This window comes from Pseudomonas sp. SJZ078 (assembly GCF_007828255.1).
Lineage (GTDB): Bacteria > Pseudomonadota > Gammaproteobacteria > Pseudomonadales > Pseudomonadaceae > Aquipseudomonas.
Map to the genome: position 1 here is coordinate 111,763 of NZ_VIUG01000008.1, position 56,057 is coordinate 167,819.

The window sequence follows — 56,057 nt, forward strand, 5'->3', positions numbered from 1 at the left end:
AGGCGATTCTCGAACTGTTCTATTCCTCCGGCCTACGGCTTTCCGAACTGACAGGGTTGAACCTGGATCAACTGGACCTGGCCGACGGCATGGTCCAGGTACTTGGCAAGGGCAGCAAGACCCGCCTGCTGCCCATTGGCCGCAAGGCCCGGGAAGCCCTGGAACTGTGGCTGCCGTTGCGAGCCCTGAGCAATCCGGCCGATGACGCGGTGTTCGTCAGCCAACAGGGGCGGCGCCTCGGTCCGCGGGCGATCCAGGTACGTGTCAAGGCCGCCGGCGAACGCGAGCTGGGGCAGAATCTGCACCCGCACATGCTCAGGCACTCCTTCGCCAGCCACGTGCTGGAATCCTCCCAGGACTTGCGCGCCGTGCAAGAGTTGCTGGGCCACTCGGACATCAAGACCACTCAGATCTATACCCACCTGGACTTCCAGCACCTGGCGACGGTCTATGACAGTGCCCATCCCAGGGCCAAACGCATCAAGGGCGACGAATCATGACCATCGAGCTCATCACCTTCGACCTCGACGACACCTTATGGGATACCGCCCCGGTGATCGCCACGGCCGAAGCCGTTCTACGCCAATGGCTGACCGACAACGCACCGAACCTGGGCGGCTTGCCGGTCGAGCATCTTTTTTCGATTCGCGAGCAGGTGTTGCGCGAGGAACCCGATCTGAAGCATCGCATCAGCGCGTTGCGGCGGCGGGTGCTGTTCCGTGCGCTACAGGAAGCCGGTTATGACCAGTGGCAAGCGTCCGAGCTGGCGGACCAGGGCTTCGAGACGTTCCTGCATGCCCGCCATCAACTGGAGGTTTTCCCCGAGGTACAGCCCACCCTGGAAATCCTCGCCAACCAGTTCGCCCTCGGCGTGGTCACCAATGGCAACGCCGATGTGCGTCGCCTGGGGCTGGCGGACTACTTCAAGTTCGCGCTGTGCGCCGAGGACATCGGCATCGCCAAACCTGATGCGCGACTGTTCCACGAAGCCTTGAAACGCGGCGGTGCCACGGCGCAAACCGCGGTACACGTTGGCGATCATCCCGGCGACGATATCGCCGGCGCCCAACAGGCCGGCCTGCGGGCGGTGTGGTTCAACCCGGCAGGCAAGGCCTGGGATGCCAACCATGTACCCGATGCGGAGATTCGCAGCCTGACCGAATTGCCGGAGTTGTTGGCGGGGTGGCACAGCCAGCCCTGAGCCTGCAAGCGCCACAGTCCCCTGTGGGAGCGGGCTTGCTCGCGAATGCGGTATATCAGTCGACACCTACTTTTACTGATCCACCGCGTTCGCGAGCAAGCCCGCTCCCACAAGACTGTGCATAGCCTGAAAGCCAAACAGCGCCCATGAAAAAGCCCGCGACGACGGCGGGCTTTTTCAGCAAGCGGGAAGCAGAACTCAGATAGGGCGGCTGCCGTACTTGTTGTCAGGCTTCTTGGGCGGATCGGCGACCACATTGGCCTCCACTTCCTGCACCTTTCCGCCCCTGGCCAGGAATTCTTCCATGGCCTTGGCGAGTGCATCACGCTCCTTGTTCTTGGCCTCTACGCTCGGCAACTCATCAACCGACACCGCAGCCTTGGCCTTACCCTTGGCAGTCGGGGCCGGTATATCGGCGCCATCGTCGTCGGCAACGTCTTCAGCTGCCGCTTCCAGGCCGTCTTCAGCCTCGTCTTCTTCACCTACTTCGAGGTCGTCGTTTTCCAGATCATCGTCGCTCATGTTCTACCTCATGACTTGCGAAAAGCAGATTAGTTATAGCCCAGCTACGCCATCTGTCGAAGGCTGCCAGAAAAAATTCAACATCCACCGGCAATCGGCGGTCATGCCCCTTCACCGTACAAGGTGGCAAGGACTTTACGAGCACCGCCATGATCACGGTGCTCGCCCAGATAAACACCTTGCCAGGTACCCAATGCCAGTCGCCCGTCCGTTACCGGAAGGCTGAGCTGACACCCCAGCACGCTGGCCTTGAAGTGCGCCGGGAGGTCGTCCAGGCCTTCGTCGTTGTGCTCATAGTCGGCAGTTCCTTGTGGGATCAGCCGATTGAAAAATCGTTCGAAGTCTCGACGTACCGCCGGATCGGCGTTCTCGTTGATGGTCAACGAGGCCGAGGTATGCTGCAGCCACAGATGCAACAGACCAACACGACACGCCCGGAGTTCAGGCAGGCCGGCGAGCAACTCGTCCGTCACCAGATGAAAGCCCCGGGGCCTTGCCCGCAGGGTAATCAGCGTCTGTTGCCACATACAGTTCTCCGCACGCTCGGCGCGCATTCTAGCGCGCTCAGGAAAAAAACAAAGAGCCTAATATTCCACCTTCGATGTAAGCCTTTGGCGCTGGAAAACCCCTGTCATTCGCAAGACAAAAAGGCCTCGGAAAAACCGGCGCTTCCTGTGAGCGTTGACAAATTCCGGGCAAAAAAATGCCCGGCGAACCGGGCATATTTTTTTGCGTGGGTTTACAGGTTGTAACCACGCTCGTTGTGCTGGGCCAGGTCCAGGCCAACCGCTTCTTCTTCCTCGGAGACGCGCAGACCCATGACGGCGTCCAGCACCTTGAGGATGACGAAGGTGACGATCGCGGTGTAGATCACCGTGAAACCTACGCCTTTGACTTGAATCCACACCTGCGCGGCAATGTCAGTCACGGTGCCGAAGCCACCCAGGGCGGGCGCGGCGAACACGCCGGTGAGGATCGCGCCCAGGATACCGCCGATGCCGTGTACGCCGAAGGCATCCAGGGAGTCGTCATAGCCGAGCTTGCGTTTGAGGGTGGTTGCGCAGAAGAAGCACACCACGCCTGCGGCCAGACCGATGACCAGTGCACCCATCGGGCCCACAGTGCCAGCAGCCGGAGTGATCGCAACCAGACCTGCCACCACGCCCGAGGCGATACCCAAAGCGCTTGGCTTGCCATGGGTGATCCACTCGGCAAACATCCAGCCCAACGCGGCGGCAGCGGTGGCAATCTGGGTTACCAGCATCGCCATACCGGCAGTGCCGTTGGCGGCGACGGCGGAACCGGCGTTGAAGCCGAACCAGCCGACCCACAACATGGCCGCTCCCATCAGGGTGTAGCCCAGGTTATGCGGTGCCATTGGCGTGGTCGGGAAGCCTTTGCGCTTGCCCAGTACCAGGCACGCCACCAGGCCTGCGATACCGGCGTTGATGTGCACCACGGTGCCGCCGGCGAAGTCCAGCACGCCCCAGTCCCACAGCAGGCCGCCGTTACCGGACCAGACCATGTGCGCAATCGGCGCGTACACCAGGGTGAACCACACGCCCATGAAGATGAGCATGGCGGAGAACTTCATCCGCTCGGCAAATGCGCCGACGATCAGGGCCGGGGTAATGATGGCGAAGGTCATCTGGAAGGTGACGAACACCGCTTCAGGGAACAGTGCTGTCGGACCGGTGATGCTTGCCGGGGTCACGCCCGCCAGGAACGCCTTGCCCAGGCCACCGATGAACGAATTGAAATTGACGACGCCTTGCTCCATGCCAGTGGTGTCAAACGCAATGCTGTAGCCATAGATGACCCACAGGATGCTGATCAGACCGGTAATGGCAAAGCACTGCATCATCACGGAAAGAAGGTTTTTCGACCGAACCATGCCGCCGTAGAACAGCGCCAGGCCGGGAATGGTCATGAACAGTACAAGAATCGTGGCAGTCAGCATCCAGGCGGTATCGCCGGAGTTGAGGACGGGGGCTGCCGCCTCTTCTGCCATGGCCAGGCCAGGCATTACGAAGGACAACAGGGCTCCTAGCCCTGCGAATTTACGCAGAGTCATATTGTTTTCTCCTGGGGCGTTGGGTTTGGCGGCTTAGATGGCGTCGGTATCGGTTTCGCCGGTACGGATGCGGATAGCCTGTTCCAGATTGACCACAAAGATCTTGCCGTCACCGATCTTGCCGGTGTTGGCGGCCTTGGTGATTGCCTCGATCACCCGGTCAAGATCCTTGTCGTCAATGGCGACGTCGATCTTCACCTTGGGCAGGAAATCGACCACGTATTCCGCGCCGCGATACAGCTCGGTGTGGCCTTTCTGCCGGCCGAAGCCTTTGACCTCAGTGACGGTAATGCCCTGCACGCCGATTTCGGACAACGATTCGCGCACGTCGTCCAACTTGAACGGCTTGATGATGGCAGTGACTAGCTTCATGAAACTCTCTCCCGAATTGGTGGACTTGCCCCAGGAAAACAAACCCGACTCAAGTCTAAGCGCAGTGCCTGGCTTTGTAACGCATCGTCGGCCCAAGTTGCCCGACCAGCGCCAGTCAACCGTGCCAGGCGAAGCTCCCCGCTTCGCCAGGCTGCACTGCATTCGTCACAACGACTGCATCAGTGCATGGGTCATAGGCCTCTAAGCAGAAACCTTGCCATCTGTGCCCAAGTCCCCTGATTTCAGGGGTTTACCAGCAGCGCGCGCTTGCGCCGTCCCACGAACCGCTGCGATACGCACAACAACAGTGCGACATCGTTCGGCCCCGTGCGCGAAAAGCGTGCATCCAGTGCATGCGAATTGACTATAGACACTGCGTGATACACTGCCGCCATCGTTTTCAGGATTGCTGCCATGCTCGCCCCCAAAGACCTGCTCGACGCCCTCAGCGGCCACGCCTCCCGCCTCTTGAGCGGCGACACTCCGTTGCCCAAGAGCGAAATCGAAAGCCAGTTCAAAGCGCTGCTGCAAAGCGGCTTCAGCAAGCTGGACCTGGTGAGCCGGGAAGAATTCGACAGTCAGATGGTCGTACTGGCGCGCACCCGGGCGCGACTGGAAAGCCTGGAGGCGAAGGTGGCGGAATTGGAAGCGCGGCTCACCGCTGACGTGAAATAAGCGCTACCGATGAGGATCGCTTGCAGATTCGCTGCTCCAGCCTGAAGCGTTAGAGGAGGAATGAGGTGTCGATAGAATCCGAAAAACGTAAGGCCAAGCTGCTGTTTGCAACTGAATGCCATGCTGAGACTCGCCGCTCAGTTGGCGGCATATCTGCCACCCAGATCCGCTTTTTGAAAGTTGCGGCGGCCTGCGGTAAAGAGATGGAGCCAGCCGGTCTGCTCGCGGGCGCACGCGGCTGAAGTCCGATGCTGTAAACGACTGACTTCATCACGATCTTTTGACGATTACCTATCCAGCACGCGTGACCCGAACTCCAGGGATCAGAGCCGGAAACGACCCACCAGCGTATTGAATGACAGGGCCAGGTTGGACAACTCCTGGCTTGAAGCATTGGTCTGGGTTGCCCCTGCCGCTGTCTGGGTAGAGAGATCCTGGATATTCACCAGGTTGCGATCGACCTCGCGGGCCACATGGGCCTGTTCTTCGGAAGCCGTTGCAATCACCAGATTGCGGTCATTGATCTGCGAAATGCCCTCGGCGATCTGCTCGAGCGCCTCGCCGGTGGCGCGGGCGAGGCTCTGGGTCTCGGTCACCCGTGCCTGGCTCTTGCTCATTGCGTCGACCGCACTGTCGGCACGGTCCTGGACCGCGTGGATCATGCCCTCGATTTCACCGGTGGAGGCCTGGGTGCGCGCCGCCAGGGCACGCACTTCATCCGCGACCACGGCAAAGCCCCGCCCCTGCTCCCCCGCGCGAGCAGCCTCGATAGCAGCGTTGAGGGCCAGCAGGTTGGTCTGCTCGGCGATCCCACGAATCACATCCAACACCTTGCCGATATCGCGGACCTGCATGGCAAGGTCTTTGACCAACCCGGTGGACGAGGTGATTTCCTCGGTTGCATGGTTGATTGCCTGTACCGCGCTACGCGCCTGATCACGCCCTTCGCTGGCCTGTGTGCTGGTCGATTGCGAAGCCTGGGAGGTGGCCACCGCATTGCGGGCCACCTCCTCGACCGCCGACGTCATCTCCGTCACGGCGGTGGCCGCCTGTTGGATTTCATCGTTCTGCCGGATCAAGGCCCGGCCGCCGTCATCGGTCACCGACGTCAACTGCTCGGCAGCGGCAGCCAACTGGCCCGAAGCACTGGCAATCTGCTGGATCGTGGTTTTCAAACTCATCTGCATATCGCCCAGGGACTTGAGCAACTGACCGGCCTCGTCGCGACTGTTGCTGGTTATGTGCTGGGTCAGGTCGCCCTGGGCAATGCGTTGCGCGCAATCGACCGCTGCGGCAATCGGCCGACTGATCAGCCGGCTGATAAATACGCCCAACAGCAGCGCGGCGACAAAGGCAATGACGATACCGCTGTACAGAACCGTCCTGGCCGACGCTTCCTGACGCGTGGCGGCCTTGGCGTCCTCGCTGATCTGGCGGTCATTGGAGTCGATCATGATGGTCAACTGGTCCATCACCTTGCGATAGGTCTTCTGCAAGTCACCCAGCAGCAGGGTGCGACCATTCTCCAGGTCGCCGGCCGCCATCATCGCCACATATTGCTGCACCATGGCCTGGTAGACCGGCCAGTCACGGGCCATCTGGTCACCGGCAAGGCGTTCGTCTTCAGCCAGGTTGCCTTGGCGATAAGCGGCGAACGCCTGTTCACTGGCCAGTTGATTGGCTTTCATCGAAGCCAGGAACTCATCCTTCATGCTCTGCGGAGCGTTACGGGCGGTTGCGATATACAGCCGGAACATGTCGCGCGTCTGGCCAACGGCCTTGGTCTTGGTTTGCGCCGTGTTAGCAACCGAGACCAGGTTGGTATTGAAAGCGGTCTGCAGACGTGCCGACAGCGCGGCAACACCGCTCACGCCAAGCATACCTACAGCAAGTGTGATCAGGGCGCAGAGGAAAAACGAAGTGAGCAGTTTGGTCGAGATTTTTGCGTCATAGAGCCAGTTCATTAGCGAATCCCTGTGGAGCAATGGCCCTTTGCCATATCAACCGAGAGATGCTAAGGCAGCTGAAATATTGACCACAATGCAGGGAATCGCATGACCGCTTGGATTATTCAACGATCATACGGCGATATTCGGTCCTGGGATTACCTGGTGGCCTGCAGGGATTTTTCCTGATTGAGCGCAATCGGCAGTTCCAGCGCAAACAACGCTCCCTGCCCCGGCCCGGCACTCTGCACGGTCAGCTCGCCGCCCAGTTCATGGGCCGCCAGGATGCAGCTGTGCAGGCCGAAACCGTGGCCGTCGACGCGGGTCGTGAAGCCGTGTTCGAACAACCGAGGGAGATTGTCCATGGAGATGCCCTCGCCGTTATCCTCGACCTCGATACGTACGCGCTGGTCGTCAATGGTCTTCAGGCGCAGGGTGATCCGCGCGGGACGATCCGTGACCGGATCGAGTGCCTGCTTGGCGTTGTTGATCAGGTTGATCAGTATTTGCAGCACCTTGTGCTTGTCCAGCGCCATGAGCGGAATGTCGTTGAGTTCCTTGACCAGCGTCACGTGATGACGGGCCAGGGACACATGACAGATGCGCACCACATCCTCGATCAATTCTCGTAACGAACCTGCTTCCAACACGCTGGAGTTGCCGGCATAGGACTGCTGGGTGGCGACGATTTCCTTGATATGGTCGATGCTCTTGGTCAACTGCGCCAACTCGTTGATCATGCTCTGCTGCTCGATGGCCAGCGACTCGGCCAGCTTGCCGAGATAGTCCGGCAAGGCGCGACCTTTCGGGTTGCTGCTGAAGAAGTCGCCGAGGTCATCGGAATGCTCCTTCATCAATTGAACGACCTTGGCGACCCCCTGCCCTTTGGATGTGTGCACCTTGTCGTACAGGACCTGAGCCGACACATTGACACTATTGAGCACGTTGCCCACGTTATGCAGCACATTGGTGGCGATTTCCGCCATGCCGGCCCGGCGCGCCGTAGTAACCAGTTCGGCCTGGGCCTCGCGCAACTCATCGTTGACCCGGGCCATTTGCTGCGGGCTGGGAATCTTCAGGGCCGCGGGCACCAAGCGGACCAGCAGGATGGCAGTAATCACCGAAGCAATCGCGGTGATCACCTTGACCAGCGCCGACAGCCAGTAGTAGGGCTGCCAGATGGTCAGGATCTCCATCACATGACTGGTCCCACAGGCCAGGATAAAGACGCCAAAGGCCGCCAGCATCCAGTCGAAAGGCACGTCCTTGCGCTTGTGGATAAAGTAGATGAGCGTAAAGGGAATGGTGACGTAGGAGAACGTGATCAGCCCATCCGCAATCACGTTGGTCCAGAGCAGATCCGGGCGCCACAGATAGCAATGCCCATGGGGCATGAAGCGGTTATCGGTCAACAGCGCCAATAGATCGTTCATGGCCGCTTCCTCCCTGTGCTACTGAATCGCCACAGGTCGGAGTCTAGCAGAGGCCGGTGCTCGCATTTCCCAGGCAACTATTGCATCTGCAACATCCTGCCAAGATTTCGCTCATCATTCGCCAGGCCGAAGCACTTCCCCATGACTAACCTTCAAGCACCGCAGGATGCGGTCTTTTATATCCCCTCAAGGAACGATTCATGTCGCTCGCCATTGTCCATAGCCGCGCCCAGGTGGGGGTGGAGGCTCCCGCCGTTACCGTTGAGGTCCATCTCGCCAACGGTTTGCCGTCACTGACGATGGTCGGTCTGCCGGAAGCGGCGGTAAAGGAAAGCAAGGACAGGGTGCGCAGCGCGATCATCAATTCGGGGCTGAACTTCCCGGCGCGGCGCATTACCTTGAACCTCGCACCGGCGGATCTGCCGAAGGACGGCGGGCGGTTTGACCTGGCCATTGCCCTGGGCATCCTGGCGGCCAGCGTGCAGGTGCCGACCCTGACGCTGGACGATGTGGAATGCCTCGGTGAGCTGGCATTATCCGGCGCCGTGCGACCGGTGCGTGGGGTATTGCCCGCAGCTCTGGCCGCACGCAAGGCCGGACGCATGCTGGTGGTGCCGCGGGCGAACGCCGAGGAAGCCTGCCTGGCGTCGGGCCTGAAAGTGATCGCCGTGGATCATCTGCTTGAAGTGGTGGCGCACTTCAACGGTCACGCTCCGGTCGAGCCTTTCGTTTCGAACGGTTTGCTCTCGGCCAGCAAGCCCTACCCTGACCTGAATGAAGTGCAAGGCCAGGTCGGGGCCAAGCGGGCCTTGCTGATCGCTGCCGCCGGCGCGCACAACCTGCTGTTCAGCGGGCCACCGGGTACCGGCAAGACATTGCTGGCCAGTCGTCTGCCGGGGCTGCTGCCGCCATTGGCCGAGAGCGAGGCCCTGGAGGTCGCGGCGATCCAATCGGTCGCCAGTTGCGTGCCCTTGAGCCATTGGCCGCAACGCCCTTTTCGCCAGCCCCATCACTCGGCATCCGGTCCGGCGCTGGTCGGTGGAGGATCGAAACCCCAGCCGGGCGAAATCACCCTGGCCCACCATGGCGTGTTATTCCTGGATGAATTGCCGGAGTTCGACCGCAAGGTCCTGGAAGTCCTGCGGGAGCCACTCGAATCGGGCCACATCGTCGTGTCTCGTGCCCGTGACCGCGTACGCTTTCCGGCGCGCTTCCAACTGGTGGCTGCGATGAATCCTTGCCCTTGTGGATACCTTGGCGAGCCCAGTGGCCGTTGCTCCTGCACACCCGACATGGTGCAGCGCTATCGCAACAAGCTCTCAGGCCCGTTGCTGGATCGCATCGACCTGCACCTGACGGTCGCACGGGAAGCCACGGCGTTGAATCCCAAATGCGAACCGGGTGAGGACACGGCTACCGTGGCCGAACAGGTGGCCGAAGCCCGAGAACGCCAGCAGACGCGCCAGGGCTGTGCCAACGCGTTTCTGGACCTGCCCGGTTTGCGTCGGCATTGCACATTATCCACAGCCGATGAAACCTGGCTGGAAACGGCTTGCGAGCGACTGACCCTGTCGCTGCGAGCCGCCCATCGCCTGCTCAAGGTCGCGCGGACGCTGGCGGACCTTGAGCAAGCGGGCCGTATCAGCCGGGAGCATCTGGCCGAAGCCTTGCAATACCGACCTGCTACGGCCTGAACCGTGTCACGGTTTGCTCAGGTCCACCAACGGCGTGTTTCGCACCTCGGTTTTGCGTTCGCCCTGGATCTCATCGATGCGTTTGAGCGCCTTGTCCACGGCGCCCTTGTCCGCCAGCAGGCTGTAGTGGATCTGGAAGTGCTTCTGCTCTTTCGGCGCAATGGTCGGCACCAGGCCCAGTGGCCGCTGGTAATGGCGGTTATAGGAGAAACTGGTGCCCGGCTCCAGCCCGGTCACGTAACCCTGGCCTTGGGTATCGGTGTTTTTCCACAGGGAGAACACCGGAAGCGTTGCGGTGTTGAAGCCCACCGACACGCCGAGACTACCAGCCTTGTTGTGCAGCACGGTGAGGGTTTCACCCTTGGCGTCGGCGTAGGGCACGACGTTATAGACGGTTTCGTCGTAATCCTTGGTGGGCGCCCGGTAGGTTTGCCAGTCGGTCAGATCGCCCTTGGCCTTGTCATTGAATGGCGAGACCTGCTTGACCGGCGCAACGAAGCGCGCGCCCTGCTCCAGGAACGGCGTGCTGAAGTTGCTGTGATAGAGCGCCTGGTATTCCTTCGGGTAGTCGCCGTTGTTGGTCAACGTATCGTTGAGGGCAAACGTCACGCTGCCAGGTTCGGTGACCAGCTCGGTCTGTACCGAGAAATCGACCTTCTTGAAAGCCTGCTCTTTCAATTCGCCCCTCAGGGTGATGGCATAAGGCGCTTTTTCATCGATATGCAGGGTGACCTTATTGGCCGGGATATTAGCGGCACGACCGTGCAGCGTCAGCAGTTCGCCATTGTCCATGCCAGGATGCCCCACCCACTCGTAACCACACCGGGTGACCAGTTCATTGAAACCTTCGAGCCATCCCAGACCGCCACGACCGTTGAGTTCGATAAAGGCCGGATTGACCACTTCCTTGACCGGCGAATCCCAACCCATCCGTGCATTTCCGACCGACGCTTGCAGTACATTCATGCCCCGGGTCGGGACGACCGAAAGCTTCATGGTGCCGTTGTCGATGTCGACGATGCTGACGCCTTCCTGACGACCACCGTGCAGGGTGCGCATCGTCACGGTAAAGGGTTTGTCGGTTTTCACGCCAAGCTGCTGGCTGGTGATCTGCCAGGGCTGCGCGGCTTTATCGGTGTCGAGCAAGACATAGTCCCAGGCCATGGCATGGGAGGCAGCGCCCAGGGCGCCGAGAGTGACGAGGAGTTTGAGCGGAGTCATGGACTTGGGCCTTTTATTGGAGTTGTGCGGATTTTATAGACTTGAAGAAACGTTTCAGCAAGCCAAAAAACGGCAATAACCCTAAAAAGCAAACTGGAGGAAGTTATCCGGGGTGGCTGAAATCTTGGCGGTTGAAACCCAAAACCTGTGGGAGCGAGCCTGCTCGCGATTGCGGTAGCTCAGGTTGCACAGATGTCGCCTGTGCCGACGCCATCGCGAGCAGGCTCGCTCCCACATTGGTCTGGGTGAGCCTGCTGGCGGTGGTCATAGGGACTTAGCGGAAGCGATCGACTTCCTGGCGCAAGTCCTGCGCCAGTTTTTCCAGTTCCTTGGCAGTGACCGCCAGGTTCGAGACCACTTCGCGCTGTTCACTGTTGGCCATGGCGATACTTTGCAGGTTGCTGCTGAGCAAGGTCGCCGTGCTGCTCTGTTCCTGAGTGGCGGTAGTGATCGCCGCGAACTGCTGGCCGGCCGAACGGCTTTGCTCGTCAATGCGTGCCAGGGCCGCAGCCACGTTGGCGTTGCGCGACAGGCCTTCCTGCATCAACAGGTTGCCCTGTTCCATCGTGCTGATGGCGTTGCCGGTTTCCTGCTGGATGCTGGTGATCATGCTGGAAATCTCGTCAGTGGCCTGACGGGTACGGGAGGCCAGGCTACGGACCTCATCCGCCACCACGGCGAAACCACGCCCTTGCTCGCCTGCACGGGCGGCTTCGATGGCGGCGTTCAGGGCAAGCAGATTGGTCTGCTCGGCGATGGAGGTGATCACGCCGACGATCCCGCCGATTTCCTGGGAACGCTGGCCCAAGGTGTTGATGACCGTGGCGGTGCTGTTCAACGCGCCAGCAATCTGTTCCAGGGATGAAGACGCTTCATCCATCGATGTCCGACCGATCCGCGTCTGCTGGGCGTTTTCCTGGGCCAGGCGCTCGGTATTGCCCATGTTATCGGCAATGTTCAACGAGGTAGCGCTGAACTCTTCAACCGCGCCGGCCATGCTGGTGATTTCGCCGGACTGCTGCTCCATCCCCTCATACGCACCGCTGGACAACCCCGACAGGGCCTGGGCACGGCTGTTGACCTCCTGAGAGGCCTTGCGAATGTGCTCGACCATGGTCGACAGCGCTTGACTCATCTGGTTGAAAGCACGGGACAGTTGGCCGATTTCATCATGGCTCGACACGTTCAGGCGCACGCTCAGGTCGCCGGCGCCCAGCGCTTCGGCCTGACGCACCAGATCGCCCAGCGGTGCCAGCTTGCTGCGCAGCAGCCACATCGCCGCACCGACCGCCAATAGCATTGCCAATAGGCTGCCAATGGCCAACTGCATACCGACGCTCCAGGTCACCTCGCGGATCTCGGCCTTCGGCATGCTTGCCACCACCGCCCACGGCCCACCTTCGAACGGTACGGCGACGCTGTAGAAATCTTCGGCTGTGTCGCTCCAGAACACGCCTTTGCCCGGTTCTTTCACCAGGCCAACGACGGTGCTGACAGCGGCATCAAGGGCCTGGACCCCGGCCGGCGGTACCAGCCATTTGTTTTGCTCATCCAGCAGGGCCAGCGAGCCGGTCTTGCCGATACGGAAACGCTTGAGGTTTTCGAACTGCGCATTTTGTGCATCGGTGTAATCAAAACCGACATACAGCGCAGCGATGATCTTGCCGCTGCTGTCCTGCACCGGACTGTACTGGGTCATGTAGTAACGGCCAAAGAGCAAGACGCGGCCAATATAGCTCTGCCCACTGGTCAAGCGGGCGTAAGCCGGGCTGGCATGGTCAAGCACGGTACCAATGGCTCGCGAACCGTCCTGCTTGGCCACCGAAGTACTGACGCGGATGAAGTCGTCACCACTGCGCACGAACACCGTGGCGGTCCCGGCGGTCATCTGCTTGAACTCGTCAACTTCCTTGAAGTTATTGTTCAGCACTTCGCTGCCCAGGCTCAGGCTCGGCGTCTGCACGCCTGCCACCGTAACCGGTTGGTCCGGGTGCACTTGCAGGCCCGCGCTGAAACGCTTTTCGAACAGGCCGGCCAAGCGCTGCGTGCTTTCGCGCAAGGTGCCATGGAAGGTATTGAGCTGATCGGCCATCAGGCGCGCTTCGCTGGCCAGATGCTCTTCACGCGTGGCGAGGTTGGCGGTGTCCAGCGAACGCAAGGCGAAGACGGTACTGCCGGAGATCACGATCGCCAGTATCACGGCAAGGGCAAGGCCTAGCTGTGAGGCGATCCGGGCACGGGGTTGAGACATGACGGCTCCTGGCCGAGACACCGGATCATCCTGATCACGTCGCACGCTCGGCATCTAATTCCAAGGTAGGGTAAATGTTTGCCCTTTCTGAACGAGGGTTCCATGTTCACGGGTTCGGCAGCAAAGCCAAATACTTGAGCGGTTTAGAGGGAATACATCAAGCTGCCATCAGCTGTACTGCAACGTTTCAGCCAAGACGCTCTACTGCGGGCAGTTGCATGGCTTTGACCTCGCCCTGCAGGAAGTCACTGAGCCGACGCAAACGTTCACCCCCCGGACGGGTTTTCGGCCAGACCAGATAATAGTGCTCGCCGCTGGCGACGGCGGTCGGCCACGGCAGGCTCAGGCGCCCTTGGGCCACGTCCTCGGCCACCATCAACAGATCGCCCATGGAAACACCGTAACCGCGTGCCGCCGCAATCATGCCCAGCTCCAGCGTATCGAACACCTGCCCGCCCTTGAGCGAGACCTTGTCAGACAAGCCCATGCGCTCCAGCCAACTGCGCCAGTCGCGACGGTCCGGTGTGGGATGGAGCAGTTCGGCGTTGGCCAGCCGCTGTACATCCCACGGTTGATCGTTCAACAGATTCGGTGCGCCCACCGGGATCAGTTCCTCGGGGAACAGGAAACTGGCTTCCCAATCCGCTGGAAAATGTCCGTTGCCCAGCAACACCGCACAGTCGAAAGGTTCGGTGTTGAAGTCCACCGAATCGACGTCCATCCAGGCGCTGGTCAGCTGCACCTCATTGCCCGGCTGCAAATGCCGGAAGCGACTCAGGCGCGCCAGCAGCCAACGCATGGTCAGGGTCGAGGGAGCCTTCATGCGCAGGATACCGTCCTCACCAGACAGCGTATGGCAGGCCCGCTCCAGCGCCATGAACCCATCGCGTATGCCCGGCAGCAACAGCCGTGCGGCTTCAGTCAATTGCAAGTTGCGACCGTTGCGCTGGAACAGCCGGCAGGCGAAATGCTCCTCGAGCGTGCGGATGTGGCGGCTCACCGCACTCTGGGTAATCGACAGCTCTTCCGCGGCCCGGGTGAACGAGCTGTATCGCGCCGCTGCTTCGAATGCCCGCAGCGCATAAAGAGGTGGAAGACGACGCGACATCGGTGAACGCTCCAGTAACGGGGTTGACGCACCCTAGCAGAAAGAGCCGATACATGAGTTTTAATCATGCCTGCCATCGTTTTTATCCTTTTGTGCAAAGCGCCGCAAGCGCCGAGAATCGACGGTTTACAGCCTTGCCTGAACATGGAGCGTGATGATCATGCAGCATCCTGTGCGTACCGAACTCCGGGCCATCCTGCGGCTGGCGGGGCCGTTGATTGCCTCGCAGTTGGCGCACATGTTGATGGTCCTGACCGACACCTTGATGATGGCGCGCCTGAGTCCCGAAGCCCTGGCCGGCGGCGGGCTGGGGGGCGGCGAGTTACTCGTTCGTGTCGATTTTCTGCATCGGTGTGATCGCGGCAGTGGGCACGCTGGTGGCGATCCGTCACGGCGCTGGCGACATCGAGGGGGCCACCCGACTGACCCAGGCCGGGTTGTGGCTGGCCTGGCTGATGGCACTGGCCGCCGGGTTACTGCTATGGAACCTCAAGCCGGTGCTGCTGATGTTCGGCCAGACCGAAACCAACGTGCTGTCCGCCGGACAGTTCCTGCTGGTATTACCGTTTGCCCTGCCCGGTTATCTGAGCTTCATGGCCCTGCGCGGCTTCACCAGCGCCATCGGCCGGGCCACACCGGTCATGGTGATCAGCCTCTGCGGCACGGTAGCCAATTTCCTGCTCAATTACGCGCTCATCACCGGTATGTTCGGGCTGCCGAAACTGGGCCTGATGGGCATCGGCCTGGTCACGGCCATCGTTGCCAGCTGCATGGCCCTGGCGCTGGCCTGGCATATTCATCGGCATCCGGCCTACCGCGCGTATCCGCTACTTGAGGGGCTGTTCCGGCCGAATCACCAGTACCTCAAGGAGCTGTGGCGTCTGGGCCTGCCGATTGGCGGTACCTATGCCGTGGAAGTCGGGCTGTTCGCGTTCGCCGCGCTGTGCATGGGCACCATGGGCAGCACGCCGTTGGCAGCCCACCAGATTGCCCTGCAGATCGTATCAGTGGCGTTCATGGTTCCGGCAGGGATGTCGTACGCCATCACCATGCGCATCGGCCAGCACTACGGTGCTGGACAACTGCTGATGGCCCGACTGTCCGGACGGGTCGGCATTGGCTTCGGCGCTGCGGTGATGCTGGCCTTCGCCATGGTGTTCTGGCTATTGCCGAATCAGTTGATCGGTTTGTTCCTGGACCACAACGACCCGGCGTTCCGTCCGGTGATCGATCTGGCGGTGAGCCTGCTGGCCGTGGCAGCGTGGTTCGAACTGTTCGACGGTACGCAGACCATCGCCATGGGCTGCATCCGCGGGCTCAAGGACGCCAAGACCACGTTCCTGGTGGGCCTGGGTTGTTATTGGCTGATTGGTGCGCCGGCGGCCTGGTGGATGGCGTTCCACCTGAACTGGGGACCGACCGGCGTCTGGTGGGGACTGGCCCTGGGGCTGGCCTGCGCGGCGGTGAGCCTGACGCTGGCATTCGAAGGGAAGATGAAGCGGATGATCAGCAGTGGGTCGGGGTCGCAGAGTTTTGCGGCTATCCAGGTCGAATAGCACCCGTTGTGGGAGCGGGCTTGCTCGCGAATGCGGTGCATCAGTCAGGGATACTTTGATGGATACACCGCATTCGCGAGCAAGCCCGCTCCCACAGGGTATTGTGTCAGGCCGTGACTTCCGTCGACTTGTTGTCGAACGTCAGGTATTCCACCAACTCAGACAACGGCAACGGTTTGCTGATCAGGAAGCCCTGCACCTGATCGCAGCCGAAGCCACGCAACAGATCCAGTTGCTCACGGGTTTCCACACCCTCGGCCACCACCTCCAGGTTGAGATTGTGGGCCAGGTTGATCATCGCGTGCACCAGTTTGCGGTTCTCTTCGCGTTGCTCCATGCCACCGACAAAGCTCTTGTCGATCTTGAGCAGGGCGATGGGGAGGCTGTTGAGGTGCACGAACGAGGAAAAGCCGGTGCCGAAGTCGTCCAGGGAGAAGCGTACTCCCAGGCGGCCGAGGGCATCCATGGTCTGCTTGACCAGTTCGCTGCGGCGCATGACCGCGGTTTCGGTGAGTTCGAATTCCAGCCACTGGGCTTCGACGCCTCGCTCGGCGATCAGCCGGCTCAATGTCGGCAGCAACTGGCTGTCCTGGAACTGCCGGAACGACAGGTTGACCGCCATGTGCAACGGCGCCAGCCCGCGCTCGCGCAAAGCCTGCATATCCCGCAAAGCGCGGGAGATCACCCAGTAGCCCAGCGGGACGATCAGGCCGCTCTGCTCCGCCAGCGGCACGAACTCACTCGGTGGCAGCAGCCCGCGTTCGCCGTGACGCCAGCGCACCAGAGCTTCGAGACCCACGATGTGGCCGCCTTCGAGGTCCAGCCGGGGCTGGTAGTGAAGCTCCAGCTCGTCACGACGCAGTGCCCGGCGCAGTTCGCTTTCCAGGTCGGCGAGGCTGCGGGCGTTGCGGTTGATGCGCTCGTTGAAGACATGGAAGGTGCAGCCCTGGGTGCTCTTGGCCTGTTGCATGGCGATGTGGGCATGCCACATCAGCGGATCGGCACCCGCCTGGGCCCGGGCGTGGGCGATGCCCAGGCTGCAGCCGATCAGCAGACTTTCGCCGTCCACCCAGTAGGGTTCGGCCATGGCTTGGGTGATGCGCTCGGCCATCCATTCGGCCCGCCGAGGTGCCCGGCGGGTATCGATCAGCAAGGCGAACTCGTCGCTGCCCAGCCGCGCCAGTTGATCGCCGGCTTCAAGCGCTCCCTTGAGACGCGAAACCACCTGCAGGATCAAGCGATCGCCGGCCTGATGCCCGAGGGCGTCGTTGGCGTGACGGAAGTTGTCCAGGTCCAGGTGACCGAGCGCCAGGCCACGGCCTTCGCTTTCAGCCAGGCGCGCCGCCAGCAGGGTCTGGAACCCCTGGCGGTTCGCGATGCCGGTCAATGGATCCTGTTCGGCGAGACGCTGCAAGGTGCTTTCCAGTACGCCGCGCTCACGCACATGACGCAGGCAACGGCGCAGGGTCGCGGTATCGAGCAGGTCACGCACCAGCCAGTCGCTGGCGCCATCGGGTAGCGTCGCGGGCTCGTGTTCCAGCAGCAGGATAGTCGGCAGAGGACAACGGCCGGGAGCCGGTTGCAAGGCTGCGACCGTCAACAGCACCGCGTTGCGATTGTCTTCGAACAGGCTACAGAGCGACTCCCAGGTCGGGGCAATGATCAACACGACCGAGCCCGCCATGGGCGCCAGGCACTCGCGTAATATCGCTGACCACTCAGGCTCTTCGGCCAATAACAGCAAACGCAAGGGTTCGACAGGCGTGGACAAGCTGACTCCGTAGACTCTGCAAGAGGTATGCGCTGGGCATTATGACCTGCCGACCGACAATGACCAGTGCCAATAGTTCTCAAAAACAGGCTTCTGGCGATTTTTTTCCATTCCAGCCCGAACATCAGCGCCAATTCACCTCAAATCCCTGCAGCAGGCCAGCGAAACGGCCTGATGTCGGACAGAGCAGCACAATTCTCCAAGCCTGTTAAAATGCCGGCCCATTTTTCGCAAACGACTCCCTGACCCTGTCATGTCCCGACTCAACCCCCGGCAGCAAGAAGCCGTGAACTATGTCGGCGGCCCTCTTTTGGTGCTCGCCGGTGCAGGCTCCGGCAAGACCAGCGTGATCACCCGCAAGATCGCGCACCTGATTCAGAACTGTGGCATCCGTGCCCAGTACATCGTCGCCATGACTTTTACCAACAAGGCCGCCCGGGAAATGAAAGAACGGGTCGGCGGCCTGCTGCGCGCCGGCGAAGGCCGAGGTCTGACGGTCTGCACCTTTCACAACCTGGGCCTGAACATCATCCGCAAGGAACACGTGCGACTGGGTTACAAGCCGGGCTTTTCGATTTTCGACGAGACCGACGTCAAGGCCCTGATGACCGACATCATGCAGAAGGAGTACGCGGGCGACGACGGCGTCGACGAGATCAAGAACATGATCGGCGCCTGGAAGAACGACCTGGTGCTGCCTGCCGAAGCCCTGGAAAACGCCCGCAATCCCAAGGAACAGACAGCCGCCATCGTCTACACCCATTACCAGCGCACGCTCAAGGCGTTCAATGCGGTGGATTTCGACGACCTGATCCTGCTGCCGGTCAAGCTGTTCCAGGAACACGCCGACATCCTCGAAAAATGGCAGAACAAGGTCCGCTACCTGCTGGTGGACGAATACCAGGACACCAACGCCAGCCAGTACCTGCTGGTGAAACTGCTCATTGGCAAGCGCAACCAGTTCACCGTGGTGGGCGACGACGACCAGTCGATCTACGCCTGGCGTGGCGCGCGTCCGGAAAACCTGATGCTGCTCAAGGAAGACTATCCGTCGCTCAAAGTGGTGATGCTGGAGCAGAACTACCGCTCCACCAGCCGCATCCTTCGCTGCGCCAACGTACTGATTTCCAACAACCCCCACGAATTCGAAAAGCAGCTGTGGAGTGAAATGGGCCACGGTGACGAGATCCGCGTGATCCGCTGCCGCAACGAAGACGCCGAAGCCGAGCGCGTGGCTATGGAAATCCTCAGCCTGCACCTGCGCACCGACCGGCCGTATAGCGATTTTGCAATCCTCTACCGCGGCAACTACCAGGCCAAGCTGATCGAGTTGAAGTTGCAGCATCACCAGGTTCCCTATCGCCTGTCGGGGGGCAACAGCTTCTTCGGCCGTCAGGAAGTGAAGGACCTGATGGCCTATTTCCGCCTGATCGTGAACCCGGACGACGACAACGCCTTCCTGCGAGTGATCAACGTCCCGCGCCGGGAAATCGGCTCGACCACGCTGGAAAAACTCGGCAACTACGCCACCGAGCGCAAGATCTCGATGTACGCCGCCACCGACGAAATCGGCCTGGGCGAACACCTGGATAGCCGCTTCACCGACCGCCTGGTGCGCTTCAAGCGCTTCATGGACCGGGTCCGCGAGCAGTGCGCCGGGGAAGACCCGATCGCGGCACTGCGCAGCATGGTCATGGACATCGACTATGAGAACTGGCTGCGCACCAACAGCTCCAGCGACAAGGCCGCCGACTACCGCATGGGCAACGTCTGGTTCCTGATCGAAGCCTTGAAGAACACCCTGGAAAAAGACGAAGACGGCGAAATGACCGTCGAAGACGCCATCGGCAAGCTCGTGCTGCGGGACATGCTCGAGCGCCAACAGGAAGAGGAAGACGGTGCCGAAGGCGTGCAGATGATGACGCTGCACGCGTCCAAGGGCCTGGAATTCCCCTACGTGTTCATCATGGGCATGGAAGAAGAAATCCTGCCGCACCGCTCCAGCATCGAGGCCGACACCATCGAAGAGGAACGGCGCCTGGCCTACGTGGGCATCACCCGGGCCCGCCAGACACTGGCCTTCACCTTCGCCGCCAAGCGCAAGCAATACGGTGAAGTGATCGACTGCGCGCCGAGCCGCTTTCTCGATGAGCTGCCGCCGGACGACCTGGCCTGGGAAGGCAACGACGACACTCCGACCGAAGTAAAAGCCGTTCGCGGCAACAGCGCCTTGGCCGATATACGAGCGATGCTAAAGCGCTAGAATCGACTACTTTTCCCGCCTTCAGAGCCCTTGAGGCGTTATCAGAGGAGGCTTCATGGAAGCCCTGCACCAGAAAATCCGTGAGCAAGGCATCGTTCTTTCCGACCAGGTCCTGAAAGTCGACGCGTTCCTGAACCACCAGATCGACCCGCAACTGATGAAACAGATCGGCGATGAATTCGCCGCACTGTTCAAGGACTCGGGCATCACCAAGATCGTCACCATCGAAGCCTCGGGTATCGCCCCGGCCATCATGACCGGCCTGAACCTTGGCGTGCCGGTGATTTTCGCCCGCAAACAACAGTCCCTGACCCTGACGGAAAACCTGCTGTCGGCGACTGTGTATTCGTTCACCAAAAAGACCGAGAGCACCGTGGCCATCAGCCCTCGTCACCTGACCAGCAGCGACCGGGTGCTGATCATCGATGACTTCCTGGCCAACGGCAAAGCCTCCCAGGCGCTGATTTCCATCATCAAACAGGCCGGCGCCACCGTGGCCGGGTTGGGGATCGTGATCGAGAAGTCGTTCCAGGGTGGCCGCGCGGAACTGGATGCCCAGGGCTATCGTGTCGAGTCCCTGGCGCGGGTGAAATCCCTGGCCGGTGGGGTCGTAACCTTCATCGACTGACCGCATTTTCCTGTGGGAGCGGGCTTGCTCGCGAATGCGCCGTGTCAGACAAAGTCATTTCAACTGACACACCGCATTCGCGAGCAAGCCCGCTCCCACAATGAATGTGCTCGTCGTTACAGCGCAGTAGCCTTCAGCCCGGCGAGCAACAAGCGCTGGAACAGATCCTCCTTCAGCCCCTCCGTGCTCGCCAGTTGCATCCGCTCCAGATGCTCGGGGTACAACGAGGGCTCCGGGGCATCCAGCGCCGCCTTGCCCAACTCGAGCATTTCGGTGAGCTTGAACTTGCTCTTGAGCCAGTTCAGCGCCCGCAACAGGTCCCGCTCCACCCCGTCGAAATCAGCGCCCAGCGGATACTCCGGGAACAGATTCGGATGCCGCGCCTGGATCGCCTGCAAGCGCTCCGATGTGTTGTCGGCAAACCGTGGATCGAGGCGGAAATCCTTCGGTAGTTTTCCGGCATTCTGCGCCTGCTCGATCAGCCCCGGTTGGAAGCGTGAATCGCTGATGTTCAGCAACGCCTCGATCACCGCGGCATCGGTCTTGCCCCGCAGATCAGCGATGCCGTACTCAGTCACCACGATGTCCCTCAGGTGCCGGGGAATCGTGCAATGGCCATACTCCCAGACAATGTTCGAATTGATCTCGCCCCCGGACTCCCGCCAACTGCGCAGCAGCAAAATGGAACGCGCGCCTTCCAGCGCATGCCCCTGGGCGACGAAGTTGTACTGCCCGCCCACGCCGCTGAGCACCCGCCCGTCTTCCAGTTGATCGGCCACCCCGGCGCCCAGCAGGGTCATGGTGAACACGGTATTGATGAAGCGCGCATCGAGACGCTGTAAGCGCTTGAGACGCTCCTGGCCATACAACTCGTTGATGTAGCTGATGCGGGTCATGTTGAATTCGAGCCGGCGGCTCTGCGGCAACTCATGCAAGCGCTGGTAGAAACTGCGCGGGCCGAGAAAGAAGCCGCCATGGACGCAGACGCCGTCGGGCTGGGCCGCCTCGTCGAGCGTACCCGCATTGGCCTGCTCCTGGGTCGGCTCATCGGGGTAGACCTTGCGCCGGATGATCCCGGCCTCCGCCAGCACCAGCAAACCGCTGACGAACATCTCACTGCAACCGTACAACCCCTTGGCAAACGGCTCGACCCCACCCTCACGCTCGATCAGTTGTGCCCACTGGCTGAGGTTCAGGTCCGCCAGCAACGCCCGATACCCGGTGTTATCCGCCTGACGCGCCAGCAGCGCTGCTGTCAGCGCATCGCCCATGGAGCCAATGCCGATCTGCAGCGTGCCACCGTCACGCACCAGGCTGCTTGCGTGCAGGCCGATGAAATGGTCCTGGAACCCCACTGGCATGTTCGGCGTGGAGAACAGCGTGTGATTGTCCTTCTCGTCGATCAACAGATCGAAACCATCAATGCCGATTTCCGCATCCCCCGGCATGTAGGGCAGATCGCTATGGACCTGGCCAACCATGAGGATGGTTTCTCCCGCGGCGCGACGCTTTTCGATCATCGGCAGCAGGTCGAGGGTGATGTCGGGGTTGCAACTCAGGCTCAGGCGATCCGGGTGCTGCGGATCGCTCGCCACCAGTTGCGCGATCAGGTTCAAGCCGGCGGCGTTGATGTCCCGGGCAGCGTGGCTGTAGTTGCTGCTGACGTAGTTCTGCTGGGCCGATGCGCTGTGCAGCAGGCTGCCAGGTAGCATGAAGAACTGCTCGACCCGGATGTTGGGTGGCAGGCTGTCGCGCTGCAGGTCGGCCAGGTAATCGAGTTCCGGATAGTCACCGAAAACCCGTTCGATGAAGGGCTCGAGAAAACGCTTCTGCAAACCATCGCCCAGGTTCGGCCGGCCCAGGCTCAAAGCCGTGTAGAGGGTCAGTTGTCGTTCGGGCAGTTGGGCAATGCGCCGGTACAGCGCGTTAGCGAACAGATTGGGTTTGCCCAACCCCAAGGGCATGCCGAGGTGGATATGCGCCGGCAGGCGTTCCAGGACGTCATCCACCGCCTGCTCGATTGAACACAATTGCACCATCCTACCCTCCGAGCCATTCCGTGAATGTGGATTGGACCGAGCTTGCCGGGTCTTGGTTGCGATGAACAGCCCTGGATGATCGTTTTCCGAGGCGCAAAAAAGCCGCTCGTAAGCGGCTCTTTCAACGGATGTTGGCTTTATTTCAGGCCAGACATCTTCTGGATGGCGCCTTTGAGCTCTTCATCCGAGCAATCGGCGCAGGTTCCTTTAGGCGGCATGGAGTTGATACCGGAGATGGCTTTAGCCAGCAGACCGTCAACGCCGCCTTCTTTCTTGGCTCGTTCGCCCCAAGCTGCGCCGTCACCGATTTTCGGAGCGCCCAGCACGCCTGCAGTATGGCAAGCCCCGCAATGTTTAGCGATTACGTCATCCGGCGTCTTCTTGCCCCCACCGCCGGCCGCAACGGCCACTTCCATGCCCTTGCATTCTTCACCCTGAACACACACCTTCCCCACAGGCTCAAGACGCTCGGCAACGGCATCGCTGCTTGTTTTACTGATAGGTGGCTCAGCTGCGCGCTCACAGCCTAGAAGGACCAATACAATTGCTGGTACAGCCAGCATTTTCATAATTAGGTTCACGCGTACACCCTCAATGGTGGCTAGTCACGCCTGCGGCCACGGTTTGCAGGCGGGCGCAAGTATAGCGGTAAGCCTGTCACACTGAAACAACCCTAAAGTCACAAGGGTCTTGTTCGTTGTGACCGCCTTCCCCCTGGCCGCCGTTGCCCGTGCGGGCTTGGCGCCTCTTCCTTAGAAATTGGCCGGTGTGGCTGCGCTGATCAGCCGCGCCGGCACATCGAACGGATTACGGAAACGGTGTGGTTTGGTGCTTTCGAAATAGTAGCTGTCCCCGGCCTCCAGCACGAACGTTTCGGCGCCGACGACCAGCTCCAGACGGCCTTCCACCAGAATCCCGGTTTCCTCGCCCTCATGGGTAAGCATCTCGTCACCGGTATCGGCGCCAGGCGGGTAGATTTCATTCAGGAAGGCAATCGCCCGGCTCGGGTGTGCCCTGCCCACCAGCTTCATGGTCACGGCACCGTCGGAGATATCGATCAGTTCGTTGGCTTTGTAGACAATCTGGGTCGGCTTCTCCTGGAGGATTTCTTCGGAGAAAAACTCGACCATGGACATGGGGATGCCGCCAAGGACCTTGCGCAGCGAGCTGATCGAGGGGCTGACGCTGTTTTTCTCGATCATCGAAATGGTGCTGTTGGTGACGCCCGCACGCTTGGCGAGTTCACGCTGGGAAAGGCCTTTGAGTTTACGAATGGCTTGCAGTCGTTCACCGACGTCCAATGCTGGAACCTCCAGGGGATCAGGTTGTGTTGAAAGTGAGCGTTATCATGGCGACAGCGTTCAGTATTTACAACACTTTGACCCGAATCCTGCGCGGTGAAGCGACCTTCGGTTGATCCTGCGCTGCGTCAGCCCCCGAAATAGAGCCGTGGAACCCGCCGCAGGTTGCAGAAAATCTGATAGGGAATGGTGCCGGCAGCCTTCGCCACATCGCTGGCGAGCACATGCTTACCCCATAATTCCACGGTCGAACCAAGTCCGGCATGGGGGATATTCGTCAGGTCGACACACAGCATGTCCATCGACACACGTCCGACCAATTGGCTGCGCTGGCCGTCCACCAGCACCGGAGTGCCGCTCGGCGCCTGGCGCGGGTAGCCGTCGGCATAGCCCATGGCGACCACCCCGACCCGGGTCGTGTGCGTGGTCACGTAATGGGCGCCATACCCCACCGGCTCGCCGGCCGGCAGTTCGCGCACGCAAATGATCTTCGATTCCAGAGTCATCACCGGCTGCAGGCGCGAGGCGGTGGCGTTGGCTTCATCGAAAGGCGTCGCGCCATACAACATGATGCCCGGACGGACCCAGTCGCTTGGCATCTGCGGCCAGCCCAATACCGCCGGGGAGTTGCGCAGGCTGGTCTCGGCCGTCAATCCCTGGCAGGCGGCTTCAAACACTTCCAACTGCCGGGTGCTGGAGGGGTCGTGCAATTCATCGGCGCGAGCAAAGTGGCTCATCAGCACGACTTTCGCGACTTTGCCGCTGGCCAGTAGTCGACCATAGGCGGCCTGATAGTCCTGTGGATGCAGGCCAACCCGGTGCATTCCCGAATCCAGCTTGAGCCAGACCGTGATCGGCTTGCTCAGCGCCGCTTTTTCAATCGCTTCGAGCTGCCACAACGAATGCACGACGCACCAGAAATCGTGCTCGACAATCAACGACAGCTCATCGGCTTCGAAAAACCCTTCCAGCAACAACACCGGCGCACGAACTCCGCCGGCCCGCAGTTCCAGGGCCTCTTCGATGCAAGCCACCGCAAACCCGTCCGCGGTGTCCTGCAAAGCCTCGGCGCAACGTACCGCACCATGCCCGTAGGCATCGGCCTTGATCACTGCAAGGGCCTTGGCCCCCGTGACGTCGCGAGCCAGTTGGTAATTGTGGCGCAGAGCTTGAAGATCGATAAGGGCGCGGGCAGGACGCATGACGGCAGGCTTCTAGGCAGACATGAAAAAACCGGCGCCGGCTGATGGCGTGAACCACCAACAGCGCCGGGAGAGGGATCGTTTCGACAGCTTTAAGGCAGCGCGGCCACAACTGACAGCTCCACCAGGATTTCCGGCTCGCACAGCTTGGCTTCGACCGTGGCTCGGGCCGGTGCCACCCCATTGGGCAACCATTTGTCCCAGACAGCGTTCATGCCCGCAAAGTTGGCCTCGATGTCCTTCAAGTAGATCGTGACCGACAGCAACCGGCTCTTATCGGTCCCGGCCAGGTCCAGTAAACGCTCTATATTGGCCAGAGTCTCGCGGGTCTGCTGCTCGATACCGGCGCTCATGTCGTCGCCGACTTGCCCGGCCAGGTAAACGGTGCCGTTGTGCACGACCACTTGGCTCATGCGGTCATTGGTGAGCTGGCGCTGGATTGCCATGTTTTGCAGACTCCTGAAATTTGCTGCTGCCATAACGGGAAATATCGAGACCTTCGGCACTGATCTGCGGCTTTTTCTTCGCCATCAGGTCCGCCAGCAAGCGACCGGAGCCACAGGCCATGGTCCAGCCGAGGGTGCCGTGGCCGGTGTTCAGGAACAGATTCTTGAACGGGGTAGCGCCAACGATCGGCGTGCCATCCGGCGTGGTCGGACGCAAACCGGTCCAGAAACTGGCCTGGGCCAGATCGCCGCCCTGAGGATAAAGGTCGTTGACGATCATCTCCAGGGTTTCACGGCGACGAGGATTGAGCGACAGGTCAAAACCGGCGATTTCCGCCATACCGCCCACACGGATACGGTTATCGAAGCGGGTGATCGCGACCTTGTAGGTTTCGTCGAGAATGGTCGAAGTCGGCGCCATCGCCGGGTTGGTGATCGGCACGGTCAGGGAATAACCCTTGAGCGGATACACCGGAGCACGGATACCCAGGGGCTTGAGCAGTTGCGGCGAATAGCTGCCCAGGGCCAGGACATAGCGGTCGGCGGTTTCCAGTTTGCCATCGATCCAGACGCCATTGATGCGGTCACCGGCCTGGTCCAGGCGCTGGATATCCTGGCCGAAGCGGAACTCGACACCCAGCTTCACGGCCATTTCCGCCAAGCGCGTGGTAAACATCTGGCAGTCGCCGGTCTGGTCGTTGGGCAGACGCAAGGCGCCGGCCAGGATGTCGGTGACGTTCGCCAGGGCCGGCTCGACCCGTGCAATGCCTTCGCGGTCGAGCACTTCGAACGGCACACCGGACTCCTTCAGCACGGCGATGTCCTTGGCCGCGCCATCGAGCTGTGCCTGGGTGCGGAACAATTGTGTAGTTCCCAGGCTACGGCCTTCGTAGGCAATGCCGGTTTCGGCGCGCAGCTCGTCGAGGCAATCGCGGCTGTACTCGGACAGGCGCACCATGCGCTCCTTGTTGATGGCATAACGGCTGGCGGTGCAGTTGCGCAGCATCTGTGCCATCCACAGGTACTGGTCGATATCGGCGGTCGCCTTGATGGCCAGCGGTGCGTGGCGCTGCAACAGCCATTTGATGGCCTTGAGCGGCACGCCTGGCGCGGCCCAAGGCGAGGCATAGCCCGGCGACACCTGGCCGGCGTTGGCGAAACTGGTTTCCATGGCAGGCGCCGGCTGACGGTCGACTACCACCACTTCGAACCCGGCCCGCGCCAGGTAGTAAGCACTGACGGTACCGATGACGCCGCTACCCAAGACCAGAACACGCATGTTGTCGCCCTCATCGCGGGAGAACCGCTGACGTTTGTTGTACAGAACCGTAATGAGCGCAGTGTAAAAAAGAATAGGCAGTGCTTTTCACTATATAAATGCCTATATTTGGCGAGAATTCTCGGCAAAAACCCTTTTCACGGAGGCGCATCCCCTGTGCGTACCAATACCCAGACCAAGCGCGAGCTGGACAAAATCGACCGCAACATCCTGCGTATCCTCCAGGCGGACGGTCGGATCTCCTTCACCGAGCTGGGAGAAAAGGTCGGTCTCTCCACAACGCCCTGCACCGAGCGGGTACGGCGCCTGGAGCGCGAAGGGATCATCATGGGCTACAACGCCCGGCTCAACCCGCAGCACCTGAAGGGCAGCCTGCTGGTGTTCGTCGAGATCAGCCTCGATTACAAATCCGGCGACACCTTTGAAGAGTTCCGACGTGCCGTGCTGAAACTGCCTCATGTGTTGGAATGCCATCTGGTGTCGGGGGATTTCGACTACCTGGTGAAGGCGCGGATTTCCGAGATGGCCTCGTACCGCAAACTGCTGGGCGACATCCTGCTCAAACTGCCCCATGTGCGGGAGTCCAAGAGCTATATCGTGATGGAAGAGGTTAAAGAGAGCCTGAACCTGCCGATCCCCGATTGAGTCCAGCACTAGAAGGCGCGCGTCCGGGACCGCTTTCGCGAGCAAGCCCGCTCCCACAATGGTCTTGCGGCGAACCCATTTCTTGGGAACGGTAGAGATTCCATGTGGGAGCGGGCTTGCTCGCGAAAGCCGCGACGCGGTCTCCCGATGATCAGACCAACACCTGCCGATTGGCAGCCATGTAATCATGGATCTGCTTCTCGACCCGGGGATGGATCAGCTCCACCGGCCGCCGCCCATTGGGGCACGGCAGCGTCGCCGTGGTACCGAACAACCGGCAGATCAGCGGCCGCTCGTCATACACGGTGCAACCGTTCGGCCCCAGGTGCACGCAATCGAGTGCTTCCAGGGCGGCGTCCTGTTCGGCGCGGGTCTTGCGCGGCAGGCGGGCCATTTCCTCGGGTGAGGTGGTCACCGGCCCGCAGCAGTCGTGGCAACCGGGCACGCACTCGAATGAAGGAATCTGCTGGCGCAGCGTGCGGACTTTTTGACTGTTGCAACTCATCGAGGCGGTTACCTGATCGGGACTGGTCCGGATTCTGCCCTAAAAGCCGTGTACCAGACAGCGCCAGCCGACCACTGTTGCCGACGGAGGAATCCGCGGCTTATGCTCCGTAAAATTTCTCAAACACAATAATCAGGATTACGCACATGAACGCCCGTGTTCAGCAACCGGTCCCGAGCCACGCGCACGCCGCTTCTTACTACGCCGCCAGCAGCCTGCCGCAACCGGACCATCCGTTGCTGCAAGGCGAGCTGTTGGCGGATGTCTGCGTGGTCGGTGGCGGGTTCTCGGGGCTGAACACGGCCATCGAACTGGCCGAGCGCGGCATGAGCGTCGTGTTGCTGGAAGCACACAAGATCGGCTGGGGGGCCAGTGGGCGTAACGGCGGCCAGTTGATCCGCGGTGTCGGCCATGGCCTGGATCAGTTCGCTCCGGTGATCGGTACCGAGGGCGTCCGCCAGATGAAACTCATGGGCCTTGAGGCAGTGGAAATCGTCCGGCAGCGCGTCGAGCGTTTTCAGATCGCTTGCGCTCTCACCTGGGGGTACTGCGACCTCGCCAACAAACCCGCCGACCTGGAAGGCTTCGCCGAGGACGCCGAGGAACTGCGCAGCCTGGGCTATCGTCACCCGACCCGGCTGCTGCAAGCCCATGAGATGCACAGCGTGGTCGGCTCGGACCGCTATGTCGGTGGCCTGATCGACATGGGCTCCGGGCATTTGCACCCGCTGAACCTGGCCTTGGGCGAAGCCGACGCCGCGCAGCGGCTGGGGGTCAGGTTGTTCGAGCAATCGGCGGTGACCCGGATCGATTACGGCCCTGAAGTGCAGGTGCATACCGAGCATGGCTCGGTTCGCGCCAAGACCCTGGTGCTCGGTTGCAATGCCTACCTCAACGGCCTCAACAAGGAATTGAGCGGCAAGGTACTGCCCGCTGGCAGCTACATCATCGCCACTGAGCCTTTGAGCCAGGCTCAGGCCCAGGCGTTGTTGCCACAGAACATGGCGGTCTGTGACCAGAGGGTGGCGCTGGATTACTACCGGCTTTCGGCGGATCGCCGCTTGCTGTTCGGCGGCGCCTGCCATTATTCGGGCCGCGACCCGCAGGACATTGCCGCTTATATGCGTCCGAAAATGCTCAAGGTCTTCCCGCAGTTGGCACACGTGAAGATCGACTATCAATGGGGCGGGATGATCGGCATCGGCGCCAACCGCCTACCGCAGATCGGCCGACTCAAAGACCAGCCCAACGTGTACTTCGCCCAAGCCTATTCCGGCCATGGCGTGAACGCCACGCACCTGGCCGGCAAGCTGCTGGCCGAAGCCATCAGTGGACAGCAAGGCGGCGGGTTCGATCTGTTCGCCCAGGTCCCGCACATCACCTTCCCCGGCGGCAAGCACCTGCGCTCACCGCTGCTGGCGTTGGGGATGTTATGGCACAGGTTGAAAGAGTTGGTTTGATCCAATGACACATAGGTGAGCCTAATGTTGTTTTTGTGGCGAGGGGATTTATCCCCTCGCCACGGATCAGCTACGCCAGAAAGGCTTTAAGCCCTCCTCCCGCGCCTGCTGCCGACTCATCCCGATATCACGCAACTGTTCGGGTGTCAGCTCGAGCAAGACTCGGCGTGTATGCAGGCGATGCCAGAACAAGTCCCAGCGGCTCAGGCAGGCTGGGGCAGTTCGAAAGCTTGCGCCGCGAAGTCCCTTTTCCTGTCCTGCCTCCAGTTCCTGACTGTGTAGCGTCAGCCGCACATCGCTCAAGCCGTTCATTTTCGTCGCTCCTGTTTACTTGGGTAGCCAGAGGTTTCATGATGCGCGGACGGCCAGAATCGATACAGATTCAACATCTGTATTTTATTTGCATACAGATAAGGCCTTTTTGCCACTGAATGCTGTTTTTACCGGCCAACTGTATTGGTTACCTGTTGCCCACCTATCGAGAGCGCGCCATGACCCTCTACGTGAACCTCGCCGAATTGCTTGGCACCCGCATCGAACAGGGTTTCTATCGCCCCGGCGACCGGCTGCCGTCGGTGCGGGCTTTGAGTACGGAACATGGCGTCAGCCTGAGTACGGTGCAGCAGGCCTATCGCGTGCTGGAGGACAACGGACTGGCAATGCCGAAACCCAAGTCCGGCTATTTCGTCCCGATCAGCCGCGAACTGCCGGACTTGCCAGCGATAGGCCGTCCGGCCCAGCGTCCCGTGGACATTTCACAGTGGGACCAGGTGCTGGAACTGATTCGCGCCGTGCCACGCAAAGAAGTGGTGCAACTGGGGCGCGGCATGCCGGACATCCATTCGCCGACCATGAAGCCGCTGCTGCGCAGCCTGGCGCAGATCAGCCGTCGGCAAGACATGCCCGGCCTGTATTACGACAACATCTACGGCAACCTTGCGTTACGCGAACAGATTGCCCGCCTGTTGCTGGATTCAGGCTGTCAGTTGGGGGCCAACGACCTGATTGTCACCACCGGCTGCCACGAAGCGCTGTCGATCAGCATTCGCGCCACCTGCGAACCAGGCGATATCGTCGCGGTGGATTCGCCCAGCTTCCACGGCGCCATGCAAACCCTCAAGGGCCTGGGCATGAAGGCCATGGAGATCCCCACCGACCCGCTTACCGGCATCAGCCTGGAGGCATTGGAACTGGCGCTGGAGCAATGGCCGATCAAGGCCATACAGTTGACGCCCAGCTGTAACAACCCGCTGGGCTACATCATGCCGGAAGCGAACAAACGCGCGTTGTTGACCCTGGCGCAGCGCTTCGACGTGGCGATCATCGAAGACGATGTGTATGGGGATCTGGCCTACACCTACCCACGGCCCCGCACGATCAAGTCCTTCGACGAGGATGGCCGCGTCCTGCTTTGCAGCTCCTTTTCCAAGACCCTGGCGCCGGGTCTGCGAGTGGGCTGGGTCGCACCCGGGCGATATCTGGAACGGGTGCTGCACATGAAATACATCAGCACCGGCTCCACCGCGCCGCAGCCGCAGATCGCTATCGCCGAGTTTCTCAAGAACGGGCATTTCGAACCTCATTTGCGCCGGATGCGCACGCAATACCAGCGTAATCGCGACGTGATGATCGACTGGGTCAGCCGCTACTTTCCATCAGGCACCCGCGCCAGTCGTCCCCGGGGCAGCTTCATGCTGTGGGTCGAATTGCCCGAAGGTTTCGATACCCTGAAGCTCAACCGGGTCTTGCATGACAAAGGTGTGCAGGTTGCGGTCGGCAGCATTTTTTCGGCATCGGGCAAGTACCGCAATTGCCTGCGAATGAACTACGCTGCCAAGCCAACGGCACAGATCGAGGAGGCTGTGCGCAAGGTAGGGACCGCCGCCATCGCGCTGTTGAACGAAACCCAAGGCGACGGCGTCTGAATTCTACTCAGGGAAGCAGCACCCGACAGTCAATCAACGCCAACAAGCGGAACGATCCTACGTGAGATCCAAACCGATCCTGCCTACGCTACTGCTTGTCGCCTCCCTGTCGGGAGGCTGTGCCAGCGTTGATATCACCCGCGAGCCCTCCCAGGCACTGCCTGCCTCCGAATCTTCATTCGGACGCTCCGTCCAGACCCAGGCCGCACCCCACGAAGGACGCTCGGGGTTTCGTCTGCTCTCCAACAGCACCGATGCCTTTACCGCCCGGGCCGAGCTGATTCGCAACGCGCAAAGCAGCCTCGACCTGCAGTACTACATCGTTCACGACGGCATCAGCACCCGGATGCTGGTGGACGAGGTGCTCAAGGCCGCCGACCGGGGCGTGCGTGTGCGGATCCTGCTGGACGACACCACCAGCGATGGCCAGGAGCAAATCATTTCGACCCTCGGCGCTCACCCGCGGATCCAGATCCGCCTGTTCAACCCGTTGCACCTGGGGCGCGCCACCGGCGTGACCCGCAGCCTCGGCCGTTTGTTCAACCTTTCGCTGCAACATCGGCGGATGCACAACAAGCTTTGGCTGGCGGACAACAGCATGGCCATCGTCGGCGGGCGCAACCTGGGGGATGAATACTTCGATGCCGAGCCTCACCTGAACTTCACGGATATCGACCTGCTCGGCGTCGGTCCGGTGGCTGAACAGTTGGGGCACAGTTTCGATCAGTACTGGAACAGCGCCCTGAGCAAGCCCATCGAACAATTCCTGTCCCATCGGCCCACCGCCAAGGACCTGGCCAACAGCCGCCTGCGCCTGCAAGAGTCCCTGGAACAGACGCAAAAGGAGAATCACGCGCTGTACCAGCAGTTGGCCGCCTACCGGACCCAGCCGCGGCTGGATATCTGGCGCAACGAGTTGGTCTGGGCCTGGAACCAGGCGCTGTGGGATGCGCCCAGCAAAGTCCTGGCCAAGGACGAGCCCGATCCGCACCTGCTGTTGACCACGCAACTGAGCCCTGAACTGGCGGGGGTCAGCAAGGAACTGATCATGATCTCGGCTTATTTCGTGCCGGGACAGCCTGGGTTGGTGTACCTGACCAGCCGCGCCGATGCCGGCGTGTCGGTCAGCCTGCTGACCAACTCCCTGGAGGCCACCGACGTGCCGGCGGTGCACGGCGGTTACGCGCCCTATCGCAAGGCGCTGCTGCAGCATGGCGTGCGGCTGTTCGAGTTGCGGCGCCAACCCGGGGATACGGGTGGCAGCAGCCCTCACCTGTTCTACAGCAAGTCCTACGGCGAATCGGACTCGAGCCTGCACAGCAAGGCGATCATTTTTGACCAGCAGAAATCATTCATCGGCTCATTCAATTTCGACCCACGCTCAGTGCTGTGGAACACCGAGGTTGGCGTGTTGGTGGACAGCCCTGAACTCGCCGGCCAGGTCCGTGACCTGGCCTTGCAGGGCATGGCACCGGCCCTGAGTTACCAGGCGCGACTGAAAGATGGAAAACTCGTCTGGACCACCGAAGACAACGGCAAACTCCACGACCTGGATCGTGAACCCGGTAGCTGGTGGCGCCGGTTCAATGCCTGGTTTGCGACAACGGTGGGGTTGGAGCGGATGCTGTAGGCGCTCCCCCTCGCCACAAAAAGCTCCCTCGCCCCAGGGTTTTCAGGCGGGTTGCGTAGCCCCGAACGCCCCCTGACGCAACAACAGAATCACCAGACCGAACGCCCCCGCCGCCATGAACAACGGCAACGCATGTCCGCTGATCCATTGGCTGCCCGCTCCCGCCACCAAAGGGCCTACCAGGCAACCGATCCCCCATAGCTGGGCAATATGGGCATTGGCTCGCACCAGCGCATCGTCGCGGTAACGCTCACCGATCAGGATCAACGACAAGGTGAACAAACCACCCGCGCTGGCACCGAACAGCACCCACAGCGGCCAGATCAGTAAGGTATCGATCAACAACGGCACCGCCAGGCTGGATAAGGTCAGCGCCACCGCGCAGCCCGTGAGCAAGGCTCGCCGAGACACATGATCGGCCAAGGCGCCAATGGGCAGTTGCAACAATGCATCACCGACCACCACGGTGCTGACCATTGCCAGCGCGACATCGGCACTGAACCCCTGGCGCAGGCAATACACCGGCAGCAACGTCAGGATCATCGCCTCGAAAGCCGCGAATAACGACACCGCCCATGCGATCGCCGGCAGCCCCCGGCAAAAAGCCCACAAATCGCCAAAAGTGACGCTACCGGCTTCACTGGAGGGCGCACCGCTGCGACCGAGCAACAGCAACGGTGCCACCAGCAGCAGGCCGACGCCCACCCAGAATCCGTAGTCGTGCACGGTACCCAGCGCGCCGAGCAACAGCGGACCGGACAGCTGGCTGAGGGCATAACTGGCGCCATACAGCGCCACCAGCCGGCCACGCCATTGTTCAACCACCAGTTGATTGATCCAGCTCTCACCGAGAATGAACACCAGGGTCAGGACCACCCCGATCACCAGCCGCAGCACCAGCCAGACCAGGTAACTGGGCAACAACGCCAGCAATCCGATGGACACCGCTCCGCCCCACAGGCACAGGCGCATCAGGTTTGCCGTCCCAAACCGCGCCGCCAGACGACTCGATACCTTGGCCCCGAGCAACACCCCAACGGCGGGCATGGCCGCCATCACGCCAATGGCGAACGAACCATAACCCCAGCCCTCCAGGCGCAGCGACACCAGCGGCATGCTGACCCCCAGGGCAAGGCCGACGCTCAGGACAGAGGCCAACACGGCGAAATAAGTCGCCCAACGCATTTCCATGCTCCTGTGGGTATTTACATTTCAAGTCCTACGCAAAGCAAATGTGGGAGCGGGCTTGCTCGCGAAGGCTGGGTCAGTCAACTCAGTCGTTGAATGTGAAACCGCTTTCGCGAGCAAGCCCGCTCCCACAAGAGAGATCAGCGTTGCGCTGTTACAGCTTGATCCAGGTCGACTTCAGCTCGGTGTATTTGTCGAAGGCGTGCAGCGACTTGTCGCGACCGTTACCCGACTGCTTGAAGCCACCGAATGGCGCGGTCATGTCGCCGCCATCGTACTGGTTCACCCACACGCTGCCGGCGCGCAAGGCCTTGGCGGTCAGGTGGGCCTTGGAGATGTCCCGGGTCCATACCGCCGCCGCCAGGCCATAAGGCGTGTCGTTGGCAATCTGGATGGCCTCCTCGGCCGTATCGAAAGCGATCACTGACAACACCGGACCAAAAATCTCCTCCTGGGCAATTTTCATGGCGTTGCTGACGCCGTCGAAAATCGTCGGCTCGACATAGGTGCCACCGGTTTCCTCAAGGATCCGCTTGCCACCGGCCACGAGCTTGGCGCCGTCGCTGTGCCCGGCTTCGATGTAGGACAACACGGTATTCATCTGCTGGGTATCGACCAGGGCACCGACATTCGTCGCCGGGTCCAGCGGGTTGCCCGGTTTCCAGCCCTTGAGGGCCTCGATCACCAACGGCAGGAAGGTGTCCTTGATGGAGCGTTCCACCAACAGTCGCGAGCCGGCGGTGCAGACTTCGCCCTGGTTGAATGCAATGGCGCTGGCTGCGGCTTCAGCGGCGGCCTGCAGGTCCGGAGCGTCGGCGAACACGATATTCGGGCTCTTGCCGCCGGCCTCCAACCAGATGCGCTTCATGTTGGATTCGCCGGAGTAGATCATCAGTTGCTTGGCGATCTTGGTGGAACCGGTGAACACCAGCGTGTCGACATCCATGTGCAGGGCCAGAGCCTTGCCGACCGTATGGCCATAGCCTGGCAGCACGTTGAGCACGCCTTTCGGAATCCCGGCTTCGACGGCCAGTGCGGCAATGCGGATGGCAGTCAGCGGGGATTTTTCCGACGGCTTGAGGACTACAGAGTTACCGGTGGACAAGGCCGGACCGAGCTTCCAGCAGGCCATCAACAGCGGAAAGTTCCACGGCACGATAGCGCCCACCACACCGACGGGCTCGCGGGTAACCAAGCCCAACTGGTCGTGGGGGGTCGACGCCACTTCGTCGTAGAGCTTGTCGATGGCTTCCCCGCTCCAGCCCAACGCCTGTGCCGCACCGGGCACATCGATGTTCAGGGAATCGCTGATCGGCTTGCCCATGTCCAGAGTTTCGAGCAAGGCCAGCTCTTCGACGTGCTGCTTGAGCAGGCTGGCGAAACGAATCATGGTGGCTTTGCGTTTGCTCGGCGCCAGGCGTGACCAGACACCGGAATTGAAGACCGCACGCGCGTTTTCGACCGCACGCTGGGCGTCGGCAGCATCACAGCTGGCGACCTTGCCCAGCAAACGGCCATCGACCGGACTGAGGCAATCGAAGGTTTCGCCGGACACCGCATCGGTGTATTCGCCGCTGATGAACGCGCGGCCTTCGATGGTCAAATCGCGGGCGCGTTGTTCCCAGTCGGCACGAGTCAGGGTGGTCATGCGAGTGTCCTCCTCTTATTGGGTGTGAGCGTTACAAGGGATGCAACACTCAGGAATTCTGCCCGGCCAGCCTGTTCAGGCGCACATTTTCGGCATAGGGCACCCGCCACCCTAAACCAGCCGCCCCTCAAGTTTCAATATATTTGACACAAGAGCGGTAAACAGCCTTGCGATGTTCGTTTTAATAAACATAGACTCGAACCTTCCAAGCAATCACCGGGGATTACGGAAATGAGCATCGAGGACATCGTCGACTTCAGCCAAGCCAGCACCGTCGCCGATCGCTATCGCCCGGACCCGGCAAAGGTTCTCAAGGGCGATCCCGAACAAGCTGTGTTCAACCACTACAACAGTCCCTGCGGGCAAATGAATGCCGGGGTCTGGGAAGGCGCGGTCGGCCAGTGGATGGTCAACTACACCGAGCATGAATATTGCGAAATCGTCCAGGGGGTGTCCGTGCTGCGGGACAACGACGGCAATGCCAAGACATTGCGCGCAGGCGACCGCTTTGTGATTCCAGCGGGCTTCAAGGGCACCTGGGAAGTGCTGGAGCCGTGCCGCAAGATTTATGTGGTGTTTGAGCAGAAGGCTTGAGTTTTCGTTGGCCGGACTGACCCCATCGCGAGCAGGCTCGCCCCCACAGGGATTGGATCAGGGCTGGAAGCCAGCAACAAAAAAGGCCCGTATCTCACGATACGGGCCTTTTTTGTAAAGAGGGAAAAATCAATTACTTGATTTTGCCTTCCTTGTAGATCACGTGCTTGCGAACAACCGGATCATATTTCTTGATCTCGATTTTGTCCGGGGTAGTACGCTTGTTCTTGTCGGTAGTGTAGAAGTGACCAGTACCGGCGCTCGAGATCAAACGAATCAATTCACGCATGATTAGCTCCCTTAAACCTTGCCATCGCGGCGAAGTTCGGCCAGCACGACATCAATGCCGCGCTTGTCGATGATACGCATGCCTTTGGCAGATACGCGCAGACGTACAAAACGTTTCTCGGACTCAACCCAGAAGCGGTGATGCTGCAGGTTCGGCAGGAAACGACGACGGGTTTTGTTGTTTGCGTGGGAAATGTTATTCCCAGTCACCGGACCCTTACCGGTAACTTGACAGACTCTAGACATGCCTCAGCCCTCTAAAACCACATGCCCAACCCGGCATGGGTTGGCCGCTTAATCTCTCAGTCATTTGGCGCCAGGCGCCGCGTTTCTTTAAGGGTCTTACCGGCTACACCTACAGTGAAGGAACCGGGCCCCTAGAAAAGAGCGCTGCTTTATACCAGAAAGACCTCGGTGCAACAACATCCCGTGTGATTTGTCTTAACCTGGAAACCTCGGGCAACCGTGCCGAACGGCTGCGGCAAGGGCTGGCGATGGCTGTGACCGCTCGTCGCGGCATCCGGTTTTTTTCAATGTCGACAGGTTCTAACGCCTCAATGCGCTGGCGCAGGGTGCCGGAAAAAGCAAAAAGGGGATAGTCATTTGGCAACGAGCCCACTAGGGTAGGCCTTTTCCAGACTGCACTCGCAGATGGGCCTTCGACCTGACAAGGAAACCCGATCATGCGCCTCGCTGCCCTCTCACTGTTGCTCGCCCCTCTGCTGATCAGCCCATTGGCCCAGGCCGCCGCCCTGAGCGTCTGCACCGAGGCCAGTCCGGAGGGATTCGATGTCGTCCAATACAATTCGCTGACGACCACCAATGCTTCTGCCGATGTCCTGATGAACCGACTGGTGGATTTCGACACCGCCAGCGGCAAGGTAGTCCCCAGCCTGGCCGAGCGCTGGGACGTCTCGACCGATGGGCTGACCTACGTGTTCAACCTGCGTCCAAAGGTCAGGTTTCACCAGACCGAATATTTCACGCCCCATCGTGACCTGAGCGCCGAAGACGTGAAGTTCAGCTTCGAACGCATGCTGGACCCCGCCAATCCCTGGCATAAAGTCGCCCAGAGCGGCTTCCCGCACGCCCAGTCCATGCAGCTGCCGGCGCTGATCAAGAAAATCGACGCCCTGGACCCACTGACCGTGCGCTTTACCCTCGATCATGCGGACTCCACGTTCCTGGCCACGCTGAGCATGGGCTTCGCCTCGATCTATTCGGCTGAATACGCCGATCAATTGATGAAGGCCGGCACACCGGAAAAACTCAACAACCAGCCCATCGGCACCGGCCCGTTCATCTTCAGCCGGTTCCAGAAGGACGCCTCGATTCGCTACAAGGCCAACAACGATTACTTCGCCGGCAAACCCCAGGTCGACCCGCTGATCTTTGCCATTACGCCGGATGCAAACGTGCGCCTGCAGAAACTGCGGCGCAACGAATGCCAGATCGCCCTCTCGCCCAAGCCTTTGGACGTGCAGGCCGCCCGGCAGGAAGCGACCCTGAAGGTGGAACAGACCGATGCCTTCATGACCGCTTTCGTGGCGATCAACAGCCAGCATCCTCCCCTGGACAAGCCAGAGGTACGCCAGGCCATCAACCTTGCCTTCGACAAAGCCAGCTACCTCAAGACCGTCTTCGAAGGCACCGCCGAAGCGGCCAACGGCCCCTACCCGCCAAACACCTGGAGCTACGCCAGGAACCTGCCCGGCTATGCCCATGACCCGGCCAAGGCCCGTGAGCTGCTGGCCAAGGCCGGCTTGAAGGAAGGGTTCCAGACCACGATCTGGACCCGTCCTTCCGGCAGCCTGCTGAACCCCAACCCCAGCCTCGGCGCGCAGTTGCTGCAATCTGACCTGGCAGAAGTCGGCATCCAGGCCGAGATCCGGGTGATCGAATGGGGCGAGCTGATCCGTCGCGCCAAGGCCGGCGAGCATGACCTGCTGTTCATGGGCTGGGCCGGCGACAACGGCGACCCGGACAACTTCCTGACGCCGCAGTTTTCCTGCGCGGCGGTCAAGTCCGGGACCAACTTCGCCCGTTATTGCAACCAGGACCTGGACAAGCTGATCAGCGCCGGCAAGACCACCGGTGAACAGGGCGTGCGCACCAAGCTCTATGAACAGGCCCAGGCACAGATCCAGCAGCAGGCCCTGTGGCTACCACTGGCCCACCCGACCGCGTTCGCCCTGGTTCGCAAGGACCTGCAGGGTTATGCCGTCAGCCCGTTCGGGCGCCAGGATTATTCGAAGGTCAGCCTCAAGCCGTAAGCTGCAAGCTGCAAGCTGCAAGCTGCAAGCTCAAGAGCAGATCACACCCCGCTCTGAACTTGCAGCTTGAAGCTGAAAGCTTGCCGCTGCTTCACATCCACCCATACTCCGCCATCGACAGCGGCTCCCCATCACCGACGATGAAGTGATCGAGCACCCGCACATCAATCAGCTCCAGCGCTTCTTGAAGTCGCTCGGTGAGCACCCGATCAGCCTGGCTGGGCTCGGTGTTGCCGGAAGGATGGTTGTGGCACAGGATCAGCGCGGCGGCATTGTGGGCCAGGGCGCGTTTGACCACCTGCCGGGGATAGACGCTGGCGCTGTCGATGGAACCGCGAAACAGCGCTTCGTAGGCCAGCACCCGGTGCCGGGAGTCGAGGAACAGGCAGCCGAACACCTCATGGGGTTCGTGCCGCAACATGGCCTTGAGATAATCACGCACCACCAGCGGGCTCTCCAGCACCGACTCTCGCCGCAAGTCCTCGGCCAAATGTCGACGCCCCATTTCCAGGACCGCTTGCAACTGGGCAAATTTCGCCGGGCCCAGCCCCAGTTGCGCGCTGAAGGTGCGCATGTCGGCTTCCAGCAGAACCCGCAGGCAACCGAATTGATGCAGCAGGTGTCGAGCCAGGTCCACCGCGCTTTTCCCGGACACACCGGTGCGCAGGAAGATCGCCAGCAGTTCGGCATCCGAAAGGCTCGCCGAACCCAATTCCAATAACTTCTCCCGCGGACGCTCCGCCGCCGGCCAATCACGAATACTCATAGGACCTCCTGGTCAGTGGCGCGCCGCTGTTCCATAGCGGTCGCTGTGATATCGTAGCCCATCTTTTTTGCAGGCGATTTGCACCCTGGCAGGCTGCTGTCGAGAAGTTCGTCCTGTATTGACCACTGAAATCCAAAGGCAGGCTTATGCAGCGGCTGTATCGGAAACGCATCGTTCTGGGCGTCGGCGGCGGCATTGCCGCCTACAAGAGCGCCGAGCTGGTTCGCAGGCTGATCGACCAGGGCGCGGAAGTGCGCGTCGTCATGACCCGTGGCGGCAGTGAGTTCATCACCCCCCTGACCATGCAGGCCCTGTCCGGGCACCCGGTCCACCTGGATCTGCTCGACCCGGCGGCCGAAGCCGCCATGGGTCATATCGAACTGGCCAAGTGGGCCGACCTGGTGCTGATCGCCCCGGCCACCGCCGACCTCATTGCCCGCCTGGCCCAAGGCATCGCCAATGATCTGCTGACCACCCTGGTACTCGCCACCGACGCCGTGGTCGCCGTCGCACCGGCCATGAACCAGGCCATGTGGCGCGATCCGGCCACCCAGGCCAACCTGCAACTGCTCGAAAGCCGCGACCTGAAAGTCTTTGGCCCGGCCTCCGGCAGCCAGGCCTGCGGCGATGTCGGTATGGGCCGCATGCTCGAAGCCACCGACCTGGCCCAATGTGCCGCCGACTGCTTCCAGCGCCACGCCCTGACCGGCAAGCACGTGCTGATTACCGCCGGACCGACCCAGGAAAACATCGACCCGGTGCGCTACATCACCAACCACAGTTCCGGAAAAATGGGCTTCGCCCTGGCCGAGGCCGCGGTGGAAGCCGGCGCCCGGGTGACACTGATCACCGGCCCCGTGCACCTGCCGACGCCGGATCGGGTGACCCGCATCGACGTAGTCAGCGCCCGGGACATGCTCGCAGCCTGCGAAGCGGCCATCCCCTGCGACCTGTTCATCGCCTCGGCCGCGGTAGCGGACTACCGCCCTGAGGTCATTGCCCCGCAAAAATTGAAGAAAGACCCTACGAGCGGCGACGGCCTGTTATTACAAATGGTCCGCAACCCGGATATTCTTGCCACCATCGCCACCCGTCCCGACCGCCCTTTCAGTGTCGGCTTCGCCGCCGAAACCGAAAACCTGCTCGATTACGCCGCGCGCAAGCTCAAGGACAAGAATCTGGACTTGATCGTCGCCAACGACGTCGCCAACCCGAGCATCGGCTTCAACAGCGAAGAAAACGCCTGCAGCGTGATCGACCGCCAGTTGCACGCCACCCTTTTCGCCCAGACCAGCAAAGGCAAGATCGCCCGCCAGCTGATCACTTTCATCGCCGAACGGCTGAACCAGGTTTAATTGACATGCACGCGCTACAAGCCAAGATCCTCGACCCTCGCATCGGCAGCGAATTCCCGCTGCCGCAATACGCCACACCGGGCTCCGCCGGCCTCGACCTGCGGGCGATGCTCAAACAGGACACCGTCCTGGAGCCGGGCCAGACCTTGCTGATTCCCACCGGCCTGTCGGTGTACATCGCTGATCCGGGCCTGGCCGCACTGATCCTGCCACGCTCGGGCCTGGGTCATAAGCACGGCATCGTGCTGGGCAACCTGGTGGGGCTGATCGACTCCGACTATCAGGGCGAACTGATGGTGTCATGCTGGAACCGTGGCCATACGACATTCAACATCGCCGTGGGCGAGCGCATTGCCCAGCTAGTGCTGGTACCGGTGGTCCAGGCCCACTTCGAACTGGTCGAAGAATTCGACGAGAGCCAGCGCGGCGCAGGCGGTTTCGGACATTCCGGCAGCCACTGACCGGTGGGACAGGCCGGGCGCACTGCCCGGCCGGTTTATTAAGCTACTGTTTCAGGGCAAAAAATGCGCAATGGCTTTCTGCTAGGTTTCCCATCCGGAATCAAGGTATTAGGCGAGCGAGGCCAGGGTAACGCTGTCTCATGGCATTTTCCCACCACGAACTCTCTGTCAAAAACGCCGTCATACCCTTCAGCTTGAGCCTGCCGGCGCTGACCGCCGGCCTGTCCAGTCACCTTCTGAATAGAGCGTCCCGCCCATGAACACCCCAGCCGCAATCGCACCGATCTTTCCTGACAGCATCTTCCGCGCCTACGACATCCGTGGCGTCGTGCCGGAAACCCTGACTGGCGAAACCGCCTACTGGATCGGCCGCGCCATTGGCTCCCAGAGCCTGGCCCAGGGCGAACCGAACGTGTGCGTCGGCCGCGATGGCCGCTTGTCCGGCCCCGAGCTGGTCGAGCAGTTGATCAAGGGCGTTGCCGACAGCGGCTGCCATGTCAGCGACGTTGGCCTGGTACCGACCCCGGCCCTGTATTACGCCGCCAACGTACTGGCCGGCAAATCCGGCGTGATGCTCACCGGCAGCCACAACCCGTCGAACTACAACGGCTTCAAGATCGTCATCGCCGGCGACACCCTCGCCAACGAGCAGATCCAGGCCCTGCATACCCGCCTCAAGACCAACGACCTGAGCAGCGGCAAGGGCACTGTCACCAAAGTCGACATCCTCGAGCGCTACAGTGACGAAATCGTCAAGGACGTAAAGCTGGCCCGCCGCCTGAAAGTGGTGGTCGATTGCGGCAACGGCGCGGCCGGCGTGATCGCCCCGCAACTGATCGAAGCCCTGAACTGCGAGGTCATCCCGCTGTTCTGCGAGGTGGACGGCAACTTCCCCAACCACCATCCGGACCCGGGCAAACTGGAAAACCTCGAAGACCTGATCGCCAAGGTCAAGGAAACCAATGCCGACCTGGGCCTGGCCTTCGACGGCGACGGCGACCGCGTCGGCGTGGTGACCAACACCGGCAGCGTGGTGTTCCCCGACCGCCTGTTGATGCTGTTCGCTCGCGACGTGGTGGCGCGCAATCCGAATGCCGAAATCATCTTCGACGTTAAATGCACCCGGCGCCTGGTCCCACTGATCAAGGAATATGGCGGTCGTGCGCTGATGTGGAAGACCGGCCATTCGTTGATCAAGAAGAAAATGAAGCAGAGCGGCGCCCTGCTGGCCGGCGAGATGAGCGGCCACATCTTCTTCAAGGAGCGCTGGTTCGGCTTCGACGACGGCATCTATAGCGCGGCACGCCTGCTGGAGATCCTCAGCAAGGAACAATCCAGCGCCGAAGACCTGTTCGCGACCTTCCCGAACGATATTTCTACGCCGGAAATCAATATCCATGTGACCGAAGAGAGCAAATTCAGCATCATTGATGCACTGCACGACGCTCAATGGGGCGAAGGGGCCGAACTGACCACCATCGATGGTGTGCGGGTCGACTATCCCCACGGCTGGGGCCTGGTTCGCGCGTCCAACACCACGCCGGTGCTGGTCCTGCGTTTCGAGGCCGATAACGAAGCCGAGTTGCAGCGCATCAAGGATGTGTTCCACACCCAACTCAAACGTGTTGCACCCGATCTTCAACTACCGTTTTGATTTTTTGAAGCGCCACTGGAGCCCTGAATGACCCTCGAACGCGAAGCCGCCACCAACACCGCCAAGGTCCTGTCCGAAGCGTTGCCTTATATCCGACGCTACGTCGGCAAGACCCTGGTGATCAAATATGGCGGCAACGCGATGGAAAGCGAGGAGCTCAAGACCGGCTTCGCCCGCGACATCGTGCTGATGAAAGCCGTGGGCATCAACCCGGTGGTAGTGCATGGCGGTGGCCCGCAAATCGGCGACCTGCTCAAGCGCCTGGCGATCGAAAGCCACTTCATCGATGGCATGCGCGTCACCGACGCGCAGACCATGGACGTGGTGGAAATGGTCCTCGGCGGCCAGGTCAACAAAGACATCGTCAACCTGATCAACCGCCATGGCGGCAGCGCCATCGGCCTGACCGGTAAAGATGCCGAGCTGATCCGGGCGAAGAAACTCACCGTCACCCGCCAGACGCCGGAAATGACCCAGCCGGAAATCATCGACATCGGCCAGGTAGGCGAAGTGGTCGGGATCAATACCGACCTGCTGAACCTGCTAGTCAAGGGCGATTTCATCCCGGTGATCGCGCCTATCGGCGTGGGCGCCAACGGCGAGTCGTACAACATCAACGCCGACCTGGTGGCCGGCAAGGTCGCCGAAGCACTGAAAGCTGAAAAGCTGATGCTGCTGACCAACATCGCCGGCCTGATGGACAAGTCGGGCAAAGTCCTGACCGGCCTGTCGACCCAACAGGTCGACGATCTGATCGCGGACGGCACCATCTACGGCGGCATGCTGCCGAAGATCCGTTGCGCACTGGAAGCGGTGCAAGGCGGCGTCGGCAGCTCGCTGATCATCGACGGCCGGGTGCCGAATGCGATCCTGCTGGAGATCTTTACCGATACTGGCGTGGGTACGTTGATCAGTAATCGCAAGCGTCCATAAGCCACACCCCAAAAAAAAAGACCCCGCTCAGCCTGGCTGAGCGGGGTCTTTTTTGCACCGGCCACCTGCGAAATACCCCCTGTGGGAGCGAGCCTGCTCGCGATGGCGGAATGGACTTCAACACTGATGCTGACTGATCCGCCGCTATCGCGAGCAGGCTCGCTCCCACCGGGGAATGTACAAGCCGATCAGACGCCGAACTGCGCCCGATAAGCCTCGACCGCCGGCAAATGCTGCTTGAGCTGCGGGTCGTCGGCCAAAAACTCCAGGACCTGGGTCAGCGAAACGATGCTGATGACCGGAATGCCGAAGTCACGCTCCACTTCCTGGATCGCCGACAGTTCGCCGTTGCCACGTTCCTGACGGTTGAGGGCGATCAGCACGCCGGCGGCCTTGGCGCCATCCTGGGAAGCGATGATCTGCATCACTTCACGGATGGCGGTGCCGGCGGTGATCACGTCGTCGATGATCAGCACGTCACCGGTCAGCGGCGCGCCCACCAGGCTGCCACCTTCACCGTGGGCCTTGGCTTCCTTGCGGTTGAAGCACCAGGGCAGGTCGCGGTCGTGATGTTCGGCCAGGGCGACGGCGGTGGTGGCGGCCAGCGGGATGCCTTTGTAGGCCGGGCCGAACAGCACGTCGAACGGGATGCCGCTCTCGACAATGGCCGCCGCATAGAAACGCCCCAACTGGGCCAGGGCGGAACCGCTGTTGAACAGGCCGGCGTTGAAGAAGTACGGGCTCGTGCGCCCGGACTTGAGGGTGAACTCACCGAAGCGCAAAACCCCGCGATCGATGGCAAAGCGAATGAAATCGCGCTGATACGCCTGCATGAAAAAAAGCCTCAAATACCGCGGATTTAGCTAAATAGGTACACGGCGTGTATCATACACGCACGTGATTTTTGGGGCCATTTATGCGGATCATCAGTGTGAACGTCAATGGTATTCAGGCTGCAGTGGAGCGAGGTTTGCTCAGTTGGCTGCAAGCACAGAATGCCGACGTCATCTGCCTGCAGGACACCCGCGCCTCCGCCTTTGAACTGGATGATGCAGCCTTCCAACTGGATGGTTACTTCCTTTATGCCTGCGATGCCGAAGTCCCCGCCCAGGGTGGCGTGGCTCTGTACTCGCGGCTGCAACCGAAGGCTGTCATCAACGGTCTCGGTTTCGAGACGGCGGACCGCTACGGGCGCTACCTGCAAGCCGATTTCGACAAGGTCAGCATCGCGACCTTATTGCTCCCTTCGGGGCAGAACGGCGATGAAGATTTGAATCAGAAATTCAAGTTGATGGACGATTTCGCCCGTTACCTGGATAAGCAGCGGCGCAAACGTCGCGAGTACATCTATTGTGGCTCGCTGTACGTGGCGCAACAGAAGCTGGACATCAAGAACTGGCGCGACAGCCAGCAATCTCCGGGTTTCCTGGCGCCTGAACGGGCCTGGATGGACGAGATCATCGGCAACATGGGCTATGTCGATGCCCTGCGCGAAGTCAGCCGCGAAGGCGACCAGTACAGCTGGTGGCCGGACAACGAACAGGCCGAGATGCTCAACCTCGGTTGGCGTTTCGACTACCAGTTGCTGACGCCCGGCCTGCGCCGTTTCGTGCGTAGCGCCCGCTTGCCGCGCCAGCCACGATTCTCGCAACATGCGCCGCTGATCGTGGATTACGACTGGACGCTGACGATCTGAGGGGCGTTTCGCAGATACAAAAAAACCGACAGCGCTGTCGGTTTTTTTGTGGCTGATCGCTTTACCACTGTGGGAGCGAGCCTGCTCGCGATAGGGGCCTGACATTCGACATCTACATCGACTGACACGCCGCTATCGCGAGCAGGGCTCGCTCCCACAGGGGTTATTCACTGATCGTTATTTGATCACTCGCCAGGTAAACGGATACCGATACGGCTGCCCTTCATTGGCCTTGATCCCACCGATGATGGTCAGCACCAGCGCGCCGATGGCGATCAGCCCGAACAGGAAGAAGCCAATCACCACGATCATCAACAGGAAACTGATGAGCGAGGCAATCGCCACAGTGATCTGGAAGTTCAGCGCTTCCTTGCCTTGGGCATCGATGAATGGATCGGATTCGCGCTTGATCTGCCAGAGCACCAGCGGCCCGATCAGCGTACCAAACGGAATCACCAGGCCCGACAAGGCGGACAGGTGGCAGAACATCGCCCATTGACGCGCCTCCCTGTCCGGCTGGGGCAGTAGCACTTGTTCATCACTCATGACGCTCTCCTTGTCTGAAGCGCTGTAGATCAATCGGCCAGGGCGGCCTTTTGCAGTTCGAAAATTTCGCTCATGCCTTTCTTCGCCAGCTCCAGCATAGCGTTCAGCTCTTCAGGCTGGAATGGCGCGCCCTCGGCGGTGCCCTGGACTTCGATGAAGCCGCCAGCGCTGGTCATGACGACGTTCAGGTCGGTCTCGGCAGCGGAGTCTTCCAAGTAATCCAGGTCCAGCACCGGCTCGCCCTGGTACATGCCCACCGAGACCGCGCCGATCATCTGCTTGAGCGGATCGCCGCCCTTGAGGCCGCCGCGCTTCTTGATCACTTTCAATGCATCGACCAGCGCAACCATGGCACCGGTAATGGAAGCCGTGCGGGTGCCGCCGTCGGCCTGGATCACGTCGCAATCGACATACAGCGTCACGTCGCCCAGCTTGGACATGTCCAGGGCGGCGCGCAGCGAACGGCCGATCAGGCGCTGGATTTCCAGGGTACGACCACCTTGCTTGCCACGGCTGGCCTCGCGCTGGTTCCGCTCACCGGTGGCGCGCGGCAGCATGCCGTACTCGGCCGTCAACCAGCCCTGGCCCTGGCCCTTGAGGAACCGAGGCACGCCATTTTCGACGCTGACGGTGCAGATGACCTTGGTATCACCGAATTCGACCAGTACGGATCCCTCGGCGTGTTTGGTGTAGTTGCGGGTAATGCGGATCGAGCGGAGCTGATCGGCAGCGCGACCACTTGGACGTTTCATAGGGAACACCTGTACAGAGGACGGAAAACTGCCGGCATTATAAAGCCGCGAATCGTCCTAGGGCAGTTTAAAACGCCGCGCCGTTCTAAAAACCGCCGCCTCAAAGACCCGCCCGACGGGCTGCAGCGCTTTGTCACAGGCACGGTTTGGGGGCATGCGCCTCACTGCGCTACAATCCTGCGCCTTTGCTGCCCGTCGACTTTTTATCCACAGACTCCAGGCGCCACGACCCCGGTCGTGCCCGTCCTGCATTGCGAGGAACCTCCCATGGTGCACAGCATGACCGCCTTCGCCCGCGTCGAAAAGGCCGGCGCCCAAGGCACGCTGAGCTGGGAACTGCGCTCGGTCAACAGCCGTTACCTGGAGCCGCACCTGCGCCTGCCCGAATCCTTCCGCGACCTGGAAGGCGGCGTACGCGAAGCTCTGCGCCAAGGCCTGTCCCGAGGCAAGCTGGAGTGCACCCTGCGTTTCACCGAAGAAAACACCGGCAAGCCATTGCAAGTGGACCGCGAACGCGCCGCCCAACTGGTAGCCGCTGCCGAAACCGTCGCCAGCCTGATCAAAAACCCCGCCGCCCTGAACCCGCTGGAAGTCCTCGCCTGGCCTGGCGTGCTGGTGGGCGATGCCAGCGATCCCCAGGCACTGAATGCCGAGGCGCTGGCGCTCTTCAACCAGGGGCTCAAGGAACTCAAGGCCGGCCGTGAGCGCGAAGGCGCGGAACTGGCCCGACTGATCAATGAGCGGCTGACGTCCATAGAAGAAGACGTGACGACCCTGCGCGAACTGGTTCCGCAAATGCTCGCCACCCAGCGCCAGAAAGTCCTGGACCGCTTTGCCGACATGAAGGCCGAGCTGGATCCGCAGCGCCTGGAACAGGAAATGGTCATGCTCGCGCAGAAAAGCGACGTGGCCGAAGAACTGGATCGCCTGAGCACCCACATCATCGAAGTCCGCCGGGTGCTCAAGTCCGGCGGTGCGGCCGGTCGCCGCCTCGACTTCCTGATGCAAGAGCTCAACCGCGAAGCTAATACACTGGGCTCCAAAGCCTTCGACCCGCGCAGCACCCAGGCTGCGGTCAACCTCAAGGTGTTGATCGAGCAAATGCGCGAACAAGTGCAGAACATTGAGTAAGGCTAACCCGACATGACCCACAGCACCGGCACTCTCTACATCATTTCCGCGCCCTCGGGCGCCGGCAAGACCAGCCTGGTCAAGGCCCTGATCGACGCCGAGCCGCAGATCCGCGTCTCGGTTTCCCACACCACCCGCGCCATGCGCCCGGGTGAAGTGAACGGCGTGAACTACCACTTCGTCGACCGCGAAGAATTCGTGAGGATGGCCGAGCACGGCGACTTCCTGGAGCGCGCCGAAGTCTTCGGCAACCTCTACGGCACCTCGCAGAGCTACTTGCAGCAGACCCTGGACGAAGGCCACGACCTGATCCTGGAAATCGACTGGCAAGGCGCCGAACAAGTGCGCAAGCTGATGCCCCAGGCCCGTTCGATCTTCATCCTGCCACCCAGCCAGCAAGCCTTGCGCCAGCGCCTGACCAACCGTGGCCAGGACAGCGACGAGATCATCGAAGGCCGGATGCGCGAAGCGGTCAGCGAAATGAGCCACTACGTGGACTACGACTACCTGATCATCAACGACGATTTCGCCCAGGCGCTGGACGACCTGAAGGCGGTTTTCCGCGCCAATCAGCTGCAACAGAAACGCCAGCAGCAACGTTTCGGTAAATTATTGGCCGAACTGCTGGGCTGACCGGCCCTTCCCAAAACCGCTGCAACAGCTTTACATTGGCACTTGCAGCGCGCCGAGGGGCTTGGTCAAAAAATCAGCGCTTCCCTAAACGCTGGTGTTTTTTTAAACTGTCGAGTCCGCTCGCCCAACCGGGCAGCGCGCATATTGCATTCGCTCCGAGGAATACCATGGCCCGCGTAACCGTTGAAGACTGCCTAGAACACGTGGAAAACCGCTTTGAGCTGGTCATGCTCTCTACCAAGCGTGCCCGTCAACTGGCCACCGGCGGCAAAGAGCCATTGGTCCAGTGGGAAAACGACAAGCCTACCGTGGTAGCGCTGCGTGAAATCGCCGAAGGCCTGATGAGCTACGAGTTCATCGCCAACGCTGAAATCGTTGAAGACGAACCGCTGTTCGCGGCGTTCGAGGACGAGTCCAACGAGGCGGTCTAAATCTATGCCTGGTCGACGTAGCACGGCGCGGGGTCACAGCAAACGGCAGGAGTCATCATCATGCCGAGCATAGACGCCCTCGCCGATCGCTTATCGGCCTACCTCGGTACGGATCAGGTCAACCTGGTCCGCCGAGCCTACTTCTACGCCGAACAAGCCCACGACGGCCAACGCCGCCGCAGTGGCGAAGCGTACGTCACGCACCCGCTCGCGGTGGCGGGCATCCTTGCCGACATGCACATGGACCATCAGAGCCTGATGGCCGCCATGCTCCATGACGTGATCGAAGACACCGGCATTGCCAAGGAAGCGCTGCAAGCGCAGTTTGGCGAAACCGTGGCCGAACTGGTCGACGGGGTCAGCAAACTGACCCAGATGAACTTCGAGACCAAGGCTGAGGCCCAGGCCGAAAACTTCCAGAAAATGGCCATGGCCATGGCCCGGGACATTCGCGTGATCCTGGTCAAGCTTGCCGACCGCCTGCACAACATGCGCACCCTGGAAGTGCTGTCCGGTGAAAAACGCCGGCGCATCGCCAAGGAAACCCTGGAAATCTACGCACCCATTGCCAATCGCCTGGGCATGCATGCGATCCGCATCGAATTCGAAGACCTCGGCTTCAAGGCCATGCACCCGATGCGTTCGGCGCGCATCAACCAGGCCGTCAAGCGCGCCCGGGGCAACCGCAAGGAAATCGTCAACAAGATCGAAGAGTCGTTGAGCCACTGCCTGGCCATCGACGGCATCGAAGGCGAAGTCAGCGGGCGGCAGAAACACCTCTACGGCATCTACAAAAAAATGCGCGGCAAGCGCCGGGCCTTCAACGAGATCATGGACGTCTACGCGTTCCGGATCATCGTCGACAAGGTCGACACCTGCTACCGCGTGCTGGGTGCTGTGCATAATTTGTACAAACCGTTGCCGGGGCGTTTCAAGGACTACATCGCGATCCCCAAGGCCAACGGCTACCAATCGCTGCACACCACGCTGTTCGGCATGCACGGGGTACCCATCGAGATCCAGATCCGCACCCGTGAAATGGAAGAGATGGCCAACAACGGCATCGCCGCCCACTGGCTGTACAAATCCAGCGGTGACGAACAACCCAAGAGCACCCATGCCCGGGCCCGACAGTGGGTCAAGGGCGTGCTCGAAATGCAGCAGCGAGCCGGCAACTCCCTGGAATTCATTGAAAGCGTCAAGATCGACCTGTTCCCGGACGAGGTCTACGTCTTCACGCCCAAGGGCCGGATCATGGAGCTGCCCAAAGGCTCCACGGCGGTGGACTTCGCCTATGCGGTGCACACCGACGTCGGCAACAGCTGCATCGCCTGCCGGATCAACCGTCGCCTGGCGCCGCTGTCCGAACCGCTGCAAAGCGGCTCCACGGTGGAAATCGTCAGCGCCCCCGGTGCGCGGCCGAACCCGGCGTGGCTCAACTTCGTGGTCACCGGCAAAGCCCGAACCCACATCCGCCACGCCCTTAAACTGCAACGCCGTTCCGAATCCATCAGCCTCGGCGAACGCCTGCTGAACAAGGTGCTGAACGGCTTCGACAGCTCGCTGGAAAAAGTCCCGACCGAACGCGTGCAGACGATGCTCCAGGAATACCGTCTCGAACTGGTGGAAGACCTGCTCGAAGACATCGGCCTGGGCAACCGCATGGCCTACGTCGTCGCCCGCCGCCTGCTGGGCGAAGGCGAACAACTGCCAAGCCCCGAAGGCCCGCTGGCGATCCGCGGAACCGAAGGCCTGGTACTCAGCTACGCCAAGTGCTGCACGCCGATCCCGGGCGACCCGATTGTCGGCCACCTGTCCGCCGGCAAGGGGATGGTGGTGCACCTGGACAACTGCCGCAACATCAGCGAAATCCGCCACAACCCGGAAAAATGCATCCAGCTCTCCTGGGCCAAGGATGTCACCGGCGAATTCAACGTCGAGCTGCGGGTCGAGCTGGAACACCAGCGTGGCCTGATCGCCCTGCTGGCCAGCAGCGTCAACGCCGCCGACGGCAACATCGAGAAAATCAGCATGGACGAGCGCGACGGCCGCATCAGCGTCGTCCAACTGGTGGTCAGCGTGCACGACCGCGTACACCTGGCCCGCGTGATCAAGAAACTGCGAGCCCTGACCGGCGTTATCCGCATCACCCGCATGCGCGCATAACCCCCAATAGCCCAGCCATTACAAGGAGTCATACATGACCAAAACCGTCATCACCAGCGACAAGGCCCCGGCCGCCATCGGCACTTATTCCCAGGCGATCAAGGCGGGCAACACCGTGTACATGTCGGGCCAGATCCCCCTGGACCCGAAAACCATGGAGCTGGTGGAAGGCTTCGAAGCCCAGACCGTACAGGTCTTCGAAAACCTTAAAGCAGTAGCCGAAGCCGCCGGCGGATCGTTCAAGGACATCGTCAAGCTCAACATCTTCCTCACCGACCTGAGCCACTTCGCCAAGGTCAACGAGATCATGGGCAAGTACTTCGAACAGCCCTACCCTGCCCGCGCCGCCATCGGCGTAGCAGCCCTGCCAAAGGGCGCGCAGGTCGAGATGGATGCCATCCTGGTCATCGAGTAACAAGGCCGGCGCAGCATCCCCCGCTGCGCCGTTTTCGTTTTGAAAGGATTCCACCATGCGCAAAGCGCTTGCTCTCCCGCTGCTCGCCCTCCTCCTGGCCGGCTGCGCCAGCGACCCTGCCGACCGTGACATCAGCGGCACCTGGATCAACCAGGCCGCCATCGACGCTGCCGCCAAGGGTGGTCCCCTGCGCGAAGCGCTGCAGGCCTATGGCCCCAACCTGGAATGGGACATCAACACCCGGGCCGGTCAGGCGCGCTACACCAATGGCTTTGAAAACGTCGACGGCAAGTTGCTGGCCGGAGAAGACGGCCTGTGGAAAGTCGACATCTACGGCAGCGCCGCCAGCGAACTCCAGCGTGACGGCGACCAACTGAGCCAGATCGCCACCGAGAACGAGCCGCAGCAGGTATTCAACCGCGCACAAATCCAGGTTCCAGAAGGCGCCCCCATCGGCGCGAGCTTCGAGCGGGCCCTATACGCCGCTTACCTGGACGGCACCTGGAACATCGTCAACGGCCCCGGCCAAGGCGCCACCGTCCAGTTCCAACCCGACGGCCAAGTCAGCGGCCTACCGGGCGCCGACCGCTACGCCCTGTGCCTGGCAGGCGACTGCGCCACCATGAGCAACGGCAACGACACCATCTGGCTGCAAAAGAACGGTGTTGGGAATACCTGGATCTTTGCTCGCGATGGGAAGCGACTGGAAATCTTCCAGACTGTGAATGCGTCGTTGGCGGATGAGATTCCGTCGTATACGGCGGGGCCTCGGCAGTGGGTGCTGGAAAAGCAGTAAGCGGCTCCCCCCTGCACTAGCCCGACCGCGCCAGCGGCGGGCCCCCTATCACGACGAGCAATCTAAGTGCTCACAAATTTGCCCTCTCTGCACATGCCTCGGAATGCTACATATCTAATTCGTAAGAGGTACGCCCAACACAATGACATCGGCTAACTTGTTCAGCGCAAGGGTAGTGATGTCCATACCCAGCTTGATGTCGACAGCTTTTTGATCGATATCAAAATGGAAGTCGCCATTCGTAATCTCTTCCCAGCCTTTCCTGCCCGCGCGCAGGTCAATAGAGGGGGATCGTTGAGCCCCCAGCGACCGCTCTTGTCCTTTTCCTTCAGGCAAAAAAAGCCCAGGACCGCCGAGCAGATTCTAAAAATTACCTGCGAACTGTACTGAGCTGTTGATCAATCTCGGTCAACGTTGTCACTTTCGTCAACCCCGACTAACTGGAATAACCAGGAAACCAGAGATGGTCGAACGGATTCGACCGAAGTAGTCCTTCGCGAAGGGTGCTATCAACCCAAAGCGGTCATCCAAGGTAGGTAGCTATCGCTCAACATTGGACGCTTGATTACTCGCTTTTGCCACTGGAGAGCGAAAAATGAAGAGAGTTTTAACCGTTGGATTGCGTTGCACCGATGAACCCATCGATGGAATTGAATTCGACAATTTGGGACTGTGCGGTACTGCCACAGAGCACGGCAAGTCAGCGCCCCCCTCTACGAGTTATGTCATCATCAACCCTGCAAGCTGTATCCACCGTGATACCTCTGCCTTGATCATGGTCAGCAGAGCCATTGCACTGCGGCAATTTTTGTTCCGCCCTCAGGGCTTTCTGCGATCTTTAGTCTGATGGCGGTTTGACAGCACGCGATCAACGGTCTATGTATTAATGAGCAGTCATGGAGAGACATCTCAATGAAGGACTCATTCGTCGCTTTACCCATTCTAGCTGCGGCTATTTTGCTTAACAGCACTTCAGCTGTAGCTGACCCTGGTGCCAGTTACGGCGTCCAAGCGAAAAATGTGTTGTCGGCCAATGTAATTAACCTTCAAAAGGAGATCGAAGGTCAGAGCCTTGAGCACATTGTTTCGATGCCAAGTTTATCTGGCGATGCTGAGCGCATAAGAAGAAAGCAACTTGCTGCTGAGCGATTTAATCAAACCATAGGTAGCAAATACTTCCCGGACATTAACTCTTTTAGGTCATATCTCACCCGAGAAACCCTAGAAACGACACCCGCACAGGAGTATTTCATTTATAACGCGGCGGCAGATATTGTTTCGCCAGAATTAATCTCACTAGATCAGCAAAGTAAGGAAATTCTCAAAAAAAGCTGGATGGATAAGAGCAGAGACTATCTAATCAAAAAATTCCACGACTATGAATTGGTTGAGAAACAAATATCCTTTGGGAACTCATGGATGGACGATGCCAAAAAAAACACGAGGGACAGCGGAAATACGTCGTCAATCTTTGGTCGCATTCTTACAAACAGTGAATCCCAAACAGATTATAAACCCACAGCATTAGAGCTGAATATTTGGGGCGATCAATCCGAAAAGTGTCGTGGTAATAAAAATGTAGGCGGTCCACCTGGGTCGGCTTTGCGCCAGAACGTAATGTCTTGCTTTGAGAAATTTGAGACCACCAGGTTCGCCAAAATGGGGTACTCATCTTTCTCGGACTGGGGTATCTATTATGGTTTGAATTTGGTGACCTCGCTTGTAGACGAGAGTGGACTCCATAAGTGTATGGCCTCGTACTACAGCAAAGACGTTTGGATTACCGCAGCCCACTGCATTTCCGACAGCAACCTCTACATTGTTTCTGATTCATCTAAAACTAAAATCCAGAAAGGAAGCTCGGGAAACGTCACTCTCTGTACAGACCATCCAAACTGTGATGTTGCCTACATAAGCGCCAAAACATTTAACCAAGACACCTCGCAATTCAATGCACATGGAAATCTAGCTGACATAACCCCAAAAACAGAATTATTTGTTCCTGGCATAGAAATAGATAGCCCAATTCTTGCGGACGGACTGGTTATCTTGAAAGATCAGTTGCTTTGGTCTCCAGTAGGGAAATCATACTGCAGATATAGCGATGTTGAAGAGGGATGCTTCAGTCATGCTTGCAGTACATTAACCGGTTTTTCAGGGGCGCCTGTTTATGTCCTTGGCAAAGATAAAAAACTGACCCTGATTGGGGTTCACTCTGGCGAGAAAATTGGAAATGTAAGCTGCAAAAAAGACGGTGCTAACTATGCGGTTTCTTCTCGATATTTCAAAGGATGAATAATGAAAAAATCAATAGTGCTGACTTCACTTGTCACTCTGACTGCTTGTTCAACACCTGATAGTTCGAGCTTCCGCGTCGGAAATATCACATATGAAAATCTGAGCAAGAATCACGCCGTTAAAGAAACCAGGCTTTTTAAGAAATTCGTGCCTAAAAACCAGAGCTGTCTCCTTCAGCACAATGCAGAAACCATCCCTGCATTAGTGCTTGCCGGCGTAGGTTACATAGGCAAGGAGCTGATCGCTTATGGCAAAAGCGAGCTCGAAAACCGTGCGCAGTACCTCGAGTCTGACGTGAATCTTAACAGCAAAGCGATTCTGCCAGTTTGGCCTTCCGACGACGCCAATAACGCAGAGCTTTGCTTGCTCGTCATTGCAGGAGAGTTCGGTGATATGCCTGATGGGAAGGTTCTGGAGCGCTTCCGTCAATCTCAAGTTCCCAGCTTGTCAAATCCATCTTTCACGAAAGAAATGGCCGAATACACCCAAAATATCCCTGGAGTTGGCGATGTAATAGGGCCATTCACAGGCATCCAGAAAGATCCTACATTCTTATTAGAGATCAAGGTCGTTCCGACCAAGACCAGCGACGGCAAGTGGTACTACACAGCTTCTCCGACCTACCTGCTGTATCCCAATCCACTGCACATGATGACTTCCAGCAAGGTCAGCCGGAAGTTGACTGTCGAGTACTCCCTGGGGCAGGCGACCGGCGCAATTGCGCTTGATGGATTCGACAGCGGTGCTGCCTACAAATCAGAGATTCTACAGCAGCGCTACTCGATCACCGACCAGAAGGGGAGTGCACCGACGACGGTGGCCACGGTCAAGGTCATTGAAGGGCCGGACAAGATGCCGACCGCCAAACTCATGCGGGAGCTTGCGA

At 60.3% G+C, this 56,057-nt stretch carries 53 protein-coding genes and 4 pseudogenes (2 of these 57 only partly in view); 28 read left to right on the forward strand and 29 right to left on the reverse strand.

The genetic code is table 11. The features are described from left to right. Both xerC and FBY02_RS10245 read left to right on the forward strand, forming a co-directional pair. Nucleotides 1-500 carry the 3' portion of a tyrosine recombinase XerC gene (gene xerC / locus FBY02_RS10240; RefSeq protein WP_055127496.1) on the forward strand. 400 nt of this gene lie to the left of the window's left edge, so the window shows 500 of its 900 coding nt (coding positions 401-900); its start codon lies beyond the left edge, outside the window; the stop codon is at nt 498-500. Then, nucleotides 497-1,201 (forward strand): HAD family hydrolase, encoded by a 705-nt coding sequence (locus FBY02_RS10245; RefSeq protein ID WP_144926827.1) that lies wholly within the window; start codon nt 497-499, stop codon nt 1,199-1,201. Before xerC ends, FBY02_RS10245 begins: the two co-directional genes overlap by 4 nt. Nucleotides 1,202-1,399: 198 nt before the next feature. On the opposite strand, the gene sutA is transcribed toward FBY02_RS10245, so the two are convergent. The 4 genes from sutA to glnK form a co-directional block, all read right to left on the reverse strand. Beyond that, nucleotides 1,400-1,723: a transcriptional regulator SutA gene (gene sutA / locus FBY02_RS10250; protein WP_024780560.1), complete on the reverse strand. Its 324-nt coding sequence runs from the start codon at nt 1,721-1,723 to the stop codon at nt 1,400-1,402. A gap of 101 nt (nt 1,724-1,824) precedes the next feature. Continuing rightward, on the reverse strand, nt 1,825-2,250 hold the full coding sequence (locus tag FBY02_RS10255; protein WP_024780561.1) for a secondary thiamine-phosphate synthase enzyme YjbQ: 426 nt from the start codon (nt 2,248-2,250) through the stop codon (nt 1,825-1,827). 212 nt (nt 2,251-2,462) lie between these two features. Next, the gene (locus FBY02_RS10260; RefSeq protein ID WP_144926830.1) at nt 2,463-3,797 is read right to left on the reverse strand and encodes an ammonium transporter; all 1,335 of its coding nucleotides are present in this window, start codon (nt 3,795-3,797) and stop codon (nt 2,463-2,465) included. Between the two features lie 33 nt (nt 3,798-3,830). Next, entirely contained in the window at nt 3,831-4,169 is a 339-nt protein-coding gene (gene glnK, locus FBY02_RS10265; protein WP_002555808.1) for a P-II family nitrogen regulator, read from the reverse strand. A gap of 414 nt (nt 4,170-4,583) precedes the next feature. Between glnK and FBY02_RS10270 the strand changes: the two genes are divergently transcribed. Further along, on the forward strand, nt 4,584-4,844 hold the full coding sequence (locus tag FBY02_RS10270) for an accessory factor UbiK family protein (protein WP_144926833.1): 261 nt from the start codon (nt 4,584-4,586) through the stop codon (nt 4,842-4,844). Between the two features lie 65 nt (nt 4,845-4,909). Then, nucleotides 4,910-5,086 (forward strand): hypothetical protein, encoded by a 177-nt coding sequence (locus FBY02_RS28100; RefSeq protein ID WP_178112037.1) that lies wholly within the window; start codon nt 4,910-4,912, stop codon nt 5,084-5,086. An 81-nt stretch (nt 5,087-5,167) separates the two neighbouring features. Here FBY02_RS28100 and FBY02_RS28720 read toward each other — a convergent pair whose 3' ends face one another. The 3 genes and pseudogenes from FBY02_RS28720 to FBY02_RS10280 form a co-directional block, all read right to left on the reverse strand. Continuing rightward, nucleotides 5,168-6,031, reverse strand: coding sequence for a methyl-accepting chemotaxis protein (locus FBY02_RS28720; protein WP_371921410.1), 864 nt, complete (start codon nt 6,029-6,031; stop codon nt 5,168-5,170). Beyond that, nucleotides 6,026-6,808 (reverse strand): annotated as a pseudogene (locus FBY02_RS28725) (MCP four helix bundle domain-containing protein); the annotation flags it as partial. The pseudogene FBY02_RS28725 and the gene FBY02_RS28720, both read right to left, overlap by 6 nt. 140 nt (nt 6,809-6,948) lie before the next feature. Further along, nucleotides 6,949-8,223 carry a sensor histidine kinase gene (locus FBY02_RS10280; protein WP_144926839.1) on the reverse strand — a complete coding sequence of 425 codons (1,275 nt, stop codon included), beginning with the start codon at nt 8,221-8,223 and terminating at the stop codon, nt 6,949-6,951. Between the two features lie 200 nt (nt 8,224-8,423). On the opposite strand from FBY02_RS10280, the gene FBY02_RS10285 reads away from it, so the two are divergent. Beyond that, nucleotides 8,424-9,917 carry a YifB family Mg chelatase-like AAA ATPase gene (locus FBY02_RS10285; protein ID WP_144926842.1) on the forward strand — a complete coding sequence of 498 codons (1,494 nt, stop codon included), beginning with the start codon at nt 8,424-8,426 and terminating at the stop codon, nt 9,915-9,917. A gap of 6 nt (nt 9,918-9,923) precedes the next feature. On the opposite strand, the gene FBY02_RS10290 is transcribed toward FBY02_RS10285, so the two are convergent. The 4 genes and pseudogenes from FBY02_RS10290 to FBY02_RS10300 form a co-directional block, all read right to left on the reverse strand. Then, nucleotides 9,924-11,138, reverse strand: coding sequence for an aldose 1-epimerase family protein (locus tag FBY02_RS10290; protein ID WP_144926845.1), 1,215 nt, complete (start codon nt 11,136-11,138; stop codon nt 9,924-9,926). 274 nt (nt 11,139-11,412) lie between these two features. Further along, a complete protein-coding gene (locus FBY02_RS28730) occupies nt 11,413-12,273 on the reverse strand; it encodes a methyl-accepting chemotaxis protein (protein WP_371921411.1) in 861 nt (286 codons plus the stop codon). Nucleotides 12,274-12,315: 42 nt separating this feature from the next. Continuing rightward, nucleotides 12,316-13,443 (reverse strand): annotated as a pseudogene (locus FBY02_RS28735) (Cache 3/Cache 2 fusion domain-containing protein); the annotation flags it as partial. 133 nt (nt 13,444-13,576) lie between these two features. After that, a complete protein-coding gene (locus tag FBY02_RS10300; RefSeq protein WP_144926851.1) occupies nt 13,577-14,497 on the reverse strand; it encodes a LysR substrate-binding domain-containing protein in 921 nt (306 codons plus the stop codon). A 154-nt stretch (nt 14,498-14,651) separates the two neighbouring features. Here FBY02_RS10300 and FBY02_RS10305 point away from each other — a divergent pair. Continuing rightward, nucleotides 14,652-16,053 (forward strand): annotated as a pseudogene (locus tag FBY02_RS10305) (NorM family multidrug efflux MATE transporter). A gap of 106 nt (nt 16,054-16,159) precedes the next feature. Here FBY02_RS10305 and FBY02_RS10310 read toward each other — a convergent pair. Then, a complete protein-coding gene (locus FBY02_RS10310) occupies nt 16,160-17,824 on the reverse strand; it encodes a bifunctional diguanylate cyclase/phosphodiesterase (protein ID WP_144926854.1) in 1,665 nt (554 codons plus the stop codon). 253 nt (nt 17,825-18,077) lie between these two features. On the opposite strand from FBY02_RS10310, the gene rep reads away from it, so the two are divergent. Next, a complete protein-coding gene (gene rep / locus FBY02_RS10315) occupies nt 18,078-20,087 on the forward strand; it encodes a DNA helicase Rep (RefSeq protein WP_144926857.1) in 2,010 nt (669 codons plus the stop codon). 55 nt (nt 20,088-20,142) lie between these two features. Further along, complete coding sequence (locus FBY02_RS10320; protein WP_041023330.1) at nt 20,143-20,715, forward strand: xanthine phosphoribosyltransferase; 573 nt, start codon at nt 20,143-20,145, stop codon at nt 20,713-20,715. Between the two features lie 116 nt (nt 20,716-20,831). Here FBY02_RS10320 and FBY02_RS10325 read toward each other — a convergent pair whose 3' ends face one another. The 6 genes from FBY02_RS10325 to dadA all read right to left on the reverse strand — a co-directional run bounded on the left by FBY02_RS10325 (nt 20,832) and on the right by dadA (nt 26,982). Further along, entirely contained in the window at nt 20,832-22,754 is a 1,923-nt protein-coding gene (locus FBY02_RS10325) for an acetyl-CoA hydrolase/transferase C-terminal domain-containing protein (protein WP_144926860.1), read from the reverse strand. A gap of 137 nt (nt 22,755-22,891) precedes the next feature. Further along, on the reverse strand, nt 22,892-23,335 hold the full coding sequence (locus FBY02_RS10330) for a cytochrome c5 family protein (protein WP_144926862.1): 444 nt from the start codon (nt 23,333-23,335) through the stop codon (nt 22,892-22,894). 171 nt (nt 23,336-23,506) lie between these two features. After that, the gene (locus FBY02_RS10335; protein WP_024780576.1) at nt 23,507-24,055 is read right to left on the reverse strand and encodes a cupin domain-containing protein; all 549 of its coding nucleotides are present in this window, start codon (nt 24,053-24,055) and stop codon (nt 23,507-23,509) included. A gap of 128 nt (nt 24,056-24,183) precedes the next feature. Further along, on the reverse strand, nt 24,184-25,257 hold the full coding sequence (alr, locus tag FBY02_RS10340) for an alanine racemase (RefSeq protein WP_144926865.1): 1,074 nt from the start codon (nt 25,255-25,257) through the stop codon (nt 24,184-24,186). A gap of 92 nt (nt 25,258-25,349) precedes the next feature. Further along, the gene (locus tag FBY02_RS10345) at nt 25,350-25,703 is read right to left on the reverse strand and encodes a RidA family protein (protein ID WP_144926868.1); all 354 of its coding nucleotides are present in this window, start codon (nt 25,701-25,703) and stop codon (nt 25,350-25,352) included. Then, nucleotides 25,675-26,982, reverse strand: coding sequence for a D-amino acid dehydrogenase (gene dadA / locus FBY02_RS10350; protein WP_144926871.1), 1,308 nt, complete (start codon nt 26,980-26,982; stop codon nt 25,675-25,677). The genes FBY02_RS10345 and dadA overlap by 29 nt, the downstream gene beginning before the upstream one ends. A gap of 156 nt (nt 26,983-27,138) precedes the next feature. On the opposite strand from dadA, the gene FBY02_RS10355 reads away from it, so the two are divergent. Continuing rightward, the gene (locus tag FBY02_RS10355) at nt 27,139-27,627 is read left to right on the forward strand and encodes an Lrp/AsnC ligand binding domain-containing protein (RefSeq protein ID WP_003206849.1); all 489 of its coding nucleotides are present in this window, start codon (nt 27,139-27,141) and stop codon (nt 27,625-27,627) included. A 151-nt stretch (nt 27,628-27,778) separates the two neighbouring features. Here the strand turns inward: FBY02_RS10355 and FBY02_RS10360 are convergent, their stop codons facing one another. After that, entirely contained in the window at nt 27,779-28,132 is a 354-nt protein-coding gene (locus tag FBY02_RS10360; protein ID WP_144926874.1) for a YkgJ family cysteine cluster protein, read from the reverse strand. A 146-nt stretch (nt 28,133-28,278) separates the two neighbouring features. Between FBY02_RS10360 and FBY02_RS10365 the strand changes: the two genes are divergently transcribed. Beyond that, nucleotides 28,279-29,592, forward strand: a complete 1,314-nt coding sequence (locus FBY02_RS10365) for an FAD-binding oxidoreductase (RefSeq protein WP_144926877.1) — start codon at nt 28,279-28,281, stop codon at nt 29,590-29,592. A gap of 66 nt (nt 29,593-29,658) precedes the next feature. On the opposite strand, the gene FBY02_RS10370 is transcribed toward FBY02_RS10365, so the two are convergent. Beyond that, on the reverse strand, nt 29,659-29,904 hold the full coding sequence (locus FBY02_RS10370) for a DUF1127 domain-containing protein (RefSeq protein WP_144926880.1): 246 nt from the start codon (nt 29,902-29,904) through the stop codon (nt 29,659-29,661). Between the two features lie 179 nt (nt 29,905-30,083). Here FBY02_RS10370 and FBY02_RS10375 point away from each other — a divergent pair, with 179 nt between their 5' ends. Together FBY02_RS10375 and FBY02_RS10380 are read left to right on the forward strand one after the other, a co-directional pair. Further along, nucleotides 30,084-31,517 (forward strand): PLP-dependent aminotransferase family protein, encoded by a 1,434-nt coding sequence (locus FBY02_RS10375; protein WP_144926883.1) that lies wholly within the window; start codon nt 30,084-30,086, stop codon nt 31,515-31,517. Nucleotides 31,518-31,578: 61 nt separating this feature from the next. Further along, a complete protein-coding gene (locus tag FBY02_RS10380; protein ID WP_144926886.1) occupies nt 31,579-33,147 on the forward strand; it encodes a phospholipase D family protein in 1,569 nt (522 codons plus the stop codon). 42 nt (nt 33,148-33,189) lie between these two features. Here the strand turns inward: FBY02_RS10380 and FBY02_RS10385 are convergent, their stop codons facing one another. Together FBY02_RS10385 and FBY02_RS10390 are read right to left on the reverse strand one after the other, a co-directional pair. After that, nucleotides 33,190-34,332: an MFS transporter gene (locus tag FBY02_RS10385; RefSeq protein WP_144926889.1), complete on the reverse strand. Its 1,143-nt coding sequence runs from the start codon at nt 34,330-34,332 to the stop codon at nt 33,190-33,192. 157 nt (nt 34,333-34,489) lie between these two features. Beyond that, on the reverse strand, nt 34,490-35,983 hold the full coding sequence (locus tag FBY02_RS10390; RefSeq protein ID WP_144926892.1) for an aldehyde dehydrogenase: 1,494 nt from the start codon (nt 35,981-35,983) through the stop codon (nt 34,490-34,492). Nucleotides 35,984-36,214: 231 nt separating this feature from the next. Between FBY02_RS10390 and FBY02_RS10395 the strand changes: the two genes are divergently transcribed. Continuing rightward, nucleotides 36,215-36,577, forward strand: coding sequence for a cupin domain-containing protein (locus FBY02_RS10395; protein ID WP_144926895.1), 363 nt, complete (start codon nt 36,215-36,217; stop codon nt 36,575-36,577). A 133-nt stretch (nt 36,578-36,710) separates the two neighbouring features. On the opposite strand, the gene rpmG is transcribed toward FBY02_RS10395, so the two are convergent. Both rpmG and rpmB read right to left on the reverse strand, forming a co-directional pair. After that, complete coding sequence (rpmG, locus tag FBY02_RS10400; protein WP_003177274.1) at nt 36,711-36,866, reverse strand: 50S ribosomal protein L33; 156 nt, start codon at nt 36,864-36,866, stop codon at nt 36,711-36,713. 11 nt (nt 36,867-36,877) lie between these two features. Next, nucleotides 36,878-37,111, reverse strand: coding sequence for a 50S ribosomal protein L28 (gene rpmB / locus FBY02_RS10405; RefSeq protein ID WP_007921114.1), 234 nt, complete (start codon nt 37,109-37,111; stop codon nt 36,878-36,880). A 437-nt stretch (nt 37,112-37,548) separates the two neighbouring features. Between rpmB and FBY02_RS10410 the strand changes: the two genes are divergently transcribed. Then, the gene (locus FBY02_RS10410) at nt 37,549-39,138 is read left to right on the forward strand and encodes an ABC transporter substrate-binding protein (protein WP_144926898.1); all 1,590 of its coding nucleotides are present in this window, start codon (nt 37,549-37,551) and stop codon (nt 39,136-39,138) included. A gap of 91 nt (nt 39,139-39,229) precedes the next feature. Here FBY02_RS10410 and radC read toward each other — a convergent pair whose 3' ends face one another. After that, nucleotides 39,230-39,904 carry a DNA repair protein RadC gene (radC, locus tag FBY02_RS10415; protein WP_144926901.1) on the reverse strand — a complete coding sequence of 225 codons (675 nt, stop codon included), beginning with the start codon at nt 39,902-39,904 and terminating at the stop codon, nt 39,230-39,232. A gap of 146 nt (nt 39,905-40,050) precedes the next feature. Between radC and coaBC the strand changes: the two genes are divergently transcribed. The 4 genes and pseudogenes from coaBC to argB all read left to right on the forward strand — a co-directional run bounded on the left by coaBC (nt 40,051) and on the right by argB (nt 44,307). Further along, entirely contained in the window at nt 40,051-41,259 is a 1,209-nt protein-coding gene (gene coaBC, locus FBY02_RS10420; protein ID WP_041022862.1) for a bifunctional phosphopantothenoylcysteine decarboxylase/phosphopantothenate--cysteine ligase CoaBC, read from the forward strand. Between the two features lie 5 nt (nt 41,260-41,264). Further along, the gene (dut, locus tag FBY02_RS10425; protein ID WP_144926904.1) at nt 41,265-41,720 is read left to right on the forward strand and encodes a dUTP diphosphatase; all 456 of its coding nucleotides are present in this window, start codon (nt 41,265-41,267) and stop codon (nt 41,718-41,720) included. 250 nt (nt 41,721-41,970) lie between these two features. Further along, a pseudogene (locus FBY02_RS10430) lies at nt 41,971-43,374 on the forward strand (phosphomannomutase/phosphoglucomutase); the annotation flags it as partial. 27 nt (nt 43,375-43,401) lie between these two features. Then, nucleotides 43,402-44,307: an acetylglutamate kinase gene (gene argB, locus FBY02_RS10435; protein ID WP_144926910.1), complete on the forward strand. Its 906-nt coding sequence runs from the start codon at nt 43,402-43,404 to the stop codon at nt 44,305-44,307. A gap of 188 nt (nt 44,308-44,495) precedes the next feature. Here the strand turns inward: argB and pyrE are convergent, their stop codons facing one another. Next, nucleotides 44,496-45,140: an orotate phosphoribosyltransferase gene (pyrE, locus tag FBY02_RS10445; protein ID WP_047702586.1), complete on the reverse strand. Its 645-nt coding sequence runs from the start codon at nt 45,138-45,140 to the stop codon at nt 44,496-44,498. Nucleotides 45,141-45,223: 83 nt separating this feature from the next. On the opposite strand from pyrE, the gene FBY02_RS10450 reads away from it, so the two are divergent. Continuing rightward, nucleotides 45,224-46,003, forward strand: a complete 780-nt coding sequence (locus tag FBY02_RS10450; RefSeq protein WP_013694557.1) for an exodeoxyribonuclease III — start codon at nt 45,224-45,226, stop codon at nt 46,001-46,003. A 177-nt stretch (nt 46,004-46,180) separates the two neighbouring features. On the opposite strand, the gene FBY02_RS10455 is transcribed toward FBY02_RS10450, so the two are convergent. Both FBY02_RS10455 and rph read right to left on the reverse strand, forming a co-directional pair. After that, the gene (locus FBY02_RS10455; RefSeq protein WP_144926916.1) at nt 46,181-46,549 is read right to left on the reverse strand and encodes a DUF4870 domain-containing protein; all 369 of its coding nucleotides are present in this window, start codon (nt 46,547-46,549) and stop codon (nt 46,181-46,183) included. Nucleotides 46,550-46,578: 29 nt separating this feature from the next. Continuing rightward, entirely contained in the window at nt 46,579-47,301 is a 723-nt protein-coding gene (gene rph, locus FBY02_RS10460) for a ribonuclease PH (RefSeq protein WP_024780256.1), read from the reverse strand. A gap of 267 nt (nt 47,302-47,568) precedes the next feature. Here rph and FBY02_RS10465 point away from each other — a divergent pair, with 267 nt between their 5' ends. From FBY02_RS10465 to FBY02_RS10490, 6 genes are all read left to right on the forward strand, one after another. Next, nucleotides 47,569-48,432, forward strand: a complete 864-nt coding sequence (locus FBY02_RS10465) for a YicC/YloC family endoribonuclease (RefSeq protein ID WP_144926919.1) — start codon at nt 47,569-47,571, stop codon at nt 48,430-48,432. A 12-nt stretch (nt 48,433-48,444) separates the two neighbouring features. Further along, nucleotides 48,445-49,065: a guanylate kinase gene (gene gmk / locus FBY02_RS10470; protein ID WP_047702589.1), complete on the forward strand. Its 621-nt coding sequence runs from the start codon at nt 48,445-48,447 to the stop codon at nt 49,063-49,065. 167 nt (nt 49,066-49,232) lie between these two features. Then, nucleotides 49,233-49,496, forward strand: a complete 264-nt coding sequence (gene rpoZ, locus FBY02_RS10475; RefSeq protein ID WP_003177259.1) for a DNA-directed RNA polymerase subunit omega — start codon at nt 49,233-49,235, stop codon at nt 49,494-49,496. Between the two features lie 60 nt (nt 49,497-49,556). After that, complete coding sequence (spoT, locus tag FBY02_RS10480; RefSeq protein WP_144926923.1) at nt 49,557-51,662, forward strand: bifunctional GTP diphosphokinase/guanosine-3',5'-bis pyrophosphate 3'-pyrophosphohydrolase; 2,106 nt, start codon at nt 49,557-49,559, stop codon at nt 51,660-51,662. A gap of 34 nt (nt 51,663-51,696) precedes the next feature. Further along, a complete protein-coding gene (locus FBY02_RS10485; protein WP_024780260.1) occupies nt 51,697-52,077 on the forward strand; it encodes a RidA family protein in 381 nt (126 codons plus the stop codon). Between the two features lie 55 nt (nt 52,078-52,132). Then, nucleotides 52,133-52,873, forward strand: coding sequence for a hypothetical protein (locus FBY02_RS10490; protein ID WP_144926926.1), 741 nt, complete (start codon nt 52,133-52,135; stop codon nt 52,871-52,873). A gap of 114 nt (nt 52,874-52,987) precedes the next feature. Here the strand turns inward: FBY02_RS10490 and FBY02_RS10495 are convergent, their stop codons facing one another. Continuing rightward, nucleotides 52,988-53,209: a hypothetical protein gene (locus FBY02_RS10495; protein WP_256662510.1), complete on the reverse strand. Its 222-nt coding sequence runs from the start codon at nt 53,207-53,209 to the stop codon at nt 52,988-52,990. Nucleotides 53,210-53,468: 259 nt separating this feature from the next. Here FBY02_RS10495 and FBY02_RS28105 point away from each other — a divergent pair, with 259 nt between their 5' ends. From FBY02_RS28105 to FBY02_RS10505, 3 genes are all read left to right on the forward strand, one after another. Further along, a complete protein-coding gene (locus FBY02_RS28105) occupies nt 53,469-53,720 on the forward strand; it encodes a hypothetical protein (RefSeq protein WP_145244837.1) in 252 nt (83 codons plus the stop codon). A 65-nt stretch (nt 53,721-53,785) separates the two neighbouring features. Next, nucleotides 53,786-55,168 carry a hypothetical protein gene (locus tag FBY02_RS10500; RefSeq protein ID WP_144926928.1) on the forward strand — a complete coding sequence of 461 codons (1,383 nt, stop codon included), beginning with the start codon at nt 53,786-53,788 and terminating at the stop codon, nt 55,166-55,168. 3 nt (nt 55,169-55,171) lie between these two features. Continuing rightward, nucleotides 55,172-56,057, forward strand: partial view of a hypothetical protein gene (locus FBY02_RS10505; protein ID WP_144926931.1) — the 5' portion only. 80 nt of this gene lie beyond the right edge of the window; the window shows 886 of its 966 coding nt (coding positions 1-886); its start codon is at nt 55,172-55,174; the stop codon falls past the right edge of the window.

What these genes read in the sequence shown, in the direction of transcription:
- FBY02_RS10450 (WP_013694557.1), top strand. Translation starts at nt 45,224, where the DNA reads ATGCGGATCATCAGTGTGAACGTCAATGGTATTCAGGCTGCAGTGGAG.
- argB (WP_144926910.1), top strand. Translation starts at nt 43,402, where the DNA reads ATGACCCTCGAACGCGAAGCCGCCACCAACACCGCCAAGGTCCTGTCC.
- FBY02_RS10390 (WP_144926892.1), bottom strand. Translation starts at nt 35,983, where the DNA reads ATGACCACCCTGACTCGTGCCGACTGGGAACAACGCGCCCGCGATTTG.
- FBY02_RS10280 (WP_144926839.1), bottom strand. Translation starts at nt 8,223, where the DNA reads ATGAACGATCTATTGGCGCTGTTGACCGATAACCGCTTCATGCCCCAT.
- FBY02_RS28105 (WP_145244837.1), top strand. Translation starts at nt 53,469, where the DNA reads ATGAAGAGAGTTTTAACCGTTGGATTGCGTTGCACCGATGAACCCATC.
- gmk (WP_047702589.1), top strand. Translation starts at nt 48,445, where the DNA reads ATGACCCACAGCACCGGCACTCTCTACATCATTTCCGCGCCCTCGGGC.
- FBY02_RS10370 (WP_144926880.1), bottom strand. Translation starts at nt 29,904, where the DNA reads ATGAACGGCTTGAGCGATGTGCGGCTGACGCTACACAGTCAGGAACTG.
- rph (WP_024780256.1), bottom strand. Translation starts at nt 47,301, where the DNA reads ATGAAACGTCCAAGTGGTCGCGCTGCCGATCAGCTCCGCTCGATCCGC.
- rep (WP_144926857.1), top strand. Translation starts at nt 18,078, where the DNA reads ATGTCCCGACTCAACCCCCGGCAGCAAGAAGCCGTGAACTATGTCGGC.
- FBY02_RS10270 (WP_144926833.1), top strand. Translation starts at nt 4,584, where the DNA reads ATGCTCGCCCCCAAAGACCTGCTCGACGCCCTCAGCGGCCACGCCTCC.
- FBY02_RS10345 (WP_144926868.1), bottom strand. Translation starts at nt 25,703, where the DNA reads ATGGCAATCCAGCGCCAGCTCACCAATGACCGCATGAGCCAAGTGGTC.
- FBY02_RS10290 (WP_144926845.1), bottom strand. Translation starts at nt 11,138, where the DNA reads ATGACTCCGCTCAAACTCCTCGTCACTCTCGGCGCCCTGGGCGCTGCC.
- spoT (WP_144926923.1), top strand. Translation starts at nt 49,557, where the DNA reads ATGCCGAGCATAGACGCCCTCGCCGATCGCTTATCGGCCTACCTCGGT.
- FBY02_RS28720 (WP_371921410.1), bottom strand. Translation starts at nt 6,031, where the DNA reads ATGCAGATGAGTTTGAAAACCACGATCCAGCAGATTGCCAGTGCTTCG.
- FBY02_RS28730 (WP_371921411.1), bottom strand. Translation starts at nt 12,273, where the DNA reads ATGAGTCAAGCGCTGTCGACCATGGTCGAGCACATTCGCAAGGCCTCT.
- FBY02_RS10285 (WP_144926842.1), top strand. Translation starts at nt 8,424, where the DNA reads ATGTCGCTCGCCATTGTCCATAGCCGCGCCCAGGTGGGGGTGGAGGCT.
- pyrE (WP_047702586.1), bottom strand. Translation starts at nt 45,140, where the DNA reads ATGCAGGCGTATCAGCGCGATTTCATTCGCTTTGCCATCGATCGCGGG.
- FBY02_RS10325 (WP_144926860.1), bottom strand. Translation starts at nt 22,754, where the DNA reads ATGGTGCAATTGTGTTCAATCGAGCAGGCGGTGGATGACGTCCTGGAA.
- FBY02_RS10320 (WP_041023330.1), top strand. Translation starts at nt 20,143, where the DNA reads ATGGAAGCCCTGCACCAGAAAATCCGTGAGCAAGGCATCGTTCTTTCC.
- FBY02_RS10255 (WP_024780561.1), bottom strand. Translation starts at nt 2,250, where the DNA reads ATGTGGCAACAGACGCTGATTACCCTGCGGGCAAGGCCCCGGGGCTTT.
- rpoZ (WP_003177259.1), top strand. Translation starts at nt 49,233, where the DNA reads ATGGCCCGCGTAACCGTTGAAGACTGCCTAGAACACGTGGAAAACCGC.
- FBY02_RS10490 (WP_144926926.1), top strand. Translation starts at nt 52,133, where the DNA reads ATGCGCAAAGCGCTTGCTCTCCCGCTGCTCGCCCTCCTCCTGGCCGGC.
- dadA (WP_144926871.1), bottom strand. Translation starts at nt 26,982, where the DNA reads ATGCGTGTTCTGGTCTTGGGTAGCGGCGTCATCGGTACCGTCAGTGCT.
- FBY02_RS10245 (WP_144926827.1), top strand. Translation starts at nt 497, where the DNA reads ATGACCATCGAGCTCATCACCTTCGACCTCGACGACACCTTATGGGAT.
- FBY02_RS10300 (WP_144926851.1), bottom strand. Translation starts at nt 14,497, where the DNA reads ATGTCGCGTCGTCTTCCACCTCTTTATGCGCTGCGGGCATTCGAAGCA.
- glnK (WP_002555808.1), bottom strand. Translation starts at nt 4,169, where the DNA reads ATGAAGCTAGTCACTGCCATCATCAAGCCGTTCAAGTTGGACGACGTG.
- FBY02_RS10455 (WP_144926916.1), bottom strand. Translation starts at nt 46,549, where the DNA reads ATGAGTGATGAACAAGTGCTACTGCCCCAGCCGGACAGGGAGGCGCGT.
- FBY02_RS10375 (WP_144926883.1), top strand. Translation starts at nt 30,084, where the DNA reads ATGACCCTCTACGTGAACCTCGCCGAATTGCTTGGCACCCGCATCGAA.
- rpmB (WP_007921114.1), bottom strand. Translation starts at nt 37,111, where the DNA reads ATGTCTAGAGTCTGTCAAGTTACCGGTAAGGGTCCGGTGACTGGGAAT.
- alr (WP_144926865.1), bottom strand. Translation starts at nt 25,257, where the DNA reads ATGCGTCCTGCCCGCGCCCTTATCGATCTTCAAGCTCTGCGCCACAAT.
- FBY02_RS10485 (WP_024780260.1), top strand. Translation starts at nt 51,697, where the DNA reads ATGACCAAAACCGTCATCACCAGCGACAAGGCCCCGGCCGCCATCGGC.
- FBY02_RS10365 (WP_144926877.1), top strand. Translation starts at nt 28,279, where the DNA reads ATGAACGCCCGTGTTCAGCAACCGGTCCCGAGCCACGCGCACGCCGCT.
- FBY02_RS10465 (WP_144926919.1), top strand. Translation starts at nt 47,569, where the DNA reads ATGGTGCACAGCATGACCGCCTTCGCCCGCGTCGAAAAGGCCGGCGCC.
- FBY02_RS10395 (WP_144926895.1), top strand. Translation starts at nt 36,215, where the DNA reads ATGAGCATCGAGGACATCGTCGACTTCAGCCAAGCCAGCACCGTCGCC.
- FBY02_RS10360 (WP_144926874.1), bottom strand. Translation starts at nt 28,132, where the DNA reads ATGAGTTGCAACAGTCAAAAAGTCCGCACGCTGCGCCAGCAGATTCCT.
- dut (WP_144926904.1), top strand. Translation starts at nt 41,265, where the DNA reads ATGCACGCGCTACAAGCCAAGATCCTCGACCCTCGCATCGGCAGCGAA.
- sutA (WP_024780560.1), bottom strand. Translation starts at nt 1,723, where the DNA reads ATGAGCGACGATGATCTGGAAAACGACGACCTCGAAGTAGGTGAAGAA.
- rpmG (WP_003177274.1), bottom strand. Translation starts at nt 36,866, where the DNA reads ATGCGTGAATTGATTCGTTTGATCTCGAGCGCCGGTACTGGTCACTTC.
- FBY02_RS10260 (WP_144926830.1), bottom strand. Translation starts at nt 3,797, where the DNA reads ATGACTCTGCGTAAATTCGCAGGGCTAGGAGCCCTGTTGTCCTTCGTA.
- radC (WP_144926901.1), bottom strand. Translation starts at nt 39,904, where the DNA reads ATGAGTATTCGTGATTGGCCGGCGGCGGAGCGTCCGCGGGAGAAGTTA.
- coaBC (WP_041022862.1), top strand. Translation starts at nt 40,051, where the DNA reads ATGCAGCGGCTGTATCGGAAACGCATCGTTCTGGGCGTCGGCGGCGGC.
- FBY02_RS10410 (WP_144926898.1), top strand. Translation starts at nt 37,549, where the DNA reads ATGCGCCTCGCTGCCCTCTCACTGTTGCTCGCCCCTCTGCTGATCAGC.
- FBY02_RS10385 (WP_144926889.1), bottom strand. Translation starts at nt 34,332, where the DNA reads ATGCGTTGGGCGACTTATTTCGCCGTGTTGGCCTCTGTCCTGAGCGTC.
- FBY02_RS10500 (WP_144926928.1), top strand. Translation starts at nt 53,786, where the DNA reads ATGAAGGACTCATTCGTCGCTTTACCCATTCTAGCTGCGGCTATTTTG.